At 70.0% G+C, this 54,405-nt stretch carries 48 protein-coding genes; 23 read left to right on the top strand and 25 right to left on the bottom strand.

The window, feature by feature from the left end; translation table 11 throughout:
• The coding region (locus C4V41_RS57965) for a transposase family protein (protein ID WP_146103744.1) at positions 1 to 308 on the bottom strand (308 nt) is incomplete at its 3' end.
• Positions 309 to 607: 299 nt separating this feature from the next.
• On the opposite strand from C4V41_RS57965, the gene C4V41_RS57960 reads away from it, so the two are divergent.
• Positions 608 to 904, top strand: coding sequence for a type 2 periplasmic-binding domain-containing protein (locus tag C4V41_RS57960; RefSeq protein ID WP_103964591.1), 297 nt, complete (start codon positions 608 to 610; stop codon positions 902 to 904).
• 421 nt (positions 905 to 1,325) lie between these two features.
• Here the strand turns inward: C4V41_RS57960 and C4V41_RS57955 are convergent, their stop codons facing one another.
• Entirely contained in the window at positions 1,326 to 2,072 is a 747-nt protein-coding gene (locus C4V41_RS57955; protein WP_103964590.1) for a tyrosine-type recombinase/integrase, read from the bottom strand.
• A gap of 74 nt (positions 2,073 to 2,146) precedes the next feature.
• Positions 2,147 to 4,825, bottom strand: coding sequence for a tetratricopeptide repeat protein (locus C4V41_RS57950; protein ID WP_200824992.1), 2,679 nt, complete (start codon positions 4,823 to 4,825; stop codon positions 2,147 to 2,149).
• Positions 4,826 to 5,205: 380 nt separating this feature from the next.
• Here C4V41_RS57950 and C4V41_RS57945 point away from each other — a divergent pair, with 380 nt between their 5' ends.
• Positions 5,206 to 5,721, top strand: a complete 516-nt coding sequence (locus C4V41_RS57945; RefSeq protein ID WP_103964589.1) for a hypothetical protein — start codon at positions 5,206 to 5,208, stop codon at positions 5,719 to 5,721.
• Here the strand turns inward: C4V41_RS57945 and C4V41_RS57940 are convergent.
• The 3 genes from C4V41_RS57940 to C4V41_RS57930 form a co-directional block, all read right to left on the bottom strand.
• Complete coding sequence (locus tag C4V41_RS57940) at positions 5,718 to 6,041, bottom strand: hypothetical protein (protein WP_146104233.1); 324 nt, start codon at positions 6,039 to 6,041, stop codon at positions 5,718 to 5,720. The genes C4V41_RS57945 and C4V41_RS57940 overlap by 4 nt on opposite strands.
• Positions 6,028 to 6,240, bottom strand: coding sequence for a hypothetical protein (locus C4V41_RS63725; RefSeq protein ID WP_200824991.1), 213 nt, complete (start codon positions 6,238 to 6,240; stop codon positions 6,028 to 6,030). The genes C4V41_RS57940 and C4V41_RS63725 overlap by 14 nt, the downstream gene beginning before the upstream one ends.
• A gap of 316 nt (positions 6,241 to 6,556) precedes the next feature.
• On the bottom strand, positions 6,557 to 7,570 hold the full coding sequence (locus C4V41_RS57930) for a cytoplasmic protein (RefSeq protein WP_103964587.1): 1,014 nt from the start codon (positions 7,568 to 7,570) through the stop codon (positions 6,557 to 6,559).
• A gap of 235 nt (positions 7,571 to 7,805) precedes the next feature.
• Between C4V41_RS57930 and C4V41_RS62585 the strand changes: the two genes are divergently transcribed.
• Positions 7,806 to 7,967 (top strand): hypothetical protein, encoded by a 162-nt coding sequence (locus tag C4V41_RS62585; RefSeq protein WP_160150771.1) that lies wholly within the window; start codon positions 7,806 to 7,808, stop codon positions 7,965 to 7,967.
• Between the two features lie 18 nt (positions 7,968 to 7,985).
• Here the strand turns inward: C4V41_RS62585 and C4V41_RS57925 are convergent, their stop codons facing one another.
• Both C4V41_RS57925 and C4V41_RS57920 read right to left on the bottom strand, forming a co-directional pair.
• The gene (locus tag C4V41_RS57925) at positions 7,986 to 11,156 is read right to left on the bottom strand and encodes a S8 family serine peptidase (protein ID WP_235031056.1); all 3,171 of its coding nucleotides are present in this window, start codon (positions 11,154 to 11,156) and stop codon (positions 7,986 to 7,988) included.
• 86 nt (positions 11,157 to 11,242) lie between these two features.
• Positions 11,243 to 11,539 carry a hypothetical protein gene (locus C4V41_RS57920; RefSeq protein WP_146104231.1) on the bottom strand — a complete coding sequence of 99 codons (297 nt, stop codon included), beginning with the start codon at positions 11,537 to 11,539 and terminating at the stop codon, positions 11,243 to 11,245.
• Between the two features lie 89 nt (positions 11,540 to 11,628).
• On the opposite strand from C4V41_RS57920, the gene C4V41_RS57915 reads away from it, so the two are divergent.
• Positions 11,629 to 12,753: a DUF5685 family protein gene (locus C4V41_RS57915; RefSeq protein WP_103964584.1), complete on the top strand. Its 1,125-nt coding sequence runs from the start codon at positions 11,629 to 11,631 to the stop codon at positions 12,751 to 12,753.
• 7 nt (positions 12,754 to 12,760) lie between these two features.
• Here the strand turns inward: C4V41_RS57915 and C4V41_RS57910 are convergent, their stop codons facing one another.
• Together C4V41_RS57910 and C4V41_RS57905 are read right to left on the bottom strand one after the other, a co-directional pair.
• Positions 12,761 to 13,723, bottom strand: coding sequence for a serine hydrolase domain-containing protein (locus C4V41_RS57910; RefSeq protein WP_160150770.1), 963 nt, complete (start codon positions 13,721 to 13,723; stop codon positions 12,761 to 12,763).
• Between the two features lie 88 nt (positions 13,724 to 13,811).
• Positions 13,812 to 14,198 (bottom strand): spore-associated protein A, encoded by a 387-nt coding sequence (locus C4V41_RS57905; protein WP_103964582.1) that lies wholly within the window; start codon positions 14,196 to 14,198, stop codon positions 13,812 to 13,814.
• Between the two features lie 184 nt (positions 14,199 to 14,382).
• On the opposite strand from C4V41_RS57905, the gene C4V41_RS57900 reads away from it, so the two are divergent.
• Positions 14,383 to 14,985, top strand: a complete 603-nt coding sequence (locus C4V41_RS57900; RefSeq protein WP_235031055.1) for a hypothetical protein — start codon at positions 14,383 to 14,385, stop codon at positions 14,983 to 14,985.
• 41 nt (positions 14,986 to 15,026) lie between these two features.
• Here the strand turns inward: C4V41_RS57900 and C4V41_RS57895 are convergent, their stop codons facing one another.
• Entirely contained in the window at positions 15,027 to 16,196 is a 1,170-nt protein-coding gene (locus C4V41_RS57895) for an SGNH/GDSL hydrolase family protein (protein ID WP_103964581.1), read from the bottom strand.
• Positions 16,197 to 16,327: 131 nt separating this feature from the next.
• Between C4V41_RS57895 and C4V41_RS57890 the strand changes: the two genes are divergently transcribed.
• Positions 16,328 to 19,528 carry a BTAD domain-containing putative transcriptional regulator gene (locus C4V41_RS57890; RefSeq protein ID WP_103964580.1) on the top strand — a complete coding sequence of 1,067 codons (3,201 nt, stop codon included), beginning with the start codon at positions 16,328 to 16,330 and terminating at the stop codon, positions 19,526 to 19,528.
• 44 nt (positions 19,529 to 19,572) lie between these two features.
• On the opposite strand, the gene C4V41_RS65060 is transcribed toward C4V41_RS57890, so the two are convergent.
• The 5 genes from C4V41_RS65060 to C4V41_RS57865 all read right to left on the bottom strand — a co-directional run bounded on the left by C4V41_RS65060 (position 19,573) and on the right by C4V41_RS57865 (position 23,826).
• The gene (locus C4V41_RS65060) at positions 19,573 to 19,761 is read right to left on the bottom strand and encodes a hypothetical protein (protein ID WP_235031054.1); all 189 of its coding nucleotides are present in this window, start codon (positions 19,759 to 19,761) and stop codon (positions 19,573 to 19,575) included.
• A gap of 266 nt (positions 19,762 to 20,027) precedes the next feature.
• Positions 20,028 to 21,062: a zinc-dependent alcohol dehydrogenase gene (locus tag C4V41_RS57880; RefSeq protein WP_200824990.1), complete on the bottom strand. Its 1,035-nt coding sequence runs from the start codon at positions 21,060 to 21,062 to the stop codon at positions 20,028 to 20,030.
• A 123-nt stretch (positions 21,063 to 21,185) separates the two neighbouring features.
• Positions 21,186 to 22,364: an NAD(P)/FAD-dependent oxidoreductase gene (locus tag C4V41_RS57875; RefSeq protein WP_103964578.1), complete on the bottom strand. Its 1,179-nt coding sequence runs from the start codon at positions 22,362 to 22,364 to the stop codon at positions 21,186 to 21,188.
• Positions 22,361 to 22,558 carry a ferredoxin gene (locus C4V41_RS57870; protein ID WP_103964577.1) on the bottom strand — a complete coding sequence of 66 codons (198 nt, stop codon included), beginning with the start codon at positions 22,556 to 22,558 and terminating at the stop codon, positions 22,361 to 22,363. The genes C4V41_RS57875 and C4V41_RS57870 overlap by 4 nt, the downstream gene beginning before the upstream one ends.
• 38 nt (positions 22,559 to 22,596) lie before the next feature.
• The gene (locus tag C4V41_RS57865) at positions 22,597 to 23,826 is read right to left on the bottom strand and encodes a cytochrome P450 (RefSeq protein WP_103964576.1); all 1,230 of its coding nucleotides are present in this window, start codon (positions 23,824 to 23,826) and stop codon (positions 22,597 to 22,599) included.
• 181 nt (positions 23,827 to 24,007) lie between these two features.
• Here C4V41_RS57865 and C4V41_RS57860 point away from each other — a divergent pair, with 181 nt between their 5' ends.
• Together C4V41_RS57860 and C4V41_RS57855 are read left to right on the top strand one after the other, a co-directional pair.
• Entirely contained in the window at positions 24,008 to 24,631 is a 624-nt protein-coding gene (locus C4V41_RS57860; protein ID WP_103964575.1) for a TetR/AcrR family transcriptional regulator, read from the top strand.
• 669 nt (positions 24,632 to 25,300) lie between these two features.
• Complete coding sequence (locus tag C4V41_RS57855; RefSeq protein WP_146104230.1) at positions 25,301 to 28,543, top strand: S8 family serine peptidase; 3,243 nt, start codon at positions 25,301 to 25,303, stop codon at positions 28,541 to 28,543.
• Positions 28,544 to 28,786: 243 nt separating this feature from the next.
• On the opposite strand, the gene C4V41_RS57850 is transcribed toward C4V41_RS57855, so the two are convergent.
• Positions 28,787 to 29,152, bottom strand: coding sequence for a winged helix-turn-helix transcriptional regulator (locus C4V41_RS57850; protein ID WP_327537525.1), 366 nt, complete (start codon positions 29,150 to 29,152; stop codon positions 28,787 to 28,789).
• A 35-nt stretch (positions 29,153 to 29,187) separates the two neighbouring features.
• Between C4V41_RS57850 and C4V41_RS57845 the strand changes: the two genes are divergently transcribed.
• Positions 29,188 to 30,075, top strand: coding sequence for an NAD(P)-dependent oxidoreductase (locus C4V41_RS57845; protein WP_103964573.1), 888 nt, complete (start codon positions 29,188 to 29,190; stop codon positions 30,073 to 30,075).
• A 583-nt stretch (positions 30,076 to 30,658) separates the two neighbouring features.
• Here the strand turns inward: C4V41_RS57845 and C4V41_RS57840 are convergent.
• The 3 genes from C4V41_RS57840 to C4V41_RS57830 form a co-directional block, all read right to left on the bottom strand.
• Positions 30,659 to 31,987: a hypothetical protein gene (locus C4V41_RS57840; RefSeq protein WP_103964572.1), complete on the bottom strand. Its 1,329-nt coding sequence runs from the start codon at positions 31,985 to 31,987 to the stop codon at positions 30,659 to 30,661.
• 66 nt (positions 31,988 to 32,053) lie between these two features.
• A complete protein-coding gene (locus C4V41_RS57835; protein ID WP_103964571.1) occupies positions 32,054 to 32,257 on the bottom strand; it encodes a hypothetical protein in 204 nt (67 codons plus the stop codon).
• Positions 32,258 to 32,643: 386 nt separating this feature from the next.
• Complete coding sequence (locus tag C4V41_RS57830; protein ID WP_103964570.1) at positions 32,644 to 33,435, bottom strand: class I SAM-dependent methyltransferase; 792 nt, start codon at positions 33,433 to 33,435, stop codon at positions 32,644 to 32,646.
• 127 nt (positions 33,436 to 33,562) lie between these two features.
• On the opposite strand from C4V41_RS57830, the gene C4V41_RS61455 reads away from it, so the two are divergent.
• The 8 genes from C4V41_RS61455 to C4V41_RS57795 all read left to right on the top strand — a co-directional run bounded on the left by C4V41_RS61455 (position 33,563) and on the right by C4V41_RS57795 (position 43,534).
• Positions 33,563 to 33,832, top strand: coding sequence for a hypothetical protein (locus C4V41_RS61455; protein WP_146104229.1), 270 nt, complete (start codon positions 33,563 to 33,565; stop codon positions 33,830 to 33,832).
• A 177-nt stretch (positions 33,833 to 34,009) separates the two neighbouring features.
• The gene (locus tag C4V41_RS57825) at positions 34,010 to 37,501 is read left to right on the top strand and encodes a hypothetical protein (RefSeq protein ID WP_103964569.1); all 3,492 of its coding nucleotides are present in this window, start codon (positions 34,010 to 34,012) and stop codon (positions 37,499 to 37,501) included.
• Positions 37,502 to 37,618: 117 nt separating this feature from the next.
• Positions 37,619 to 38,194 (top strand): helix-turn-helix domain-containing protein, encoded by a 576-nt coding sequence (locus tag C4V41_RS57820; protein ID WP_103964568.1) that lies wholly within the window; start codon positions 37,619 to 37,621, stop codon positions 38,192 to 38,194.
• A 31-nt stretch (positions 38,195 to 38,225) separates the two neighbouring features.
• Positions 38,226 to 39,344, top strand: coding sequence for an ABC transporter substrate-binding protein (locus tag C4V41_RS57815; RefSeq protein ID WP_103964567.1), 1,119 nt, complete (start codon positions 38,226 to 38,228; stop codon positions 39,342 to 39,344).
• A 27-nt stretch (positions 39,345 to 39,371) separates the two neighbouring features.
• Positions 39,372 to 40,223: an ABC transporter permease gene (locus C4V41_RS57810; RefSeq protein ID WP_235031053.1), complete on the top strand. Its 852-nt coding sequence runs from the start codon at positions 39,372 to 39,374 to the stop codon at positions 40,221 to 40,223.
• Entirely contained in the window at positions 40,220 to 41,017 is a 798-nt protein-coding gene (locus tag C4V41_RS57805; RefSeq protein WP_103964565.1) for an ABC transporter permease, read from the top strand. Before C4V41_RS57810 ends, C4V41_RS57805 begins: the two co-directional genes overlap by 4 nt.
• Positions 41,001 to 42,113, top strand: a complete 1,113-nt coding sequence (locus C4V41_RS57800; RefSeq protein WP_103964564.1) for an ABC transporter ATP-binding protein — start codon at positions 41,001 to 41,003, stop codon at positions 42,111 to 42,113. The genes C4V41_RS57805 and C4V41_RS57800 overlap by 17 nt, the downstream gene beginning before the upstream one ends.
• Entirely contained in the window at positions 42,110 to 43,534 is a 1,425-nt protein-coding gene (locus C4V41_RS57795; protein ID WP_235031052.1) for an NAD(P)/FAD-dependent oxidoreductase, read from the top strand. The genes C4V41_RS57800 and C4V41_RS57795 overlap by 4 nt, the downstream gene beginning before the upstream one ends.
• A 56-nt stretch (positions 43,535 to 43,590) precedes the next feature.
• Here C4V41_RS57795 and C4V41_RS57790 read toward each other — a convergent pair whose 3' ends face one another.
• From C4V41_RS57790 to C4V41_RS57775, 4 genes are all read right to left on the bottom strand, one after another.
• Complete coding sequence (locus C4V41_RS57790; protein ID WP_103964563.1) at positions 43,591 to 45,075, bottom strand: glycoside hydrolase family 130 protein; 1,485 nt, start codon at positions 45,073 to 45,075, stop codon at positions 43,591 to 43,593.
• Positions 45,072 to 46,076, bottom strand: coding sequence for a glycosyltransferase (locus tag C4V41_RS57785; RefSeq protein WP_103964562.1), 1,005 nt, complete (start codon positions 46,074 to 46,076; stop codon positions 45,072 to 45,074). The genes C4V41_RS57790 and C4V41_RS57785 overlap by 4 nt, the downstream gene beginning before the upstream one ends.
• Positions 46,073 to 47,203, bottom strand: coding sequence for a glycosyltransferase (locus C4V41_RS57780; protein WP_103964561.1), 1,131 nt, complete (start codon positions 47,201 to 47,203; stop codon positions 46,073 to 46,075). Before C4V41_RS57780 ends, C4V41_RS57785 begins: the two co-directional genes overlap by 4 nt.
• Before the next feature lie 197 nt (positions 47,204 to 47,400).
• Positions 47,401 to 48,408, bottom strand: a complete 1,008-nt coding sequence (locus tag C4V41_RS57775) for a glycosyltransferase family 4 protein (protein WP_103964560.1) — start codon at positions 48,406 to 48,408, stop codon at positions 47,401 to 47,403.
• 378 nt (positions 48,409 to 48,786) lie between these two features.
• Here C4V41_RS57775 and C4V41_RS57770 point away from each other — a divergent pair, with 378 nt between their 5' ends.
• The 6 genes from C4V41_RS57770 (at position 48,787) to prcB (ending at position 53,557) form a co-directional block, all read left to right on the top strand.
• The gene (locus tag C4V41_RS57770; protein WP_103964559.1) at positions 48,787 to 49,134 is read left to right on the top strand and encodes a hypothetical protein; all 348 of its coding nucleotides are present in this window, start codon (positions 48,787 to 48,789) and stop codon (positions 49,132 to 49,134) included.
• Between the two features lie 371 nt (positions 49,135 to 49,505).
• Entirely contained in the window at positions 49,506 to 49,817 is a 312-nt protein-coding gene (locus tag C4V41_RS57765) for a UBP-type zinc finger domain-containing protein (protein WP_103964558.1), read from the top strand.
• A gap of 336 nt (positions 49,818 to 50,153) precedes the next feature.
• Complete coding sequence (locus C4V41_RS57760; RefSeq protein WP_235031051.1) at positions 50,154 to 50,474, top strand: hypothetical protein; 321 nt, start codon at positions 50,154 to 50,156, stop codon at positions 50,472 to 50,474.
• 304 nt (positions 50,475 to 50,778) lie between these two features.
• Positions 50,779 to 51,165, top strand: coding sequence for a DUF2255 family protein (locus C4V41_RS57755; RefSeq protein WP_103964557.1), 387 nt, complete (start codon positions 50,779 to 50,781; stop codon positions 51,163 to 51,165).
• A gap of 392 nt (positions 51,166 to 51,557) precedes the next feature.
• Positions 51,558 to 52,424: an STAS domain-containing protein gene (locus tag C4V41_RS65055; protein WP_235031050.1), complete on the top strand. Its 867-nt coding sequence runs from the start codon at positions 51,558 to 51,560 to the stop codon at positions 52,422 to 52,424.
• Between the two features lie 317 nt (positions 52,425 to 52,741).
• Entirely contained in the window at positions 52,742 to 53,557 is an 816-nt protein-coding gene (gene prcB / locus C4V41_RS57745; RefSeq protein WP_103964592.1) for a proteasome subunit beta, read from the top strand.
• Positions 53,558 to 53,712: 155 nt separating this feature from the next.
• Here the strand turns inward: prcB and C4V41_RS57740 are convergent.
• The coding region (locus C4V41_RS57740; RefSeq protein ID WP_327537524.1) for an AAA family ATPase at positions 53,713 to 54,405 on the bottom strand (693 nt) is incomplete at its 5' end.

Below are 54,405 nucleotides of genomic sequence, written 5' to 3'. Positions count from 1 at the left end.
GCGCGGCCGGCCAGCGCCAGCCCGATCGCGGCCAGGCGGTCGGTCAGCCCGGCAGTGCGCCGCGCGAACGGCGCGGTCAGGCCGGGTATCTGCTCGGCGAACGTCGCCGCACCACATCCGGGATCATCGCAGCGGAACCGTCGAACGCCGACATCGATCCGCACGGGGCGACCGGAGATCGGCAGATCGGCCAGCCTCCGGCGGTAGCCGCCATGCGTCCTGGCCGACGTTGTGCCGCAGTTCGGGCACGTGGCCGCTGGTATCGCCGAGCCGACCGTGAACACGACTGCATCTTCCTCGACCTGCACGGACTCCACCCGGGCTGCTGCAAGGTGCGGCAGAAGTAACTCAAACTCCTGATTTATGCACGCGGACCAGCATCGCCAACCCGCGCACCTCGACGCGGGAGCGACACGAACCCGATTGGCCCTGCAACAAGATCAGCGCCAGAGCCCAATTGCTTGTCGCTCTACATCGATCACGTAGAGATCGAAAGGCCAAGCAGAAACGGAGTCAGGCCTGTCCAGGTCTGGTGTGATCACCCGCCGGCTGTGAAGGACGCAAGCCGTCTCGGAGGGCTGGAAGAAGCTGCCCCGCGATCACCGCCATGCTGCCCGAGCACACGCCCGGCGGACGCCACATTTCGCGCGGACCGGCGGCACGGACCTTCCACGAAATCCTGGTTCTCGTCGCCGCCGGCGCCGCCGTCCGCCCGCTCAACGCACACGTCACCCGGTACTACACCCACCCCGATATCACCTACGTGCCGATCGGCGACGCCCCGCCCACCGAGTGGGCGCTGGTCTGGCACACCACTCGCGACAACCCCTCCCTGCGCGCCTTCGTCGAGACCGCCCGCGCCCTCGGGTCCCGGCCGATGGACCGCGGCACCCCCACCCGCTGACTCACGCAGGCCCCCGGCCTGTGACGTGCCACGGCCAAATGCGGGGGCGTTGCCAACGAACGTGCGATCAAAAAGTTGATCTCGAAATGGTCGCGGCGTCGACTACAGGTACTCGACGTAGCCGGCGGCGATGTCCTCGGGCGGGTTGGTGTACCGGTGGATGTAGCGCTGAGACTGGTGGCCGAGCCGGCGCTGGAGCTGTAGGCGTCGCTGCCGGTGGCCTCGGCAAGCGCGAAAGCGTACGAATGTCGCAGGTCATGGGGCCTGAGCGGGCTGATGTGCCGGGCCGGGTCGCCATGTTCGGCGTCGTGCCAGCGACCGATCTGCTCGCAGATCAGGTTGATCGAGCGCGGCGAGAGACGGCCGGCGGGAGCCGATCGAGGCGGTGGACAGGAACAGCGCGGCCGACGTCGCGCCGGCGTCAGCCGGGCGCTCGCGCTCGAGATAGTCGGACAGGGCGGGTGCGGCCGTCGGCGCCGAGGAACACGGTGCGGGACGTGCGGCCCTTGCCGCGGACGCCGCTGATCTTCGCCTTCTTCGCCGCGCGCAGCGCCTCCGGCGTGTTCGGGACGATCTGGTCGAGGTCGAGGTTGACCAGATCCTCGCGGCGCAGGCCGGTGCCGAGCAGGGTGTGCACGATCGCGCGGTCACGCAGCGGCCGGGCATGGCCGTGCAGCTCGCCGGCACCGGACCGGCGGCGGCCCTTGTGCTGGTGGAAGCGCGGTAGCCGGTCGAGCACGTTCTTCAGTGTGCGGACCTGGCCGGGGTTCAGGGCGCGGGGTTCGAGCGGCGGCAGCGGTAGGTCACCGACCTTCGCGCACGGGTTGCCGTGCGGCAGGGCGGCCGGGTCGTGGGTGCACACCCAGGTGGTGAACCCGGACAGCGAGGCGAGGTGGGTGTTGACCGTCGCCGGGGCCAGGCCGAGCCCGCCGGCGGCCGGGTCGGCGGTGAGGTGGTTGCGCCAGGCGACGACCTCGCGCTGGATGACGGCGGAGAGCCGGTCGTGGCCGTGGGCGGCGTGGAAGTGGTCGCGGAACCGGGCCAGGTGCAGGGCGATCTTGTCGGCGACCTCAGGCGAGCGGACGCCGCGGACGGCGGCGTCGAGATAGCGGCCGGCCCACGCCTCGATCGCGTCCGGGACGGTCAGGCCGCCGATCGGCAGCGGCACAACCTTTCGGAAGGCAATCTGCGCCGATCCGCGCGGAGCTCGCTTTCGGTCACCTGGGCGGTCATGGCGCCAGGTTACCGGTTCCCTTCACAGAAGGGACCTTCCCTGAAGGGAACCCGCAGACCCGTCTGTCGCCGGTTGGAGCTGGCGGTGAGGCTCTTGAGGTGAACCCGGGTTTGGCCGGCCTCGGGCAGGCCGAGGTCGGTGTAAAGACCTAGAGCGTGCTGGTAGTGCTCGCGCGCGAGGTTGAAGTTCCCGAGAGCGCGGTGGACGTGGCCGAGCCCGGTGTGGGCGCGAGCCTGCTGGTCCCGGCTCCAGACCTCGGCGGCGATGGTGTGGGCGGCGGTGTGGTGGGCGAGGGCGTCGGCGGTGTGGCCCGCAGCGTGCGCGGCCTCACCGAGGCCATTGAGTGGCCACGGTTCGAACCCCCGGAAGCCGGACTCGCGGCAGCCAGTTAAGGCCCGTTGGTGGTATTCGGCGGCCTGGGTAGGCCGACCGAGACGAGTATGCAGGACGCCGATACCGTCCAGCGCGGCGCATTCTCCATTGCGGTTGCCCAGCTGCCGGTAGAGGGTCAGGGCCTGCTGTAAGCGGTCGCTGGCCGGCCCGTACCGACCCGACCGTACCTCGACCTCCCCGAGGTGAATCAGTGCGTAAGCTTCGCCGTCCCGGTCGCCTGTCTGCCGGTGCAGGAGTAGGGCCTGCTCGTAGTAGTTAGCGGCCTGCCGGTGACGGCCTAGCAGCGCCTCGACGATACCGAGCCCGGTTAGCCCGCGGGCTTCGCCGTTGCGGTCGCCGGCCTGCCGGTGCAGGGGCACGGCCTGCGTGAAGTGGTCGGCAGCCGCCTGGAAACGGCACGCCTCGTGCGCAGTGGTGCCGAGGTCGTTCAGCGTGCGAGCTTGGCCGTCCGGGTCGCCGGCCTGCCGGAACAGAGCCAGGGCCTGCTGGAGGTGCATAGTAGCCGGCCCGTACTGACCCAGCCGCCAGAGAGCGATCCCGAGATCGTTCAAGGCGTGGGCGTGGGCGTGGGCGTGGGCGTGTCCGGTCGGGTCGCCGGTGTGGAGCACGGCGTGGTGTGCGTGACCGTGCACGGTAACGGCGTCGGTGTGGTGACCGCCGGAAAGGTAGCGGTACAAGGTGCGGGAGAGCCTAATGGCGTGGGCGGGCCATCCGTTGGTAGCGGTATGCGCGGCGACGGCAACCAGGGCGGGCCGTTCGGTGTCCAACCACTCTCGCGCTCTGTCTGGGTCGGTCAGGTCCGGGGTGGGGGTGTCAACCAGGGGGATCTGCGGCCGGAGGCGGGTCTCGGCGGGGTACAGGGTGTTCATGGCGGCGGCGGCATTGACGAGGTAGTGATCGAACAGGCGAGTCAGGGCAGTACGACGCTCGGATGGTGGATCTTCGTCGGCGGCTCGGGTGGTGGCGTAGGCGCGGACGAGGTCGTGGAAGGTGTAGCGACCGGGAAAGCTTTGCTGCAGCAGATGGTCACCGCACAGGTGGGCCAGGAGTGCTCGGACCGTGCCAAGATCGGCGTCGGCCAAGGTCGCCGCGGCGTAGGCGTCGAGGTCTTGTCCGGGGTGTAGGGCGAGCAGGCGCAGCAGTCGCCGCTGGTCGGCGGGGAGGCGCTGGTAGGACAGGTGGAGGGCGAGTTCAGCGCCAGTGTCCAGGCGCCGCTGGTGGTGTCGTTCGTCGAGCCGGTCGGCGTGATCAGTCATCGTCCAGCCGGGTGTGTTGCGGATGTGCCCGGCGACCAGGCTCAGGGCCAGAGGCAGGTAGCCGCAGCGCTGGGCGATCCGGGCCGCGGCGAGCGGATCTGGGCCGGCGGGAACCCCGGGGACCGCGTGGGTGAGGAAGGCCAGGGCTTCGTCGGGGGTGAACACGTCCACGGACAGGTAGGTCGCGGGGTGTAGGTCGGCCAGGCTGCGCCGGCTGGTGACCAGGGTAAGGCAGCCTGGTGCGGCTGGTAGCAGCGGTCGGACCTGCTCGGTGGTAGCGGCGTTGTCCAGCACCACCAGGGCCCGGGTGCTGACGAGGCGGTCGCGGTAGGCGGCGGCCCGGGCTTCGAGGGTGTGGGGGATCTGCTGGCCGGACATCCCGAGCAAGCGCAGGAACCCGTCCAGCACGGCGGCCGGATCGGCCGGCGGCTGCGCCGGGTCGGGATCGAACCCGCGCAGGTTGACGAACAACACCCGATCGAACGGCCGCTCCTGATCGAGCAAATGTCCGGCATGCACGGCGAGCTGGGTCTTGCCGACCCCGGCCATCCCCTCGATCGCGGAGATCACCACCGCGCTCCCGCCCTCTACCGCGTGGCGGAGCCGGTCAAGTTCATGAGCGCGGCCGCTGAACCCGGCCAAATCCTGCGGCAGACTGTCCTGCACCCGGACCTGCGACACCGCCTCAATCTCCCCGCCGATCACACGAAGGGCCTGCCGCCACGCCGTCACGTACCCGGTGTCCGGGTGCAGCGCCTGGACCACCGCGAGCACCAGGTCGGTGTCCAGGCGTCGCCGGCCGGGCCGGAAGCAATACGCGACGGTGGACCTGTGCGTCAGCTCACCGGCCGGCCGACCCGCCGCCGTCCACGTCTTGTTGACCCGCTCCTTGATCGTCTCGTAGGAGGGGTCACCGGCCCAGACCTTCAACCGACGCAGCCCCTCGACCAGATCATCGAAGCTGCTCGCCTGCGCCGGGTCAGGCAGGGCCGTGAACACCTCTTCCGGCGCGGTCACCGGGTCCCCGGACAGCGGCACCGCTTACCCCCATAGATCGTGTCCGATGTCTCAGTGTTCGAGGCTACCGACCTCGGCACCGACGGCGGTCATCTATCAGACACTCCACGCCATTTGTTCCATAACGGACTTGTTTGGTGATGGCACCGAAGGTCGGCGTCCAAATTCGTCCAAATTCCACCCTCGCCGGAAATCGACGCCCAATACTCAGCGGCAGGGCCTGGCGACCGCGTACGCGAACCGACCTGCTGGCCTTGCCCGCATCACCCGCCGACCTTGCTGGGGATCCCGATGACAAGGCCAAGAGCTGGTAGCAGATAGTCGCGGCACCAGGCGATCCGGCCGCCGTGGCCGGAGCCGCTCCGACTGGAACCGCACGAAACTCAAGGAGGAACTGCGAGATGAGAAACACGCTTCGGATCTCCGCCGCGATGATCGTCGCGGTCGCCAGTCTCATGCTGAGCGCCACGTCGGCGTCAGCTGCCGGAAACACACACTACGAGAACGTGGGGAATCCGGGCTGGTGCCTGGACGGCGACGGGAGCGAGGCTTATCTCCACCGGTGCGGCCATGGACAAATTGACTTCCAGATGTGGACCGTCGGGGACGCGGGCTCTATGAAAGTGAAGCACACGGCGACCGGCGCATGCCTCAAGGCCTTGCCGACGGATCGTGTCGGCCTGGGTGGCTGCACCGATGCGGGAACTACCTGGTATGCGGCGGGCAAGAACGGCTGGGTGAAGTTCGTCAGTGACACCTGGGGCGCCGGCCGGTGCCTCATGCCTACCGGAACTTGGCAGGGGGGACTTTCGAAGTACCCCCTCATCGTGGACTGGTGCGACCCTAACAACCACCTCGCCAACCCCCGCGACGTCGACGGCAATGTCCCGAACTGGCTCGCCTGGCGCTGGTTCTAGGTGACTGGTGTACACGTGGGTTGACACGATCCGACCGGCCCGGCGGCCACGACCAGGCGCCGGGCCGCGCCGCAGTGAGCAGGGGTGTCGCCGACCGGCGCCACCGTGTCCAGCAACCCCAGCGCCGTGACGGATGGGCGTTTCCCGCCATCGATCACCTGGAAGTCGTTCCAGCTCAGCAGATGCGACTGCAGGACCACGCTGTCGCTGCCCGCCTCGGACTGAAGCCGTACCGCAGTGCCTGATATCCCGACTACCGTGTGGTCGGTCTGGTCGAAACGGATGCGATCGCCGAGCTTCAGCACCTCACGACCGGTCAACGTCGCCGTACTCCCTTCCTGGTGACACCACCGACGACTCGCTCAGCGGGAAACGCAGGTCAACCGTCAAGACCTGGTGCCAGAGCAGGTGGAAGAGCATGGGCAGCACCCGGATGGGATCTCCTACTGCGCAAGCGCCCGCCATCAGCCCGGTTGGGATGGCGAAGGTCTCCAGCATGGGCTGGATGGTCTTCTCCATGCGGTGAGGCAAAACCGACCACGTCCGTGTCGAAGTCCAGCATCGCGTGATCACGTTCCAGCCAGGACTCAAAGCCCACGTGCCGTCCCGACGTCGCAGACCACCAAAGACCTGGGAAGTTACGCTGTCCCTTGAAAGACGGGAACGAGCGAACCGGCGCCACCTGCTCGAAGGCCACCGACCGGAGCTCTGCCAACGGCCTGCGTACCTCACGTCCCGCGTCGAGGAAGACCACCTCGAATCCGGACGCGGCTTCCACCACTCCATCGGCGACTCGGCTGCCCTCAAACAGCCGATCGCGCCGACTCTATCGATCTCAGAGTCGGCTGCTCATGGTGTATCGGTGTCGTACGTCGTCGCCCTGCCCATCAGAAACGTCGACAATGCCAGGCAGTTCATTGAGCAGGCGGGTCTGAGTTGCCTGAGATAGGAAATGATGATGCAAGTCGAGTTTGCGCAGGTGTGTAAGCGGCTGACCGGTCAGTAACGCCTCCGCGCCGGTGTCACTGAGCGTGCCCAACGACAGGTCCAGCGTCTCTAACGCGGTCACCACCGGTGCTGTCGCCACTGCCATGGCTATCTCATCTGCGATCTCGGCGTTACGCAGGCCCAGGTACCGCAGCCGCGGCCACCGTGCCCCGGACAGGATCGGCGCGAGATCGTCGACAGTCGGCCCGCCGTGGAGCTCGTCGCCAAACCACAGCTCGAGGTGCTCTAGAGCCGGCAGATCAGACTCCAAGATCGCCGCAACCGTATCGCGGGACAGTTCGCCAGACTCGATCGCCAGGTGCCGCAGCGACGTGTGCGTGAGCGGATGGCGAAGCCCTGTGCTGTCGCCCATGCCGCCGCGGATCCGCAGTATCTCAAGCTGCGGGTAAGCGGCGAGCAACTCCTTCGCGTGGGCGTCGTACCACTGATTGATACCGGCTTGCTCGCCGACGAACATCGCCTTGAGCTTGGTCAACCGTTCGGCCGCCTCGCGCAGGATCTGGATCGGCGCCTCGTCCTCCTCCAGCTCTGGCCCCCATCGTCCGACCACCAGCGCCTCGACGGAGTCGGGCGGCACGACGTCGAGGAACCCCTCGAAAACCGCTCGGAATATCGGATGGGTGCGATCCCCCGCGGCCTCCGCCAATGCGTCCCACAGGTCCTCGTCGTAGTCGTCATCCGCCTGCGGACCGATGCTGATTCTCCAGGCCACAGTCTCATCGGACCGCCGACCATCCGGTTCGTCGCCACCGAAATCGACGATCGCACTACCGGCGAAGGAAGTAGGGTGCTCGGCACCGTCCGGGTAATGACGGTAGTGCCGCGCGTACCCCCAGGTCATTTGCGCTCCCGTTCGATAACCATCGGGTTTGCCGCGGTTGGCTCGCCTCGCGTCCCTTGCAGAGGGAAGCCAACCTCAAATCCAGGTGCAACCCCCGCCACCCCGCCGGCGACCAGTCGCAGAACCGGGAGTCAGCCCGTCGCCAGCTCTGGCCGCCTAACTCCGCGCTGATCGTGTCAAAATATGATCAACACGTCAAGATCGCCGATCGCTTGCCACCTTCATGACAACAAGCATGAGCAACTGCCAACTTCAGCGATCAAGGACACTCGGCCCCGAACCGGGCGGGCTCTCCAGCGCCGACCCCGACGTCGCCGGGCTCACGATCGCTGAGTTCATTCCCCCGCGGGTGATGGCCCTGCGGCAGATCCCGAACGGCTTCCCGCCGACCTCCTGAGAGCCCGCCCGGATGGTGTCAGGCCGGCCGGATCCGGTAGGCCCGGACGACCGTCTGCGTCACCGTGTTGCCCGCCCCGTCCACGGCGTGGGCGCGCAGGGACACGAACCCGTCGCCCGCCGGGTGGCGCAGGACGGCCGCCGAACCGTGGATCTCGGCCCTGGTCCAGGTGGCGCCGTCGTCGTAGGAGACCTCCACCGAGAGCCGCCTGACGGGACGGGCGGCGCTGCCCGCCAGCGGCCGCACGCTCACCGGCACCGTGAAGCGCCGCTCGGACGGGGCGGAGTTCTCGGAGTCGAGGGCAGGGGTGAAGCGCACGACCGACACGGGCAGCCGGGCGGGCGCGTCGCCCGCGACGTGCCCGGACCGGAACGTCCACTCGCCGGACACCCGGGTGGACAGCGTCGCGGGTGCTCCGCGCTCGCTCTCGACGACGAGCCGATAGGCGGCCTCCCGCGCGGGCACGGCGAAGCTCGTCACGATCTCCGGCTGCTCGCTCACGAGGGTGCCGTCACGGTAGAGGGCGGTCCGCTGCGCCGCCCGGGAGGAGTAGCCGAGCGACCCTCTGCCGTCGCCGTACATGAGCAGGTCGGTGGAGATCACGTCGCCGGTACGGCTGACGCCCTCGGAGTTCTGCGCGCCCGCCCAGGGCAGGGCGGGCGAGAAGACGCCGCGGTTCCAGGCTTCGGTGTAGGCCCGTCCTGAGCGGTAGCGCTTGAAGGGGGACTCGAACCGGTTGAGCCGGCCGTCGGGGGCGTACTCGTACAGGAAACGCTGCCAGCGGATGCCGTCGTCGGTGTTGACGTACTCGACCTGCTCGAATGGTGTGCCGGAGGTGGTGGGCGACAGGTAGGAGAAGATCATGCCGTCGCGCGGCCAGGCGCGGCTGGAGGCGTCGGCCTCCGCGTCGGGCAGGTGGCGGGCGTAGTCGGTGCGGATGGCGGCCAGGTCCCGCTGGGCCACGCGCCGCTCGAATCCGGTGACCATGCCTCCGGGGTGGAACCAGGTCAGGTGATAGGCGTACGGGCTGCCGACCCGGCCGGCGGCCCAGCGTCCGGCGACCTTGGTGCGTACGCCCGGATAGGTGCGTTCGGGGCCGAGCTGGGCGGTGTACGCACTGTCGTAGGAGTCGCCGAGCCAGCCCCAGCTACGTGATGACCCATCGGCCTTCTGGTACTGGTAGACGATCTCGGCCAGCAGCGGAGCGGCATCGGCGCGGGGAGGCGTCAGCGCGATCGGCCGGCCCAGCCGCGCGTCGGCGTCCACGGCCTGCGACCGGTCCAGTTCGAGAGCCGGGTGGACGAGGAGCGTCCTGCTCCGGTCGTCGCGGATGGAGGTCCTGATCTGCCATCTGCCCTTGGGCAGCCGCAGGGTGACCGGCCCTTCGGGCGCCTCCACGTCGATCGGCGTCTGGTCGCCGTCCAGTGAGTACAGCGTCGTGAAGGTCTGGGTGGCCGGCCGGCCGCTCCTGTCGGTGAACGTGAGGGTGAGGTCGTAGCTCTCCTTCTCCTTGTCGACCCCGACCGGCGTGCTGATGACCAGGTCACCGTCGCCGGTGGCGACGATGTGCCCGCCGAGGAGGCCGTCGGGCCCGCCGGCGCTGGTGTCGGAGGTGACGACGGCCTCGGCCTGCCCGCCCGCGGGGACGGTCAGTGTGCCGGGTACGACGCTGAAGGACTTGTCGCCACGCGTCTCCAGGCGCAGCGTCACCGGCTGCGGCTGGTGGTTGCGATAGACGATCTTCTTGCTGACCGGCTGGTCGTCGTCGTGCGGCCACGCCTGCTTCCCGAAGCCGAGGCCGGGCGGTTCCGCGGTGACGGCCTGGCTCGTTACGCGGGCCGCGTCGACGAGCCCCGAGCCCTGGGCGAAGACCCCGATCCCCGGCAGCGGGCGGGCGGCGGCCATGAGGGCCGCCTTGAGCGTGCCGCCCTTCCAGCCGGGGTGCGCCCCGGCCAGCAGCGCCGCGACGCCCGCGACGTGCGGCGTGGCCATGGAGGTGCCGGACATGGCGACGTAGGAGCCGTCGCCGGGGCTGTCCTTGCCGCGGGCGGCGGTGATGTCCACGCCGGGAGCGGTGATGTCCGGTTTGAGGCCGTCATCGCCGGTGCGCGGCCCGCGGCTGGCGAAGCCGGCCTGCTCGCCCGACTTGCCGACGGCGCCGACCGCGAGCGCGGCGTCGGCGGTGCCGGGCGAGTTGAGCGTACGATCGGCGCCGTAGTTGCCGGCCGCCGCCACGAACAGGGTGCCGTAACGTTCGGTGAGCGTCTGTACGGCCTCCTCCAGCGGGTCGACTCCGGGCGTGTCCGGGCCCCCGAGGCTCAGGTTGACGACTTTCGCGCCCTGCTCGGCCGCCCACTGCATGCCCGCCAGGATGGCCGAGTCCATGCACCACTGCGACTCGCAGACCTTGCCGTCCAGCAGCGTCGCCCCGGGGGCCACGCCACGATGCGTACCACCCGAGGCCGCGCCGCTGCCCGCGATGGTGGCGGCCACGTGCGTGCCGTGGCCGATCACGTCGCGCTCGTCCGGGACCTCGGTGAAGTCGGCCCGCGCCGCGACCCGCCCGGCGAGGTCGGGATGCGTCGCGTCGATCCCGGTGTCGAGCACCGCCACCTTGACGCCGGCGCCGGTGTGGCCGCGCTCCCACGCCTGCGGCGCGCCCACCTGCCTGACGCTCTCGTCGAGGGAGACGCGCCGGCGCCCGTCGAGCCAGATCCTGCCCGTGCCGGCCGCGAGCGCCTGCCACGTCCGCACGGCGTCGTCCCTGCGCTGCCGTACGGCGAAGCCCCGCACCGCGCCCAGCGACCTGAACCCGCTCATCGCGCGGACGGCCGGCGCGGAACCGGAGGCCCCGGTCACGAGCAGCGGGAGCTCTTTGCGGCTGTCGTCGTAGCCGAGCTCCAGCAGCCCGGTCACATCGAACAGCCGGGGGTCCAGCCGTCCGGCGGCGACCAGCGGCGCGGCGTCACCGGGTAAGACGCGCAGCCGCCCCCGCGCCTCGTCGGTGAGGAAGGTGACCTTCTCCCTGCCCTCGCCCGGCTCGACCATCGCGCTCGTGGGGCCGGTCACGGTCACCTTGTCGCCGGTGATCAAAGTGATCGTACCGGTCGCCGTCCGGGCCGCCGCGACCGCCTGTGGGTGGACCGTCGTGGCCGTGACGAGCACGGCGACACCAGCCCACCATGTCATTCTTCGCACGCATTTTTCCGATCATCGGGGACATGCCATTACGTATCGTCCGATGATCTCGATCTTCTTCACAGCCCGCATCAGCCTCAGCGGCGCGTACGGTTCACCATGACCAGCCCGGCGATGAACGACCCGAGCAGGACCGGCGACAGGACCGCGAGGGCGCCCCACACGACGAGGCCGAGATAGCCGAGCGCGGACGAACCGTACGCCGGGTCGGCGTCGGCCACCGCGAACAGCCCCAGGCCGAGAACGACACCGGCCACCGTGAGCGCGATCGGCGTCCACAGGAGCACGTGGGCCCACACACGATATGCCCGGCTGCGGGCACGCCGGGCCGACGGCACGTTCGGCGGTGGGGGATACCCGACGGATTCGCTCATGCCGCATTTGTACCAGCCCGCATGGCCCCGGACCGTCACGGCGGCCTGATGCTACGGTTGGCTCTCCAATGCGCACGTAAGGGGACGTATTGTTTGGCATTGTCCGCCCGTGTCAGCACGTCCTGTGCAAAGGGCTCTACGCGGACTGGATGGGCCACCTGTGCGGGCTCTGCCTGGCGCTCCGCGACGAGCACGGACATCTGTCCCGTCTCGTCACCAACTACGATGGCCTGCTCGTGTCCGTCCTCACCGAAGCCCAGACGCCCGCGCCCACGTCGCGCCGGAGGGCGGGCCCGTGTGCGCTGCGCGGCTTCAAGGGCGCCGACGTGGTGGAGTCCGAGGGGGTACGGCTGGCGGCCTCGGTGTCGCTGCTCCTGGCGGCCGGCAAGGTGAATGACCATGTGGCGGACGGGGACGGCGTGTACGCCCGCCGCCCGGTGGCCGCCGGCGCCACCCGGCTGGCGGGCCGCTGGTCCTCGGCTGGCACGTCCATGGCCGGCACGCTGGGCTTCGACCCTGCCCCGCTGACGGCGGCGGCCGGCCGCCAGGCCCTCCTGGAACGCGCCCCGGCGCCGGGGTTACGAGCGTTGACGGGGCCTGCCGAGGACGCCGTGGCCGCCGCGTTCGCGCACACGGCGGTGCTCGCCGGCAAGCCGCACAACCGGGAGGCGCTGGAGGCGGCCGGTCGCGGGTTCGGGAGGCTGGCACACCTGATCGACGCTGTGGAGGACCTGGACGACGACCGGGCGTCCGGGGCGTACAACCCGCTGGCCGCCACCGGCACCGGCCTGGACGAGGCGCGCCGCCACTGCGACGCCGCGCACGCCGAACTGCGCGCCGCCGTGGACGAGCTGGACCTGCCCCGCCCCGGCCTGACGCGCGCCCTGCTGGTGCGCGAGACCGGCACCGCCGTCTCCCGGGCCTTCGCCACCGCCGGAACACCCGGCCACCGCCCCAGTCACCCGCCCGGCGATCCCGGCGCGCCGCCGGGGCGACGGCCGCCGAAGCGGGATCCCGGCGGGCTGCTGTCGCTGGCGTGCGCCGCGCTGACCTGCTGCACGTGCGGCCTGTACCGGCCCGCCTGGGACGAGGACCACGAGAGCTCCTGCTGCTCCCGCTTCGACTGCTCCGGCTACGACTGCTGTGGCAACTGCGGCAACTGCGGCTCCTGCTGCGAGGACGGTTGTTGCTGCGACGGCTGCAGCTGCGACTGACCGCCGCTCAGATGGTGAGTTCCTCGATCATGGCTTGGGCCAGCGTGGCCGTCCGTTCCTCGTCGTTGTCCAGGGCGATGATGGCGAAACCGGAGCACCGATCGGCGAGGCGGACGAGTTGCACGCTCAGCCCGGCCCATCGACCACCGTGCCGGTAGATCGGCCGGCCCGCGTGCTCGCGGACGTCGAGGGCCCACGCGTAGTCGAGCCGCGTGCCGTCGTCCAGGCGGCCGGGCGTCTGCAGGAGCGCGGAGACGCCCAGCTCGTCGCGTTGCAGGGCCTGGTTCCAGCGGATGAGGTCCGGGAGAGTGGACCAGAGCCCGCCGTCGCCGAGGGACAGCGGCGCCGGGTAGTGCGGGTCGAGAGGCACGGCTCCGGGCGGATGCGGGGCCGGGCCGGACCAGTATCGGCTGCCGGCCATCCCGAGCGGGGCGAACACGTGCTCGCGGGCGAAGCCGGGCAGCGGCCGGTTCGCCGCGCGTTCGACGATGACGGCCAGGCAGACGTAGCCGGCGTTGCCGTAGCGGTGTTCGGTCCCGGGGGTGCTGATGAGGTGGTCGAGCCGGGCGAGCGCGGCGATGACGCCGGCGGTGGTGCGGTCGAGCCTCGCGCGATGCAGATCGTCGAATTCGACGCCCTCGGGCAGGCCGCTGGTGTGGGAGATCAGATGGCGCAGGCGCACGCCGCCCGCCCAGGCGGGAAGCTCGGGCATCCACTGCGCCAACGTCGATTCGACGTCCAGCCGGCCCTGCCGCACGAGGAGAGCCGCGCAGGCGGCCGTGACCTGTTTGGACAGCGACGCGGTGTAGACGATCGCGCCGGCGGTCAACGGCTCTCCTGTTGCGGTCCGTCCTCTGGCCAGGAAGACAGGCGGTGCGCCGTCCTGCTGCACGCCGACCATGAGCGGGTCGTGGGCGCCGTAGCCGGCCATCCTGACGAGGGCGGCGGTCCGGTCTGAGTTCGGTGGCATCCTGCACAGTGTGCCGCTCGAACCGCGGAGGTGCCCTCCAATTTCCCGCTGGAGGGTCAGCCGCAGTGGACGTTGTTGACCTCGCGGGTCACATAGTCCGGCACGGTCCCGCCACGTCGATGCACTGCCCGGACGCGGAGACGTAGACCGGGCCGGCGTAGCTCTCGTAACGCCCGGCATCGGTGGATGATCCGCTGCCGTCGCCTCGCGAGATCGTGACCCGTTTCCAGCTCGTGGTGTTGGCGTAGGCGCCGTAGCCGTAGGTCAGGGCGCAGTTCTTTCCGGTGCCGGAGCTGTAGTGGACCTCCAGCGTGCCCGTACGGGTCCCGTCTTTGGTGATGGAGTAGACGCCGATCCGGGAGTAGCCGCTGCCGCAGGGCCCGGCCGCGCCGGCCGGGGCGGCGCCCGCCACCAGCGTGGGGGCGGCGGCCAGGGCCGCACCGATCAGGAGAGTTGCCAGCTTACGTGTGCGCACGAATATCCTTTCGGCTTCAGGTGGGCTGATCTCGAACACGGCAGCGACCATGCTTCGTTGAATGGAGTATGGTCAAGGCGTGTGCCGGCAACTCAGAAGGGATTCATGTGAGCACCTGGCCGAACGGCGCCTCCGGGGCATGGTGATCCGCAAACGCGCCCCACGCTCCACGCAGAGCATCGACGTGACTCGCCTTCCTGAGGACGTCGTGGCGCTCATCGACGCCCTTGAGCCTGGTGTGACCCTGGTCCTCACGCGTGACGGCGCGTCGATCGCGACGATCTCCAGCACCGTCGACGTGGTCCAAGGGGCCGTCGTCGAGGGCGACGCGCCGGATGAGGCCGGCGACCAAGCGCCGATCGACGCGCCGATCGACCACGACGGCGTGACGGTCGTGGCCACCGCGATGGAGCTGTCGGCCGCGGCCCGGGTGACACTGTCCACCCAGCTCGGTACGGACTACGTGGTGCTCGACATGCACGCGGCTCCCGCCACGGCCGACGTGCTGCTGATCCCTCCAGGCAGCCCGCAGTTGATCGCGGCGCTCCGCTCGATGTTCCCGAAGGCTCGCGTCGTCATCACCGAGATCGAGGACGACGAGCTCGGAGTCCAGTACCACGGCCCGGTCCGGCGGCTACTCGCCGCCGGCGCCGACGCGTATCTGCCTCCGGCGACCCTCCCACTCCTGGCCAGGCAGCTCGACTACACACTGAACCAAGGACGCGAGATCACCGGCGGGGCCGCGGCACCACTGGAGATCGCACCGGCCCCTCCAGACGACGCATGACCCCGCGCGGCCACCCCAAGTTTCGGTCCAGCGTGGCCGGCTCAGCCGAACAGTGACAGGTCCACGGAGTCGGCCAGGGCCCGGTAGCCCGCGTCGCTGCCGTGCAGATGGTCGCCGCAGTGGAAGTCGTCCCTGATCCGGCCGGGGTGGGCGGGGTCGCGCCAGACGGCGTCGAAGTCCAGCACCGCGTCGAAGGCGCCGCTCGTACGGATCCAGGCGTTGACCCTCTGACGTGCGCTCTCGCCCTCCGGCGTGTGGATCTCCGCGCCCCCGTACGGCGCGATCGTGGTGGCGTAGACCCGCACGCCGCGTTCGTGCGCCCGGGCGATCAGTTGGCGGTAGCCCGCGATGACGTCGTCCGTCGTCACCGGCGCGCCGGGGAACATCTTCAGGAAATCGGCCAGGGGGCCGTCGTCGTCGCGTGGGGCGTACGAGATGGCGATGTCGTTGCCGCCCACGGAGAGCACCACGTGGCCGAGGCCGGGCGTCGCCAGCACGTCGCGGTCGAAGCGGGCCAGGGCGGACGCGCCGATGCCGTCGTTGAGCAGCCGGTTGCCGCTGATGCCCTGGTTGGAGACGTAGGCGGCGGCCCCGCCACGCTCGGCGAGCAGCTCCGGCCAGCTGTGGTTGGTGTCCGGGGTCGAGCCGGCTCCGTCGGTACGGGAGTCGCCCACCACCACGATGCCCGTAGCCGGGACGTCGGGGAGCAGCTCGACGGCGGAGATCAGGGCTCGTACCGGCAGAATCTCGGCGTTCTCCGGCAGGGCGAGGGCGGCGACGGCGTCGCCCGGGATCGTCCAGCCGGTCTCCAGGGCGGGGTCGTGGCAGGTGCAGGTCTCCACGCGCCCCGGCAGGTAGAGGCTGATGGACAGCTTGGCGAGGGCGGGCAGGGGCAGGTCGACCGGATCGCTGAGGATCGGCGCGCCCGCCGGGACGGTGACGTCCGGCGCGCCGGAGAAGGTCAGCACGCGCTCGCTGCCCGGCCGTACGCCGCCGCCGGGCGCCGCGAGGCCCACCCGCGCCGCGCCGAGGGCGAAGGGCGCGGTCCCGAACTCGTTGGTGAAGCGGACGCGCACCCGGCGACCGCCGCCGCCGATGCGTACCACCTGGCGCAGGGTCACGTCGGCGAGGGGCGGGTGGCCGTCGAGCGAGCCGAGCCCATCATGGGCCGCCTGGGGCGAGGCGCCCCAGCTTCGTACCCAGTCGATCATCTTGTGCCTCCTGAATGGGGTGCGTGCTGGCAGGTGAAGACTGGGGCGGGCCGCACACACGGGGCACACACGGCGCTGACAGGGCCGCAACGGATTTGGGGCATGGCGGGGGAGCGCGCGAAGATCGGGGAATGGACAGGGACGCACGGCTTCGCGTCACGCTGCTCGGCGCGTTCCAGGTGTCGCGCGGTGACGCCGTCCTGCCCGTTCCTGGCGCGCGGTTGCGGGGCCTGCTCGTACGGCTGGCGCTCGCCGGAGGCCGTGCCGTCGAGCCCGGCGTCCTGGCCGACGCGATCTGGGCCGACGAGCCGCCCTCCGGCCCCGCCCACGCCCTGCACACCCTCGTCACCCGCCTGCGCAGAGCTCTGAGCCCGGCCGGCGTGGCCGGTGGCGTGGTGGCGCAGGTCGCGGGCGGCTACCGGCTGGCGGTGGACGCGGCCGACGTGGACGCGCTGCGCTTCGAGCAGCTCACCGCCACCGGCCGGGAGAGGCTGTGGGCAGGTGACCCGGAGGCCGCGGCCGCCGCGCTCACCGAGGCCGTGGCGTTGTGGGGCGACCACCCTGGCGCGGAACCCGCGCTCATCGCCGCGGTCGCACCCACGGTCGCGACCAGGTTGGCACAGGTGTCGATCGAGGCGGTCGCCGACCTCGCCGACGCCGAGCTGTCGCTGGGACGGGCCGAGGCGGCCGCCGCCCGGCTGACCGGGTTGCTGGCCGGCCGGCCGGTCCACGAGCGGGCGGCCGCGCTCCTGATGGACGCGCTCGCCGCTCAAGGACGTCAGGCCGAGGCGCTCACCGTCTACGAGCGGACGCGCGAGACCCTGGCCGACCTTCTCGGCGCCGACCCCGGCACCGCCCTGCGGGAACGCCACCTGCGCCTGCTACGCCCCGGACAGACCCCAGGCCAGAGGCCGGCCGGCCTGCCCACGCCGCCGGCCGGCCTGCCAGCGCCGCTGACCGGCTTCATCGGCCGCGACGACGACCTTGCCCGCATCGCCGCCCTGCTCACCACCGGCCGCCTGGTCACCGTCCTCGGCCCCGGCGGCGCCGGGAAGACCCGGCTCGCGCTGGAGGCCGCCCGCCGCCAAGAGCACGACGCCTGGCTCATCGACCTCGCGTCCGTCACCGAACCGGCGGAGATCGTCACGGCCGTGCTCGCCGGGATCGGGCTGCGGGGCGGTCCGATGTTCGACGCCCGCAGGCGGATGGAGCGTGACGAACTGGACGGCCTGGTCGGCGAGCTCGGCGGCCGGAAGGGCCTGCTCCTGGTCGACAACTGCGAGCACCTGATCGACGCCGTGGCCCGCCTGGTCGCGGCGCTGCTGCCCCGCTGCCCAGGGCTGCGCGTGCTCGCCACCAGCCGCGAACCCCTCGCGATCGACGGCGAGGCCCTCGTGCCGCTGGCCCCGCTCACGCTGCCCGCCCCGGACGACGGCGTCGAACAGGCCAGGAGGGCGGCCTCGGTGCGCCTGTTCACCGAGCGGGCCGCCGCCGTGCGACCCGGTTTCGACGTCAACGAGAGCACGCTGCCCGACATCGTCCGCGTGGTGCGCGGCCTGGACGGCCTGCCGCTGGCCCTCGAACTGGCCGCCGCCCGGTTGCGTACGCTGTCACTGCCCGGCCTGGCCGACGGGCTCTCCGACCGGTTCCGGCTGCTCACCACCGGCAGCCGCACCGCACCGCCCCGGCACCGTACCCTGAGTGCCGTCATCGCCTGGAGCTGGGACCTGCTGGGCGAACACGAACGTACCGTCGCGGAACGGATCTCCATCCTGCCCGGCGGCGTCACACCCGCCTCGGCCACCGCCGTCTGCGCCGGCACCACCGTGCCCGCCGCCGGCATCCCCGAACTGCTCGCCACCCTCGTCGACCGCTCACTGTTGTATCTCGCGCCCGGCACCGGCCGCTACCGCATGCTCGAAACCATCCGCGAGTACGGCGCCGCCCGCCTCACCGATACCGGCGACCTCGGCCCGGCCCGCGACCTGGCCGCCGCCCACTTCACCGGGCTGATGACCCGCCACGACCCCCACCTGCTCGGCCCCGGCCAGGTGACGGCCATGAAGGTCATCGGCGCCGAGTACGACAACACGCTCGCCGCCCTGCGCCACCTGTGCGCCACCCACGACTCCCACGGCGCGATCACCCTCGCCCTGTCCCTGACCTGGTACTGGCAGATGTTCGGCCGCCACACCGACGCCGCCCACTGGCTCGGCGAGGCCCTGGCGGTGCCCGGCGGCGGGCCGGCGCCCGAGCGCGACTGCGCCCGGGCCGCCCACCTGCTCAACCGGGCCGACATCCTGTCGGAGATCACGCCCGGCGAAGCCGCGGACGACCGGGCGGAGATGCGCGAGCTGGCCGACCGGCTGCTCGCGCATCCCGGGCTGCCGGGCCACCACCGCGTGTTCGGCCCGATCCTGCTCTTCCTGCGGGAGGAGCAGGCCGCGCTCGCGAGCTTCCAGCGCCTGGCCGACGGCGACGACGTGTGGCTGGCCGGGCTGGCCCACATGTTCCAGGCCGAGATCGCCGAGAACGGGGGCGCGCTCGACCGGACGCGCGTCCACGTGGAGGCGGCCCTGACCCGCTTCCGGCAGGCCGGCGACCGCTGGGGGCAGGCCGCCACGCTGCCGATGCGCGCCCGGCTGCGGCGATACGACGATCTCGACGGCGCGCTGGCCGACCTGCGCGAGGCCCGGCGGCTGGCGGGGGAGTTCGGCTCGCTCAGCCTCGGCGACCGGCTCTACAGCGACCTGCGCTGGATCGACGTGCACATCCGGCGCGGCGACACCGACCGGGCGATGGCGCTGATCGGCTCCGCCAGGGAGCGGGCACTGGGCGCGTCCTCGGCGGAGATGCTGGTCCTGATCGACGCGCGGGAGGCCGACCTCCGGGTACGCCTCGGCGACCTGGACCGGGCGGGCGACCTGCTCGACGACGCCGAACGGCGCCTGCTCGGCGACACCGCGTTCTCCTCCGGCCATGCCCGTACGCTGGCCGGCAGCGTACGGGCCGCGCTCTGCCTGGCGCTGGACGACCTGCCCGGTGCCGAAAAGGCGCTGCGGGAGGCGTACGCGGCCGCGCTGGCGACCCGGGAACTGCCGGTCCTGTCGCTGGTGACGGTGCACGCGGCCGCGCTCGCCGAGGCGCGCGGACGGCAGCACGAGTCGGCCGCGCTGCTCGGGACCGCAGCCCGGCAGCGGGGGGCCCACGACCGCACCGATCCGCTGATCCGCGAACTCACCCGCCGGGGTCAGGCCGTACTGGGCGAGGAAGAGTTCGCCGCGGCGTACACGAAAGGCTGGGAGACGACCGGGATCGCAGCCGGCCTGTAGGACAACGTGGCCCCCGAAGATCCTCATCAGGCCGAGCCGTCGAATCACTCCCAGGTGACCGGCAGTTCGTGGACGCCGTAGATGCTCATGTCGTGACGGAACCGGATCTCCTCACGTGGCACGGCGAGCCGCAGGTTCGGCAGGCGGCGCAGCAGCGTGGGCAGGGCGATCTCCAGTTCGGCGCGGGCGAGGGTCTGGCCGAGACACTGGTGCACGACGTAGCCGAAGGCCATGTGCGCGCGGACGTTGCGGTCGATGTCGAGGGTGTCGCGTCGAGGAAGGCCGGGTCACGGTTGGCCGCGGGCAGGGTCATGATCAGCCCTTCGCCCGCGCGGACGAGCGCGCCGCCGATCTCGATGTCCTCCTTGGCCACCCGGCTGTGCACGATCGTCAGATACCGCACCAACTCCTCGACCGGCCACCCACTCAGGCCGCCACCGTCGCCCTGCGTCTTTCCCAGGATGGTTGGAGTCGCACGACGATCGATGTTCCCGGCGGTTCAGCTTTGGTCGTCGAAGGTGACGACCACCTTTTCGGCCGCGCCTGGTGTCAGGGCGAGTTCAAAGGCACGCTCGGCCTCGGAGAACGGGACGAGGTGGCTGATCAGCCGGGCGAAGCGCTCCTGGTGCCGCACGATCTCGGGGGTGACCTCGAAGATCTCCGTGGGATAACCCTGGGACGCGATGAGCGTCATCTCGCTCCTGAGCATGGCGCCGAGGTCGATGGCGTCCGACTTCTTCTGCACGGCGACCATGACGAGTTTGGCGCCCCACTTCGCCGATGCCGTCGCGGTGTTGATGACGGCGGCGGCGCCGGCCGCGTCGATGTAGATGTCGGTGTCGGGGCGGGTCGCCCCGAGCGCGTTCACGCCTTCGCCGTGAAGTTCCATCAGGCGGGTGGTCACGTCCTCGCTGGAGGAGTCGATGACGGCGTCCGCCCCGACGGCCAGCGCGGTCTCCAGGCGCTGGGGGATGACGTCGGCGACGACCACGTGCTGGACGCCGCGTAGCTTCAGCCAGATCGTGGCTCCGAGCCCGATCGGCCCGGCCCCGAACACCACGACCTTGTCGGCCGGCCGGGCTTCGGAGCGATTGACGCAGTGCCGCGCGACGGCCATGGGCTCATTGAGCGCGGCGACGGCGAAGGGCACCCCGTCGGGGAAGACCGCCACGCTCTTGCCGACGACGGCGTTCTCGATGATCAGATACTCCCGCATGCCGCCCAGCGCGCCTCCGCAGCCGATGATGCCGGAGGGAGCGGCCTGCGGGTTGACGACCACACGATCGCCGGCCTTCAGGCCGATGACCTCCGCCCCCACTTCGACGACCTCTCCGGCCGGCTCATGCCCGAGCGGCACCGGAATCATTTGCCCGCCGGGGCCGAACGGACCTCCGCCCATGTGCAGGAAGGCCACATCTGTGCCGCAGATGCCGCAGGCGCGCACCCGTAGCAGCACGTCTCTGGAGCCGGGAACAGGACGCTCGACGTCTACGACCTCGATCGTGCCTGGTGTGCTGGTCTGCGCGGATTTCATGGTTGCCATGGTGAAAACTCTTTCTGTAGGCGGGCGGGGGCCGGCTTCGCCCCGTGTGGATTCTTCGGGCCGCGGTCCGGCAGGAAGATCGACGTTGTGACGGCACAGCTCACTGACAGCCGTTCATGCCGCAATCGCCGTCTTGCCGACGATCTCGTGCCATTTGGCGCCGGCTGCGATGGCTTGGCGCCAGGGGCGAAGGGCCTTCGGTGGCATGCCGACCGAAAGCGCCCCAGCCAGGCGGTCGCCCGTACGGTAGGCGGCCACGAACCGGCGTTCGCCGACGTCGCCGTCCACGATCGCGATGGCTTCGTGGCCGCGGAGGTAGCCGTAGGCCTGGATCTTCATGTCGTACTGGTCGGACCAGAAGTAGGGCACGGGTGCGAACGGCTTGCGAGCCCGGGGGTTCAGCAGGTTACGAGCGGCGGCCATGCCTTGCTCGGCGGCGTTGGTACGGTGCTCGACGCGCATCCACGCGCCGAACAGCGGGTTGTGCCAGCGGGCGACGTCTCCTGCCGCGTAGATGGCCGGGGCGGCCTCGCAGAACTGGTCGCACACGAGGCCGTCGTCCAGGGGCAGGCCGCTGCCTGCCAGCCATTCGGTGTTCGGCAGGGAGCCGATGGCGGCCAGGACCTCGTCGGCCGCCACCCATTCCCCGTCGGCGAGCCGCACCCCGCCGTCAGTTATGGCGGTCACGGTGACTCCGGTGCGGAGATCGACGCCGTGCTCCAGGTGTGCCCCCGACAACACCTGGCCGACCGTCTCACCGACCGCGTGGGCCAGCGGCACCGGCGCGGGTTCGAGTAGCACGACCTCGCAGCCGAGGCCACGGGCCACGGCCGCGGTCTCCGCTCCGAGGAAACCGGCGCCGACCACGACCAGCCGCCGCCCGGGGCCCAGCCGAGAACGCAGGGCCAGGGCATCGTCGAGCGTACGCAGCACGTGACCGCCGTGGCCGGGCAGGCGTCGCGGCCGCACTCCGGTGGCCACGATCAGCCCTTCGTAGAGCACCTGCCCGCCGTCCGACAGTCGCACCGTACGGGCGCCCCGATCGAGGCCCGTCGCACTGACCCCAAGGCGAAGGTCGAGGTCGAGCCCTCTCAGGTCGGCTGGCGAGCGTAGTGCCAGGCGGTCGGGCTCCCACCGCGCGGCCAGGAACTGCTTGGACAGTGGCGGCCGGTCGTAGGGGAGACGCGGCTCGTCGCCGACGAGGGTGATCGAGCCCTCGAAGCCTTCCCGGCGCAGCGTCTCGGCCGCCGCGAGCCCGGCGGCCGAGACGCCGACCACGGCGACGCGTTTCATTCGGCCACCAGCCGGATGGCCGCGGCCGGGCAGATCGCCGCGGCCTCCCGTACCCCGTCGAGGAGGTCGCCGGCGGGCGTCTCATCCAGCAGGATCGCGACGCCGTCCTCATCCCGCTGGTCGAACACGTCGGGAGCGGCCAGGACGCATTGGCCAGAGGCCACGCACTTGGGTTCGTCAAGGTGTACACGCATGGGGTTTCTTCCTTTCTTGATGTGCCGATGGCGGCCGGTCACCAGGTGACGGGCAGGGAACGCAGGCTGTAGGCGATACCTTCGAACGCGAAGTCGATCTCGTTGAGCGGGACGGCCAGGCGGAGGGTGGGCACGCGGTGGTAGAGCGTGCTGTAGACGACCTGGAGTTCCACGCGGGCCAGGGACTGGCCGAGGCATTGATGGGGGCCGTATCCGAACGCCTGGTGATGGCGGGCGGCCCGGGTCAGGTCGACCCGGTCGGGCTCCGGGAACATCTCGGCGTCCCAGTTCGCGGCGCCCAGGTCGAAGATGATGCCGTCGCCGGCCCGGATGACCTGGCCGCGGATATCGATGTCTTCTGAGGCGATCCTGCGTACGCCGGTGTGCACGATGGTCAGGTAGCGCAGGAGCTCTTCGACCGCGGCGGCGACGACCTTGGGGTCGTCGGTGTCGCGCAGCAGGGAGAGTTGGTCGGGGTTCTGCAGCAGGACGAGCGTGCCGAGGGGGATCATGCTGGCGCTGGTCTCGTGTCCGGCGATCAGCACAGCCACGCCCATGGTGGCGGCCTCTTCGCGGGTCATCTCGCCGGCCTTGATCCGGGCGGCCAGCTCCGACAGCATGTCGTCGGCGGGAGCGGCCATCTTCTGCCCGAGCAGGTCGTCCAGGTAGCCGACCAGTGCGCCGCTCGCCTGCGCCGCCTCATGCGCCGAGGAGGTGTGGCTCAGCGCGACGGTGCTCTGCCGGTGGAAGAACTCGTTGTCCTCGTACGGGATGCCGAGGAGCTCACTGATCACGAGGGTCGGCACCGGCAGGCCGAGTGCGGTGACGAGGTCGGCCGGTTTCGGTCCGGCCAGCATCGTGTCGATCAGGTCATCGGTGATCTTCTGGATGGCGGGTCGCAGGGCCTCGACCTTCTTGACGGTGAACGGCAGGTTGACCATCCGGCGGAGCCGGGTGTGCTCGGGCGCGTCCGTGTTGGTGATCAGTGGCGGGGTGACGTCCACGACCTCCGCCCTGCCCCGGGTCATGTGGGGGAACCCGGGCCGCTTCTCGTCGATGCTGACGCGGGGATCGGTCAGCAGTGCCCGCTGGTCGGCGTGGCGGGTGATCAACCAGGGCGTGCTGCCGTCCCAGATCCGCACCTTGGAGACGGGCTCCTCGGCGGTGAGCCGCCGTACGGTGGCCGGCGGATGGAACGGGCAGCCGCCTTCCCTGGGCATCGGGTATCCGGGAACGGACGACGCCGCTTCGCTTCCGGTGGTGGTCATGGGTTTCCTTCGCCTCACTTTCGACTAGCCGATCGGCTAGCTCATTCCTAGTCGATCGGCTAGTTTCCGTGCTAGGTATTGTGACGCACATCACTTGTCGATCGGCAAGTTTGATGCTTGCCGATCGACAAGCTAGAGTTGAGAAATTCGCCGAGATCCGATCCTGCTGGAAGGACGTAATTTGGCTGTCAGAGCCGCTCAGAGGGGTCCCGGTGAGACGCATACCCGTCAACGTCTCATTGAGGTCGCGGTGCGCCTGTTCACCCGGCATAGCTTCGCCGGCACGTCGTTGCAGATGATCGCCGACGAGCTCGGCGTCACGAAAGCGGCTGTCTATCACCACTTCCGCACCCGCGAAGATCTGCTCACCACAGTGGTCGAACCGGTGCTGGAGCAACTGCGGGGCATCATCGGGACCGCCGAGACGAAACGCACCCCCCACGCGCGGGCCGAACACCTGCTCACCGGATACGTCGCGCTCGCCGTCGAGCACCGAGCCGTGGTCGCCGTCTTCGCCACCGACGCCGGAGCGATTGAAATGTTGTGCGCCCAGCCCGAGACCAGCGACCTGGTCGACCGCCAGATGGCCCTCCTCGCCGGCGTCACCCCCGGCCCGGCCGGGCACGTCAACGCCACCATGGTGATGGCGGGCATCGCCGCCGCGACCGGACCGGCGATGCTCAGCCTCGACGACGACGCCCTGCGCCAGCACCTCATCGAAGCCGGCCGGCGTGCCTTGGGACTCCGCGCTCCACGCCGCCCCACCCGCGACGAGACTCCACACCAGCAGGCATCGATCGCCTGATCCGTCTCCGGTGGGAGAACCACGCGCTGGAGGATCAGAATCCACCGGAAGATGGGCTCCGCGTCCGGCGCCCGAGAAGCGTTACTCGTGCCCTGTGTCTGTCCACCACCTGGCGAGTGCGTCGCAATGAGCCTGCCGTCGCGGTCTCGCAGAATCGAGCGGGGAAGAAGGCCGAAGGGCCGCGGGAAGGGCAACTCCTGGCTCGGCGGCATCCTGGGACGCGTCGTCTTCGGCTTCTCGAGCACCAACACCCCGGCATCGCCGGCCGGCCCGCCGGATGACTCCGCAGCAAGCGATCGTCGCCTCGGGCAACGCCGTCCTCACCGTGGCCTGGCACCCACACCGTCCCCGAGAGGGTCCTGACCAGGCACGATGGCCCAGCCTGCCTGCCGATCCCTATTGTCGATCTATTGGACTTCCGCCGTTTGCTACGGGTTGCAAGCGCCGGAACCTTCCCATCAGAGATCGCCTTCGCTGTAAAGGCGGCGGTAGGTGTCGAGGTGCTCGGCGTGGTAGGCGAGCCCGGCTGCGGTGGTGTGTCTGCCGCACATCGGTGCGCTGGGAGAGCGGCCCGCGACGGAAGGGCTCCGTGGGCAAGGCGTGAAAGGAATTTCCGGAGCGGGAGATATGGAGTGATCCACTTTTCGTCGATCTGGAGGGTCCATGCGCATGAGAAGGAGAGCCGGAGCGGCTGGGGCGTTACTGCTCACCACCGCTCTGCTCACCCCCCAACCGGCCGTCGCCGCGCCTCCATCCGCCGGGACGCGGCCTCTTGCCACGGTCTCGCGGACCGTCACGCTGATCAGCGGTGACCGTGTCACCGTCGCCGGGGAGCCCGGCGCGGTGATCGAGGCCGGTGAGGGGAGGAAGGGGGTCACCTTCCTCACCGACGCGAGCGGCGGGCGGCTGCGCGTCGTCCCGAGCGATGCGGTGCCGCTGCTGCAGGCCGGGCGGCTGGACTCGCGGCTGTTCGATGTGACCACGTTGCTTGAGTACGGCTACGACGATCGGCGCAAGGACCTCCCGCTCGTCGTCACCGGGGCCGCTCAGCCCCGGACGCTGGCCGGAGCCTCGAAAGGTACGGCGCTCCCCGCGGTCGGCGGGTTCGCGGTGCGGCAGGAGCGGGCGAACGCCCCCCGTTTCTGGAAGGACCTCACCGGAGGGCCGGAGGAGGCCGCAGCCGGGGGAGCGGGGTTCCTGCGGGGCGCCTCCGGCGGGAAGGCCAAGGTGTGGCTGGACGGGCTGCGCAAGGTGTCGCTGGACATCAGCGTCCCGCAGATCGGCGCGCCCGCGGCCTGGGCCAGGGGCTTCACCGGGGAAGGGGTCAAGGTCGCGGTCCTCGACACCGGGATCGACGCCGCCCATCCCGACCTGGCGGGCAAGGTGAGCGGCAGGAAGGACTTCACGGACGAGCCCGACGAGCGGGACCTTGTCGGGCACGGCACCCACGTGGCCTCCACCATCGCCGGGAGCGGCGCGGCATCCGGTGGGCGCTACCGCGGCGTGGCCGCGGGCGTCACGTTGCTGGACGGCAGGGTGTGCGACGAGTCAGGCTTCTGCAGCGACTCGGCGGTCCTGGCCGGCATGCAGTGGGCGGCGGAGCAGGGCGCCCGGGTCGTGAACATGAGTTTCGGCAATTCGGACACGCCGGAGCAGGACCCGCTGGAGCAGGCGGTCGAGGCTCTCAGCGACCGGTACGGCACCCTCTTCGTGGTCGCCGCGGGCAACGAGGGGGTGGAGCGCGGGGTCAACACCCCGGCCACGGCGAACGCCGCCCTGGCCGTGGGCGCGGTCGACAAGTCGGATGAGCGGGCCGACTTCTCCAGCATGGGGCCCGCACCGGGCGACGATGGGCTCAAACCGGATATCACCGCTCCCGGCGTCGACATCACCGCCGCGCGGAGCAAGGACAGCCCTGGGACCGGCTCCTATGTCGCCCTATCCGGCACCTCGATGGCGACGCCGCACGTGACGGGAACCGCGGCGCTGCTGGCGGGACGGCACCCGGAGTGGAAGGGCGCCCTGCTGAAGGCCGCCCTGATGGCCTCGGCCGAGCCGCACCCGGAGATCGGTGTCTTCGCCCAGGGAGCGGGCCGGGTGAACGCGGACCGAGCGACGGCGCAGGCGGTGACGGCGCAGCCGCCCGGGCTGGGGTTCGGCAGGCAGGCGTGGCCGCACGACGACGACCAGCCGGTCGCCAGGAAGCTGGTCTACCGCAACTCTCTCACGACGCCGATCACGCTCACCTTGCAGGCCAGGGCGAGTGCGGCCTTCACCGTGAGCCCGAACACGCTCACCGTGCCCGCCGGCGGGCAGGCCGAGGCGACGGTCATCGCCGATACCCGAGCCACCGACGTGCCCGACGGGATGCTGGGCGGCTACGTCGTGGCCACGGGACCCGGCGGTGTGAGCGTGAGCACGCCGGTCGGTGTGGAGAAGGAAGTCCAGAGTTACGACCTGACCGTGCGCCACACCAACCGGGCCGGCACCGCCACCGGCGACTTCGTGATGTCGATCAGGCGGTTGGACGCCGGGCACCCGCCGATCGTGGTGTTCGGCGGGAAGAGCAGCTTGACCACGCGGCTGCCCAAGGGCAAGTGGCAGGTCGACACAGTCGTCCTGGGTGACGCGGGCATCACCCTGCTCGTCCAGCCCGAGCTGGTGCTGGACCGGGAGCGGACGGTCGAAGCCGATGCCCGGCTCGGCAGACCGCTTGAGGTGGAACCACCGAGCGCCGACGCGGTGCCGTTGAGCGCCCAGGTCGTCTACCAATGGCAGACGGCCGATGGCCCGTTGGCCAGGGGGTGGGGCGGCAAGGCGTTCGACCGAAGCTTCACCGCCCAGCTCGGGCCCGCCCGCGACTACGAGGGGCTGCTGACCGAGGTGGCGGCAGAATGGACGGCTGGTACGGACGTCTATCGGGTGGCCTGGTTCCAGCCAGGGCGAGTGGTGACCGGCTTCAAACGGTCGGTGGACCCCAAGACCCTGGCGACCATCCGCATGGATTACGCCGCTCACCTCTCCGACGCGCAGGTAGCGGCGTACGGCCGGGCCTGGCCACGCGACGGCGGAATCCCCTCTCATTTGGCCGGGGCCTGGTTCACCACCCCCTCGGTGCGGACGGTCCACGTCAACACCGACGGAGGCATCCGCTGGCAGCACCGGCTGCGGGAGGTCGGCGCCGACGGACGGGTCAACGAGTTCCAATCCGGGTTCACGCACTACCGAGCGGGCCAGGTCACCACCGAGCGGTGGAACCGGGGCGTGTTCGGCCCTTCCCTGCCGTCCGGGGACCAGCCCGGCGACAGCGTCAGCCGCACCGGCGACGTCATCGCGGCTGACCTGTGGATGTTCGGCGACGGGCGAGGCTCGCTCGGCAAGTCCACCCGCGCCACCGGACACACCACCCTCTACCGCGACGGCGTGCTCGTCGGCGAGGCGCCGTCCCTGACCGCGAAATTCTCCGTGCCCGCAGGGCGGGCGGCGTACCGGCTGGTCGCCGAGGCGGAACGGGGATCTCCGGCGACGCTGTCCACGCGCGTGTCCGTGGCCTGGACGTTCCGCTCCGACACCACAGACGCCCTCACCCGGCTGCCGGTGTCCGTAGTGAGCTTCGCGCCCGAGCTCGACGCGCGGAACACCGCACCGGCCGGTCGGATCTTCACCGTCCCGGTCAGCGTGCGTTCGCTGCCGGGCAGCACGGCGGGCCGCGCGCGGGACCTGTCCGTGGAGGTCTCCTACGACGACGGGGCCACCTGGGCGAAGGCGGAGGTCAGGCACTCAAGGATCGTTCTGCGCCACCCGGACGGTGACGGGTTCGTCTCGCTGCGGGCCACGTCGATCGACACTTCCGGCAACACCGTCGAGCAGACCGTGATCCGCGCGTACCGGATCGCCTCCACGACAAGCTGACGGCGCGCCCGGCAAGCTCCCTCATCTTCAGGGGTGCTGGGAGCTTGCCGGCGTCCCCGGGGCCGGCGCGGACGGCTTTCAACGGCGATGCCACGTCAACTGGGCAGCCGGAGCCACCCCGCGCTACCTGCGGTAGCCACTTTTTTGTGGGTACTTGCCGACCGGGCCGGGGCGGCCTGAAGCTTGGTCGTACGGGGCCGAAGGGCCCACACATCCAGATGAGATGGGGAGGTTGGCGGTGTTTCAGGAAGCTGCTGGGGACGACTCGGCCAGCTTCTCCAGGCGGCGATGGCCCCAATCGGAAAGCGGTGCCAGCACTTCGGAGAGCTCACGACCGAACGAGGTCAGCGAGTACACCGTCTTCAGCGGCCGTACATCGTGCACCTCCCGGTGGACCAGCCCGTCGGCCTCCATCTCCCGCAGCGTCTGAGTCAGCACCTTCTCCGTGAGTCCCGGCAGACGCCGGCGCAGCTCGCCGGGGCGGTGCGGACGGGACTCCAGGAGCCAGAGCAATACCGTCTTCCACTTGCCGTCGATCACGGCGATCGCGGCGGTCACCCCGCAGACGTTCGCATCCTGAGCACGGCTGCGCGTCATCATCATCCCCATTCATCACCGTTTACTTATTGTCGAGGAGTTAAGGCATGACCTCCCACACTGAACAGTCTGCCGTCAGCGTGCTCGGCCTGGGGCCGATGGGCCGGGCCCTGGCCGCGGCCTTCCTGGATGCCGGCCTGCCGACCACGGTCTGGAACCGGACACCGGGCAAGGACCGGGAGTTGGCCGGGCGGGGCGCGGTTGGCGCGCCATCTCCCGAAGAGGCGGTCGCCGCAAGCAGGTTGACCGTGGTCTGCGTGGTGAACTACGACGCGGTGGACGCCATCGTGCGGCGCGGCGCGGTCACCGGCGCGCTCAAGGGGCGCACGGTCGTGAACCTGACCGCCGACACCCCGGCCCGGGCCCGGGACACCGCGGCTTGGGCGGCCGAGCACGGCATTGGGTACCTGGACGGTGCGATCATGACGCCGACCACGACCATCGGAACACCGGCCGGGGTGTTCCTCCACAGCGGTTCAGAGGAGCTCTACCGCGAGCACCGGCCGGTGCTGGACGCGTTGGGTGGCACCCACACCCACCTGGGTGAGGACATCGGCCGGGCGGCTGCCTACGACATCGCGTTGCTCGACATCTTCTGGACCGCGATGGCTGGTTATGCGCACGCGCTGGCGGTGGCAAGAGCCGAGGGGGTCAGCGCGCAGGAGCTGGCGCCGTTCGCCAAGGGCATCGGCGAGATCCTTCCGCCGCTCTTCGAGCTGGGCGCGGAGGAGGTGGACAACGGCAGGTTCTCCGGTGAGGGCAACCCGATCACCTCGGCGGTGTCGTCCATGGCGCATATCGTCCACACATCCGAGTCCCACGGCATCGACGCGGGCGTGATGCGTGCGGCTGAGGGCTTGGCGCGCCGCGCCATCGGGCTTGGTCACGGCACCGACGGGTTCCTCCGGATCACCGAGATCATGAACCCCCGCTGAGGTCGCGCACGGCCCCAGGGCACGCGCACCGACAGAGATCTCCAGGAACGTCGAAGCGAAGGGGACCGAGCTCGACGGTCTGAGGTTCATCCACCGAAAGCCCGTCAGGGCGTGGTCCATCGCCTGTGGGGTGCCCTCCACATGCCAACCGGAGGGCACCCCGGTCTCATCACGCAGGGGCCGTAGCCGTAGGTCAGCCGCTGCCGCAGGGTCCGGCCGCCCCGGCCGGGGCAGCGGCCACTACCAGCGTGGTGGTGGCGGCCAGGGTCGCGCCGGCCAGGAGGGTCGCGAGATTGCGTGTGCGCACGAATATGTCCTTTCGATTTCCATCTGCGTGATCATGATTTTCACTGGCTCGCGGCCGCCGCTCACGAATTGCGCTTTCGCCCGCGAAGGAGGGTTCAAGCCGAAACAGGCACCTCATCAACCGGTGGACAAGCGATTACAACACCTTGCGATGGTCACAGCCGCCCTGATCACGCGGCAATACCCAGCTCACAGGACGAAACCGTGTTTTCGAGCGGGACACGCGACCGGCCACCCCCGGCTGGGGCCGTGACCTGGCCTGCTCGTGATCGGAGTCTCAGCAGCTCAGATTTGGGCAGTTCAGTGCCAGCACCAGGCGGTCGCTCCCGTAGGTGCCGGAATAGTCCCCGCGGAATTCGTTGACCAGCCACACTTCTCCGCTTGCGGGCCAGTACGCGACGTTCTGCGCGTTGGCGGGAAGAGTCGTCAGGTAGTGGACGTCGAGCGTGCTGTGGTCGGCCGAGATCGTGACGCGGTGAAGACAGGACTTCCGGTAGCCGCCGTAGATGTTCGCCGTGCCGCCCGGCATATAGCTGACAGCGGGCGTGCCATCGGGGCATAACCCGACCAGGATGCCGTTGTCGCCGGTGAACACGCCACCTTGAAGTTCCCAGACTGGGCTGGTCCAGCCCTCAGTGGGGCGGACGAGCCCGTCGGAGCCGGTCTTGAGCAGGGCGGTGGACGAGTCCAAAGGCCAGCGGAGGATCTTCCCGCCGGAGGCGCCCCTCTTGTACTCGACGGTGGTGAGGTGGTCGGTGCCGCTGCGATCGAGCGAGACGCCGTTGAAACAGGGCCTCGCCAGGTCGAGGCTGACGCACACCGCCGGCGAGTTGAGCCGGTAGTAGCCGATCTGCGGCAGGGCGAAACCCGAGTACGCCGCCGAGCAGACACCGCCGACGCAGCCGACGCCCCCTGCCGTGGTGGAGTTCATCTTCCAGAAGTGGGTGAGGTCGAAGACCCGTACGAGCCGGTCGCCGCCGGACACGTCCGGGTCGCCGCCTGTGACGACGAAGAGTTTGTTGCCGTACCACGAGATGCCGTCGGCGTGGGTGGCGATCTCGTGGAAGCCCTCGGCGATGCCGTCGGGTTCGACCAGCACGACGTGCCGGTAGGGCGCCCCCGCCATGCCATCGGTGACGTCGACGAAGGTGACCCTGGCGAGCCGGTTGGCTCCGTACTCGTGGGAGGCGCCGCTGCGCCAGCTCACGGCCACGATCTTCCGGCCGGCGCAGCCGTCGCAGGGCGGGTAGAGCACCGAGCCGTTCATGCCGTCGCCGCTGCCCGTGATCCCCTGCGGGAACCAGTTCGCGGTCGTGTCGTCGGTGCTGTTCCAGCAGAATCCACTGGTCTGGACCGAGAGGTGGAGGTCGGTGGGGTGGCAGATCGCGCGAGTGGAGTAGCCGCCGGTTATGACGGTGCCCATCCGCACCTTGGTCACCGGCAGCATGGCGGCCACCGCGTCACGCGCCGACATGGTCGAGGTGAACGCCAATGGCCGGACCTGGGCCAGTTGCGCGGCCGTCAACGCGTAGCCGGTGGCGGCGTTAGCGGGCAGGGGGACGATCAGGAAGGCGGCGAGGAGCGGGACCAGGGCGACTAATCGCATGATCAAGTTTTCCTCCCGAAGGGGGTAGCCGACCCCGGCCTCTGTTATGAAGGTTTCCTTCATTACTTACATCAGGCACCCGGGAAGATCAATGGAAAGCCGACGGAACTTCATGAGGGTTCTGATCCGTACCCGGTCCGGCCCGGAGGCCGGCGGCCGCTCGTCCTGGGCGCTCGCGATCCGATGCCGATCCACCCAGTTGCCCAGGGTCGCGTTGATGTCGAACTCGCGCGCTACCGACGCGACCGTCCCATCGCCCTCCAGCACCATGCGGATGGCCGCTCGTTGATCGACGGCTTCGGGTGGCGGCTGTGCGGTCGATCAAGGTCATCAGGGTCGGGCCGCGGCTGCAATCAGGAGCGTTGGCCGGGCTGGTTCAATGAGCCGGTCAACAGCATCACCGGCGGGACGTGACCGTTCGGCTCCTGCGCCCCTCCGCGGGCTTCGTCGAGGATGGCCGCCTTACCCTGGCGATCACCCCGGCCGAGGGTAACAGGGGGCTTGGCCGGGTTCATCGCCGCACTGCCCTGTACTGTCACCCAGCGCGTCACGGCGCCTCGGGCAGAGGGTCCACCCCGGTACGGCTCAGCGCCCGCAGTAGTCGCTCCTCCTGCCGCCGATGGCCATTCGGAGACACGGCCGACCCCACGGCTGGGTCAGCCCGGTTTGACCGCCAGTGTCGCAAAATAGTTCGACATGTATTGTGCGGATGCGTTGGATTGGTGCGGCGCTTCCGTGAAGCCCGTGAGGACGAACCCCGCGGCGAGTTGCCCGCCGATCTGGTCGGTGAGGGTGTGGCTGTATTCAAGAGGGGCATCCGCGCCGAACTTCGTGGCGCGTTCCTCGGCGGAGTATCGCGTGACATCGCTGTAGGGCAGCTTGTGCACGACGATCAGCTCGCCGCGCTCGTCGAGCGCCTCGTGGTCGAACAAGTACACATCAGGGTTGAGGAAGCCCACGAGCAGAGTGCCGCCCGGTCGCAGGACGCGGAAGCACTCGCGCCACACCGGTGCCAAGTCTGGTACGAATACGTTAGAGACCGGCTGGAACACGACGTCGAATGTTGCGTCGCCGAAGGCGCTGAGGTCGCGCATGTCGCCTAGGACGGTGCGCAGTTCGAGTCCCTCCCGCGCCGCCACCATCTGGTCCTGGCCGAGCTGGCGGGGTGAGTTGTCGAATACGGTGACCCGCGCCCCTGCGGCGGCGAGGATCGGACCCTGCTGGCCACCGCCGGAGGCCAGGCACAACACGTCCTTGCCGGTCAGGTCCGTCGGCAGCCAGGAGCGGTCGACCGGCTCATGCCCGATGAGAACGATCGACCAGTCGCCCATGCGGGCGCGCTCGACATCCTCGGCACTCACCGGCCTCGACCACTCGTTGTCCTCTTGGACATACTTGTCCCAGGCTGCCCGATTGTGGGCAACGGGGTCGACAACAATGTCCTGCACGTTCAACTCCCTGCTACAGCCAAGTGGACACCTGCGGTACTGATGGTTCGGTGCCGCTAGCTAACACGATTGCAGGATGTGGGCTCAACGAGATTAGCGGGCATCGAGGTGTCCACGGGCTCGACGGGTGGTCGCGCAGCGGGTGCGTAAGCGCTGGTTGCCGGGTTATGGCGACCCACCAGGCTCCGGCGAGAGTCTCCGCGATGCCGCCGGCATCGACAACGGCCCGGCTCCCACCTGGAGCGCGGTGGCCGACGACCACGACGCGGTCCGCCTCACCTTCGCCGGCCTCTCCGTGCTCCACACCACCGAGGAGTTCAGCACTACCTTGTGGGCTTGGAACTGGGAGAGCACCTACTGGCCGCGGTCAGTGTTCATCGCCGACGAAGGCCTCTGACAGGAAGAGGGAACGGCGGATGTCCACGCGCGCATCTGGGGCTTCGACGCTCTGATCATGGACGGATCCTCAGCATCGGCGAGCAGCCGCCGGAGACGGGCGGAGTTGCGCGGCAAGGGGATCTTGAGCCACCATCGTCGGCATGACTAGTGGAAAGGGCGTTCTCCGCCCAAGCCGTTGAGGCCCCTGGAGCCGGCCGAAGAGCCGGCCCTCGAGATCGACCTCCCCGCGGCCGCGCTGCTGGCGCGTCTCGCACCCCTTCCTCCTTCTCGGCGCGCGCGGGCGCTGGCACTGCATGCCCGCCGTCTGGCCGGCACCTCCCATCTGCGTGTTCTCCTGGACGAGCTGTCGGCGCAGGACCACTACGCCCGGCACACGGCACTGCACCTGGCCATGGCAGCCCGCGATCTCGGCTTCATCGAGGAGGTTCTCGCCGGGCCTGACATGAGGGTGCGGCGTTCGGCCCTTCGTGCCGTCCGTACGCTGCCCGTACCGGATCCGGCGGTGCGGGCCGCGCTCGACGACGCGCCCGCCGAACTGCGGCGCGCGCTGTACCGCACGCTGGCCCACTCCCGCAGGTACGCGCTGGCCGAGGCGCTGCTTCCGGACGTGCGCGCCCGCTGGGGCGACCGCGAGGCGGCGGCGCTGCTCCCGGCCTGCGGTTCCGCGGCCGTCGCGCGGTGGCTGCCGGAGCTGGCCCACGCGGTGACGTCCTGGACGACGATGGCCAAGCGGCACGCGGGCGCGATCATGGCGGTGGCCGAGCAGGAGCTGGCCACGGGCGTGCACCCGTTGACCTGGTGGCGCCGGCGGGGCGCCGGCGTGGAGCTCGCCGCGCTCTCCGAACCGGACCGGATGCTGGCGCTGCTGGATCGGTACGACCTGGGGCACGTTCTCGCCCAGTTTCCAGGCGCGGTCGCCAACGCGCTGTTCAGGGCGGACGCCGTACGCGCCAGAAGGTTGTTCATCGACGGCGCCGCCCCGCTCTGGGAGGAACCGCCGAAAGCGCTGCTCCGCCACGTGAGCTCGGCGTCGGACGCCGAGCTGCTGCGGCTCGCCTCGGTCGACTACCACTTCGATACGGTGCTGCGCCGGCTGCCGCCCGCGCGCCGGGCCGCGATCTTCGAGGCGGCCGCCCAGAGGCAGGGCGGAGGCAGCCGGCTGTGGGCGATGCGGCTGCTCAGGTGGCTGCCTCCCGAACGGGCGGCGGCCGAGGCCAGGCGCCTGCTCGAATGGCACGCCTCAGTGTGGCACGCGGTCCGCTCCCACCTGGATGATCCGGACATCCCGCTGGAGCTCACCAGCCATCTGCCGTACGAGGAGGCGGTCGGCCCGCTGCGTGAGGCAGCCGTCGAAGGGGATTCACGGCGGCGCGGACTGGCCAGGACACTGCTGGTACGGTGCACAGCGCGCACTCGGGACCGGGCGTTGCTCCATGCCCTCCTGGCCGAGCTGGCCCTGCGCACCGTGAACGAACGGGACCCGCTCCGCCGGGACCTGCTGACCGCGCTGCTGGAGCTGCCGCCCGCGCTGCTCGACGACTCCTTCGCCGCCACGCTGGGCCGCATCGCCACCGACGCGGCCGAGGCCCCGGATTCCTCCCCCGGCACCCGGGAGGCGCTGCGCGGCCTGGCCGGCCGGGTGCTGCGGCACCACGACCCGGCCCGCGCGCCCGCCCTGTTCTCGTGGGGAATGGGCGTGTACGCATCACTGGTGGCCCGGCATGGCGCGGCGGGGCTCCCAGCACTCGTGCCCGACCCTGACGCACCCCGGCCCGCCCCCGCCCGTCGTCGACGCCGTGATCGTGGCTTTCCCGGCGCACCCACCGATCCGCATCATCTGGACCGGGTGCTGCGCATGGGGCAGGAGCAGGACCTTCTCGTGGTGCTGCGCCCGCACCTGCGGGCGGCGCGCGACCGGGGGGACTTCACCGTGGCCGTCGCCCTCGCCCACACGCTCGGCCGACGCGGCTGGGCGCTGGGCGAACTACAGGACGACCTGCGCGCCGCCATCCGTCGGGCACCGGAGCCACTCGCCCGCGAAGCCGCCGGCCTGTGGCTGTCCCGCCGGCCCGGCCACCGCCGAACGACCCCACCGCCGGAACCCGGCGCGGGTGGCGGGCGGACGGAGCGGGTCGTCGGGCTCGTTCTGGAGGAGCCGTCCGCCGTGACGCTGCCCGCCGTGTGGGGTGCGGTGGCGCGGCACCGTCCCGATCTCCTTCTGCCGCTGCTGGAGCACGACCGGCGCGGCCGGTTCGCCGACCCCGCGTGGGTGCCTCCGGTCGTCGAGGGTGAGGCCCGCCGGTGGAGCCCTGACCAGCGCGATCGCGTCCGCGCCAAGCTCGCCGCCACCGTCGGCGACGAGCGGTTGCCCGTCTCCGTCCGGGCGGCGGCGGTTCAGGCGTTCGGACGGGCCGGCGGCGGGCTCGACGTCCTCGCCATGTGGGCGGACCACGAGAACACGGTGCTGGCCGAGGCCGCCATCACAGCCATGGCGGGCGCCGACGCGATGCCCCTGCTCCTGCGGCACGCCGGCGGCCCGGCCTCTCGTGTCGCGGTGGCCGCTCTGGCGCGTGCCTGCCGGTCCGCGTCCCCGTCCCGGCTGGGCCCGTTCCTGGAGCAGGCGCTGACCGCCCCCGAAAGCAAGATCACCCTGCGCAGGCTGGCCGCCCGCCAGCTCGGCCGCAACCGCCCGCCGGGCGCGGTGGAGGTGTTGCTGCGGGCATGGGCGGACCCCGGCCTGCACCGGGACGTACGCGCGACCGTGGCCACGGTGCTGCGCGGCATGCCCGAGGACCCGCGCACCCTGGCCGCGCTGACGGAGACCCCCGGCCGGTACACCGACGAGCTGATCCTGCGCACGCTCTTCCAGGCCCACCCGATGGAGTACGCCCCCGCCGCCCGCCCCGGCTACGCGGACCTCGTACGGCGGCTGCTCATGTCCACCGACCTGCCCGGGGTACGTTTCCGTGGGTCGAAGGCGTTCGGGGTATGGGCGCACTGGTACCGCGGCGGTTTCGAGGAGATCCTCGAGGCCGCGGCCGACCCGGGGGCCGACGAGAAGATCACGCAGGTGTTCCTGGCGCTGCTGCGGGCCGGGGCGATCCGGTCCGAGACACTCGGCGTGCTCGCCCGGCTGGCCGCCGCCGTACCCGGCGAGGACCTGCCCGCGCCGGCGCGAACGCGCCTGACCACCATCACCCGAAGCCTGGCCATGATGCTGGAGGAGGAGCAACCATGGCGGCGACGGCTCGCCCAGGACGCGATGGACCTGCTCACCACCCGGCCGCTCCTGCTGACCGAGGCGGTGGGGCTGGCGATCGCCCTGCTCCCCACCTCGGACGCGGAATTGGGCGATGCCCTGTGCGCGCTGGCCGACCTTCTGGGGGATCGCCCGATCCTGGCGGCTCACACCGCCCGTGGGGCCGCCTACGAGCTGTATGACGGCGGCTGGAGGCGATCGCACGTGCAACCCCCCGCCACGCTGCCCGCGATCCGGCGGCTGACGGCCCGCGGCGACCTGGCCGGGGCCCTGTTCGCGATCACGCTCACACAGTGGGGCGGCGGGCACACCGACTGGGCGCCCCCATGGCCGGAGATCATCCGCGACCTGCGCGACTCCCCGCACCTTGAGATACGCGAGCAAGCCTGGAACACCTCCGTCGACTAGAGGTTCACCCGGTAACCCATTCGTTACATAAGCCCCCTTGCTGGGATTTAGCAGGCTATGTACGGTCCCTTCATTGCCACTTAACAACATGTTCAGTACAGCCGATCAAGAGGTTCGATGACGGAGTCGGAGACCGAATACTTAGGCGTACGCATCCGGGCCTACCGGAACATGCGCCAGATGACCGTGCGCGGTCTCGCCGCCGAGGCCAAGGCGAGCGCCAGCTTCATCAGCCAGTTGGAGCGGGGACAGACCAGTGCGAGCATCGGGATGCTGCGGCGGATCGCCGGGGCCCTCGGGATCACGGTGGCCGACCTGTTCAACGAACAGGACGAGGTCGGGCACCGGGTGGTACGCCGCGCCGAACGTCCGGAATTACCCACGAAACCCGGCACCCGCAAGTACCTGATCTCCCAGCGCCCCCTGCAGAACCTGGAGATGTACGCCGGGGAGCTCGACCCGGGCGCGTCCACCGGGGACGAGCCGTACGCCCACGGCGACTCCCAGGAGATCTTCCTCATCCTGCGCGGCCAGGTCACACTCTGGCTCGGCCCCGCGGACTCGGCCGCCCCGCACGTCCTGGCGCCGGGCGACAGCGTGGAGTACCGCACGTCGATACCCCACCGCGTCGTCAACGATGGCGACGAGACGGCCGAGGTGCTCTGGACGATCGGCCCTCCTACTCCTGCTTGATCAACACCCACCCTTATCAAGGGGATCAACCATGCCGAAACTTCCCAAACGACTGCCTGGTATGGCCGCTGTCGCGGCTTCGCTCCTACTCTCCGCCGCTTGCGGCGCCGGTTCCGCGGCGCCCGCGAGCATCGACCTCGGCACCGGGCCCGCCAAGTCCGGCACCGTCAAGAAGAACGCTCTCAGCGGCCTGAACATGACGTTCGTCTCCTACGGCGGCGCGTACCAGGAGGGCCAGCAGAAGGCGGCGGTCGATCCCTTCGCCCAGGAGTCGGGTGCGAAGATCCTCCAGGACGGCCCGACCGACTACGCCAAGATCAAGGCCCAGGTCGACTCCTCGAACGTCACCTGGGACGTGATCGACACCGACTCGATCTGGGCCGAGGGGCAGTGCGGCAAGCTGCTGCAGCCGCTCGACTACACGATCATCGACAAGTCGAAGGTCCCCGAGGGCCTGGCCACCGAGTGCAGCGTCCCCGCGATGCAGTACGGCATGGTGCTGGCCTACAACAAGGACAAGTTCGGCGCCAGCCCGCCCCAGGGGTGGAAGGACTTCTTCGACACGGCGAAGTTCCCCGGCAAGCGCGGCATCTCCGGCAACCCCGGCGACTCGGCGCCCGGTCCGTTCGAGGGCGCGTTGATCGCGGACGGCGTCGCCCCGGACAAGCTGTATCCCCTGGACGTGGACCGCGCGACCAAGAAGCTCCAGTCGGTCCGCTCGAACCTGGTGTTCTGGAAGACCGGTGCGGAGTCGCAGCAGTTGCTGGAGTCCGGCGAGGTCGACATGGCGATGCTGTGGAGCGGCCGCGCGTACGCCGCCGTCAAGAACGGCGCCCCGTTCGACGTCTCCTTCGACCAGTGGATGCCGACCATGGACTCGCTGACCGTGCCGAAGAACGCCAAGAACCCCAAGGCGTCGATGGCGCTGATCAACTACTACCTGGGCGCGCAGCAGCAGGCCAAGCTCACCGAGCTGACCTCGTACTCGCCGGTCAACACCGACGCCAAGCCCGAACTTGACGAGAAGGGGCGGTCGTTCCTGACGACCAGGCCCGCGGTGGCGGACAAGGCGCTCAAGATCGACTCGAAGTGGTGGGCGGAACACCAGCACGAGATGATCGAGAAGTGGTCGGCCTGGCTCGGCGGCTGATCCGAGATGGCCTCGACGCTGCAAGCGGTGTCCCTGCCGGCGACGGCGGGCCGGGACACCGGTGACCGCCGGCCGGCGCTGCTCATCCTGCCCGCGCTGATCGTGCTCGCCGTCTTCTTCCTCTACCCGCTGGTCTCGATGGCGATCAGCGCGTTCACCGATCCCACGCCCGGGTTCGGGAACTTCTCCTGGTTCTTCGGTGAGCCGCAGAACCTGAAGGTGCTCGGCCGTACGTTCACGACCGGCCTGTGGGTGACGGTGATCGCGCTGGTCGTGTCGTACCCGTACGCCTACGCCATGACGATCGCCGGGCCGCGGGTGCGGGCGGTGCTGACGCTGCTCGTGCTGGTGCCGTTCTGGACCAGCCTGATGGTGCGGACGTTCGCGTGGGTGATCCTGCTGCAGGACACCGGCGTGATCAACGGCGCGCTGCAGGCGATCGGGCTCGGGCCGTTCGACCTGATCCGCACCCAGACGGGCGTGGTCATCGGGATGGTGCAGTTGCTGATGCCGTTCATGGTGTTGCCGCTGTACGCGGTGATGAGCGGGATCGACCGGCGGCTGCTGACCGCGGCGGGGAGCCTGGGGGCGCATCCGATCAAGGCGTTCGTGAAGGTGTACCTGCCGCTGTCGCTGCCCGGCGTCTCGGCGGGGTGCCTGACCGTGTTCATCAGCGCGCTCGGTTTCTACGTCACGCCCGCGTTGCTCGGCTCGCCCACCGACGCGCTGATCTCACAGCAGATCTTCACGCAGGTCAACGGGCTGCTCAAGTGGGGACGCGGTGGCGCGATGGGCGTGGTGCTGCTCGGGCTCACGCTGGCGATGATCGCGTTGCTCGCGCTGACGCTGCGCCGTACCGGAAGGAAGGTGACCGGATGACCGCCCGCCTCGGCCGCGGCGTGCTGTGGGCGTTCTGCGCGCTCGTGGGCGTGTGGCTGGTCGCGCCCGCGCTGATCGTGGTACCGCTCAGCTTCACCTCGAAGGCGTCGCTGAAGTTCCCGCCGGACGGCTACTCGTTCCGCTGGTACGAGCATTTCTTCAGCGACCCGGCCTGGGTGTCCGCGCTGCTGACCTCGGTCGAGGTCGCGCTGCTCGTCACGGTCGTGGCCACGGTGCTCGGCACGGCCGCCGCGCTCGGACTGACCAGGGCGCGGATGCGCGGACTGGGGCTCGCGCAGGGGGCGATGCTGGCCCCGATGATCGTGCCGGGCGTGGTGCTGGCCGTCGGGACCTACGCCGTGTTCCTGAAGTTGCAGCTCGTGGGGACGCTGGCCGGGTTCGTCATGGCGCACACCGTGCTGGCGCTGCCGTTCGTGATGATCCCGGTGGCCGCTTCGCTGCGCGGGTTCGACCGGCGGTTGGAGAGCGCGGCGGCCAGTCTGGGCGCCGGACGGTGGGCCACCTTCCGGAGCGTGACACTGCCGCTGGTCGCGCCCGGCGTCGCCTCCGGCGCGCTGTTCGCGTTCGTCACGAGCTTCGACGAGGTGGTCGTCTCGCTGTTCATCCAGAGCCCGTACCTGCAGACCCTGCCGGTCAAGATGTACGCGAGCGTCACTCGCGAGATCGACCCGACCATCGCCGCGGCGGCCACGATGATCCTCGTGCTGACCACGACCCTCGTGCTTGCCGCCACCTTCTTCGTCGCCAGGAGGTCTCGTGCCGCCGACCAGTAACGACCTCGCCGCCCGCGGCGCGGGCATCGAACTCACCGGCCTGACCAAGCGCTACGGTGATTTCGTCGCCGTGGACGACGTCTCGCTGTCGATCAAGCCGGGCGAGTTCATCACGCTGCTCGGACCGAGCGGCTCGGGCAAGACCACCACGCTGAACGTCATCGCCGGCTTCACCAAGGCGACCTCGGGCGAGCTGATCGTGGACGGCACCGCCATCGCGGCCACCCCACCGCACAAGCGGGACATGGGCATGGTCTTCCAGCATTACGCCCTGTTCCCGCACATGACGGTCGCCGAGAACATCGCCTTCCCGCTGAAGCAGCGCAAGATCCCCAAGGGGCGCAGGACCGAGTTGGTCCAGGCGGCGCTGGCCACCGTCCACCTCGGCGAGTACGGCCACCGCTACCCGCGCGAGCTGTCCGGCGGGCAGCAGCAGCGGGTCGCGGTGGCCAGAGCGATCGTCTACAGCCCGCGCGTCCTGCTGATGGACGAGCCCCTCGGCGCGCTCGACAAGAAGCTGCGCGACTGGCTCCAACTGGAGATCAAGCGCCTCCACGGCGAGCTGGGCATCACGTTCGTCTACGTCACGCACGACCAGGACGAGGCGCTGGTGCTGTCGGACCGCATCGCGGTCTTCAACCAGGGCCGGATCGAGCAACTGGGCCCGGCCGAGGAGCTCTACGAGCGGCCCGCGACGCTGTTCGTCGCCCGTTTCCTGGGCGAGTCGACGATCCTGCGTGGCGACGTCACGCCTGACGGCATCCACGTCTGTGCGCGGCTGGTGCGGGCGTCCGGCTCGTTGCCCGACGGGCCCGGCGCGCTCGTCGTACGGCCCGAGCGCCTGTCCGTACGGCACGCCGGCCATACCCCGGAGACCGGCTGGAACGCGCTGCCCGCCACCGTCACCGGCGAGATCTACTTCGGCTCCAGCCGCAAGCTGGAGCTGAGGCTGCCGGACGGCTCGCCCGCGCTGGTCCGCGAGCAGGCGGGCAGCCTCAGCGACGCCCGTCGCGGCGACGAGGTCACGCTCGTCTGGCGCGTGACCGACTCCGTACTCCTTGCCGACGACAGTGATGTGGAGGCAGTGCTCACGTGAAAGGCATCCCGCTGACCGGAGACTTCGCCAACGGCGGCGTCTCGTTCTGGTACCGGCAGATCGGCATGCCGGACCGCCGTGCGGCGCTGCCCGGCTCCCGCTCGTACGACGTGGTGATCGTCGGCGGTGGGTACACGGGCCTGTGGACCGCGTACTACCTCAAGAAGGCGCAGCCGGAGCTGCGGATCGCGATCCTGGAGCGGGAGTTCGCCGGGGCCGGCGCGTCCGGACGCAACGGTGGCTGGCTGTCGGCCGAGTTCGCGGGCTCACGCGAGCGGTACGCGGCGGCCCGGGGGCGTGAGGCGATGATCTCCCTGCAGCATGCCATGTTCCGGTCCGTCGACGAGGTCATCAGCGTGACCCGGGAGGAGGGCATCGAGGCCGACATCCACAAGGGCGGCCTGATCCACGTCGCGACCAACCCCGCCCAGCGCCGCCGCCTGCGCGAAGAGCTGTCCGAGCTGCGCACCTGGGGGTACGGCGAGGACGACCTCAGGCTGATGGACCGCGACGAGCAGCGGGAACGCGTGCGGGTGGCGGGCACTCTCGAGGCCACGTACTCGCCGCACTGCGCCCGTATCCAGCCTGCCAAGCTGGCCGTCGGTCTCGCCTCGACGGTCGTCTCGCTGGGCGTGGACATCTTCGAGAACACCACCGTGACCGAGATCCGCCCCCGCCAGAGTGGCCCTGACGGCAAGGCCACGGCGGTCACCTCGCGCGGCGTCGTCTCGGCCGAGTACGTCATCCGCGCCACCGAGGGCTACACCGCCGGCCTCGCCGGTCAGCGCCGGCAGTGGCTGCCGATGAACAGTTCCATGATCGTCACCGAGCCGCTGCCCGCCGAGGTGTGGAAGCACATCGGGTGGTCGGGCAACGAGTTGCTCGGCGACGAGGCGCACGCCTACGTCTACGCCCAGCGCACCGCGGACGACCGGATCGCGATCGGCGGGCGCGGCGTGCCGTACCGGTACGGCTCGCGAACCGACGACCGGGGCGCCACGCAGGCCCAGACGGTGGCACTGCTGTGGCGGATGCTGGTCAAGCTGTTCCCCGCCGCCGCTGACGCCCGTGTCCAGCACGCGTGGTGCGGAGTGCTCGGGGTGCCGCGCGACTGGTGCTCGACCGTGCACCTCGACCACGCGACCGGTCTCGGCTGGGCGGGCGGCTACGTGGGCAGCGGCGTCACCACCACGAATCTGGCCGGCCGTACGCTACGCGACCTGGTGCTGCGCCGCGACACCGAGCTGACCACGCTGCCCTGGGTGGGCCGCCAGGTCAGGCAGTGGGAGCCGGAGCCGCTGCGGTGGGCCGGGGTGCAGTTGATCTACGCGCTCTTCAGGGCCGCGGACCGGCAGGAGAACGACCGGGGCACCACCACCTCGCCGTACGCCCGCATCGCCAACCTCATCTCAGGCCGCTGAACCTCAGAACCGTGGGAAGGACGACTCTTCGAGCCCGGAAGGCCGCATCCGGCGGGTCACCCGGTTCCCCGCGGTGGACGCATCGTGTCGATGAGCGTGTCGAGCGGCACACGGGCGAATCCGATGCGGGTGTCGCTCGCCCCATAGGGCAACCACACGGCGTCATCGTGAAGCAGGCCGCCGCAGGAGTACACGACATTGGGCACGTAGCCTTCGCGTTCGGTGCCGTCGGCGGTGAGGAGCGTTCCGGGAAGTTCGGCGACGACACGGTGCGGCTCGTGCGGGTCGAGCAGCAGCGCGCCGATGGAGTAGTCGCGCATGGGGCCGACGCCATGGGTCAGGACGAGCCAGCCGAAGCCGGTCTCGATGGGGGATCCGCAGTTGCCCACCTGGATGAGTTCCCAGTCCCGCCGGGGGGTGTGCAGCGGCGTCGGTGCCTGCCAGACGTTGTGCCGGTCGAGGGCCGTGAGCCCGATGGTCTCGCCGTCGGAGCGGCACAGGGCCAGCGTCCGTCCGCCGACCGGGCGCGGGAAGAGCGCCATGCCCTTGTTGACGGCGGCCGGGCCGCGCATGGGAGTGATCTCGAAGCGGCGCAGGTCGTCGCTGGTGATCAGGTGCGAGCGGATGTGCCGCCCGTCGTAGGCGGTATAGGTGGCCCGGTACGAAGGTGTGCCGTCCTGGCCGACGATTCGTACGAATCGCGCGTCCTCCATGCCGTTGGACTCGGCCGCGGTCGACGGCCAGAGGACTCGCCGGTGCAGGGGAAGATCGGGAGGGAAGGCCACGGCGTAGTCGGAGTGCGTCGCCCGGCGCATCTCTTCCAGGGTCGGCTGTGTGGAGGTGCGGGTGAGCAGGTCGGCGGGAAGCCGGGCGATCGCGTGCTCGAAGTCGTTGTCGTCGAAGCGTTCCGGCAGAGACCGCAGGACGGCGGCCGTCACCTCGTTGTCCCAGGCGCCGTCGCAGAGCCCGGCGGCGAGCAGGTCGCGCCGATGGCGGGTCCGGAGCCGGCGCCCGACGGACAGCGTTCCTGAGCGGTCGGCGATCGCGAGCTCGGAGCCGGGACCGAGCAGCGCCGTGGCGAAGCCGATCGATGACAGGTGCCCCTCACCGATCTGCCGCAGGCTGATCGCCACACGGAGTTGTCCGGGGCGCAGGCCCGACTGGTCGGGGTGGGGGACCATGGAGGGATTGCACACTGCCGCGCCCTCCACGGCGTACTCATGACTGAAATAGGCGCCCACGAGGAGGCTGGCCGGCAGAGACAGGTCGACGTCGCGCGGGACGCGATGGCGGACCAGGTCGTGGTGATGCGCGAAGGTCGTTTCGAGGTCGTGGTGCCGGTCGCCGAATCGTCGCAGCGTCTCCTGGAGCATTTCGGTGGTCTGGTCTTCGCCGAGGAGCATGATGCGGTCGATCAGCGCGGCGGCCCTGGTACGGGTGAGCGCGGCGTCCTCGCCGGGCACGAAGAGCTTGATGATCACTCTTCGCGGATCGGGAGTGAGGGTCGGGCCGAGCCGCGTGGCCAGGTCCTTGATGGTCATGAGAGCCGCCCGGCATGCTGCATGGTGGAGATCAGCGCGATGGTCGACTCCGCTCCCTGGTTGAGGTTCGGACCGTGCTCGGTCAGGCCGTCGTAGCCGCCGCCGGTCGCCGGGTCCCACATCGGAACGCCGGCGTCGTTGGCTCCCTGGAACCACGCCACCGACCGTCGTACCCGCTCCTGCCACGCGTCGTCGCCGGTCACGTAGGCGGCGGTGGCACAGGCGTCGGCGAGCGCGGCCACCTCGATCGGCTGCTGGTCGTAGCGGTCCCGCGGCGTGTCCTGCCGCCAGCCGGTGGCGGGCACGACCGCGAGCAGGCCGTCCCTGGTCTGGATGTCCGACAGCCAGGACAGCATGCGCAGGCCGGTGGTGAGCAGTTGCCGGTCATCGCTCAGATCCCCGGCGGCGATGATCACTTCGGCGAGAGCGGCGTTCGCGTAGGTCAGGTGCGGTTGCGGCCACGGCCAGGAGGGGTCCTCCGAGGGTGCGCCGATCGCCTCCACGGCGTCCATCAGCAGGGAGGCGGCCACGGTGTTGTCCGTGCGCGTGCGCAGGACCTCCGCCGCGCCGAGCCCGGCGAAGGCCATGGCGCGCGGATACGGGGAGCGCTGTTCGGCGCCGAGAACGAAGGCGTGCAGCGCTTCGTCCCGGATCCAGGGGATGGCGTTGCGGGCCGCCGCGGTGCCCAGGCCCCACATCGCCCGTCCCCACCAGTCGCCGACGCCCGGCGGTTCGCTCCAGTGGCGGTCGAAGGTGAGCCGGTTGCGGAACGCGCCGGAACGATCCTGCGCGTGCGTGAGGAAGGCCAGGTAGCACTCGGCCAGCCGGGTCAGCCGCCGGGCGGGGCGCGGCTCGCGGCTGGCGACGATCAGGCCGCGGGCGACGTCGTCGGTGCAGTAGCCGTGATCGCGGCGGACGACGGCATGCCGGGCATGCTCGAACAGGCCGGTGTCGTCGCTCATCCGGAGCAGGTGCCTGAAACCGGGATCGGCGGCGCTCATGGCAGCATCGCGGCCGGCCGCGCGGCGACGAGCGACCGGGCGAGGCCGTCGTATCGGGCCGCGACCGCAGGCCACAGCAGGGTCGGAATCAGGGCGCGGGTACGACTGGTGAGACTGCCGGCCAGCCCGGGTTGCGTGAGGACGCGGCGGATGGCGGAGGCGAGCGCGGCGGGGTCGCCGTGGGGAACGAGCAGCCCCGGGCCACTGGTGAGCAGTTCCACGGCGTGCGGGAAGGTGGTGGCGACGACCGGCACGCCGGCGGCCACGGCCTCGATGAGGACACCGGACGTGACCTGCTCCGCCGAGTCATAGGGCAGGACGACGACGTCCGCCGAGCGGACCAGCCGGCTCAGCGAGTCCTGATCCCGGTAGACGGGGTCATGTCGTACGGCCGTGGACACCCCCAGCCGGGCGGCGAGAGCGTGCAGGCCGTCGCGATAGGCCTCGCCCTGGAGCTCCAGCACCTTGGGGTGGGTCCTGCCGGCGATCGTGTAGATCGGTGAGGGGTCGAGGCCCAACAGGAGCGCGAGGGCACGCACCGCCCATTCGATCCCTTTGCCGGGTCCGAGCAGTCCCCACGTGAGCAGGTGCGGACGGTTGCGGCGCTGAGCCGGAACCCGCATGTGGTCGGCGGCCCCGTGCGGAATGACGAACACCTTGCCGGCATCCACCCGGTAGCCGGTCTTCAGCCGGTCACGAGCGGTGCCGGTCATGGTCACGATCGCGTCCGCGGCGTCCCCGATCTCCTCGAGCAGGGCCTTTTGCGGGGGAGTGGGCCTGGCCAGGACGGTGTGCAGGACCACGATGCTCGGCACGGTGAGGCGCCGCAGCAACGGCAGGACGTCCTGGCCGTCCAGACCGGGGTAGATGCCGTACTCGTGCTGCACGATGGCCACGTCGAAGTCCTCCAGAGCGGAGGCCGCGGCCTGCCAGCCGCCGAGCCCGCCGGGAGTCCAGGTGTGCACGACCCCGGGCTGTGGCCGTTCGTCGTCGCCTTCCGCGGTGACACGGACGATCCCGCCGGACATGCCGCCCCCGGCCAGATGGGCGGCCAGGGCGGAATTGAAGGTCGCGAGCCCGCACTGGGTGGGCGGGTGGGTGCTGAGAAATCCGTATGTGAGGACCAACTGTCTCGCCTTTCGGTCATCCGGCCGCACCATGATGGATCCGGGTGCTGCTCGCTCGGTGAAGACGGTCACCCCGTCTGCCTGTGCGTGGAGTGGAACCTGGAGACTTCACCGGGGGCCCGTCCTCATTCGGGGGCCCGGCTGACGCGACCGATCGGCTGATGGCGTGGTCTGCGTACGACTGACACTAACAGCCACTAACTTTGACCCAACATTTCGCGGTAGATGCTGAGATAGCTCGCCACCATCCGATCCGCGCTGAACCTGCGTTGTACCTGCGCGCGGCAGTTCGCGCGGTCGATCGTCGCGATGCGTGCCACCGCGGTGACCGCCTCGTCGAGGGAGTCCACCAGGAAACCCGTCACTCCCGGGTCCACGACCTCGGCCATGGATCCGCGCCGGTAGGCGACGACGGGAGTCCCGCAGGCCATCGCCTCGACCACCGACAGGCCGAAAGGCTCGTCGAACGCGATGGGATGCAGCAGCGCGGCGGCGCCACCGAGGATCTGGCCACGCCGCTCGGGGCCGACCGAGCCGAGGAAGCTGACCTGTTCGCCGTCGACCTTCGGCAGGATCTCCTCCTCGAAGTACCGCTCGTCCTGGACGATGCCGCAGATGGTCAGCGGCATCCCCGCCCGCCGGGCGATCTCGATGGCCGTGTGCGTTCCCTTGTCGGGATGAACGCGGCCGAACGCGATCAGCCGCCGGCCGCCCACCGGGTCGAAGGGAAAGGCGTCCAGATCGATGCCGTGGTGCACGGTGGCGACGTAGTCCAGCTCGGGGGCACGGTCCGCGTCCGAGATGGACACGTAGGCGGATCGGGCGCGGGCGTAGGCGGGCAGGATGCCCATGCCGGAGAACCCATGGACCGTGGTGAGCAAAGGGGCTCGGCAATGATCGGCGAAGGCCAGCGGCAGCCAGTCGAGATGGCTGTGGACGAGGTCGAACTCACCCGAACGGCTCAACGCGTGCGCGACGTGCATCGCCTCCCACACCCTCCCGTCGAGCGACGGATCGTCTGCGTACCCGCGCGGGCACACGCCGTCCAGCGCTCCGGAGGTGACGGAGTCCAGCGTGGCGAACAGGGTCACATCGACCCCGGCGGCGGAGAGCCCTTCGGCGAGCAGGCTCGTGACCTGCTCCCACGGGCCGTAATGGCGCGGAGGCGTGCGCCAGGCGACCGGTCCCAGCAACGCTACCCTCACGTGACGGACACTTCGCTCCGGCGTACGTCTGGCATCGGCGCTTGTCTCCCTTGGGTGCAGCGGATACATCCCATGCTTCGCCTCCTTGCCCTGTTCATCCGAGTGAACGCCACGGCGGGACGGTCGGAAACCGCTGATATCGCAAGGAGCCATCACCACAACTGATCACCATGGAGCGGTGTGACGGGCTCCTCGACGCCGTTACTCGCGCGGCGGCGTGGCGGCGGAGACGTCCCAGGCCGGTTCCAGGTCGATGCCGTGGACCTCGATCGGGCCGTCGGGCTGAGCGCGATCTGTGCCATACCCTGTGTTGCAAGGCTGAGAATGCTTCTCCGACGTCTCGGAGGCAACAGCCATCATCAGAGAGCGAGACACGACATGAGCAGTGCTCGCAAAACCGAAGGCCATGCCGCGGAGGCCCCCTCCCAGCCGGACGAGCGCTCCGACCACGCGGCCAACGCGCAGTGGCTCAAGGACAACCCAGACGCCATGCCGCAGGTAGGCGCCGGCCGGTGGGCCGTGTACGACCGCGCCGGTCAGTTGCTCGGCCACCTCGTCGGCGACGGCCCGACCCGCGACACCCGCTTCAAGGCGATCAGCGCGACACACGAAGGGTCGGCTCTTGATCGAGCGCCGGGATACGGCATCACCCTGCACGATGCCGGGGCCCACCTCCTCGACACCAGCGTGGGTGGTAGCCCGTCCGAGGACGAACAGGGTGACTGAGCCACCAAGGCGGCGATTTCCTGGCGATACGTAGCTCCCGACCGATGTGACACGTCACAACGGAGGCCCTAGGCCGCCCTCCAGCCATGTGTACGGCCAGAGCGCGTCTCGGGTGTACAGGAGTGTTCTCGGCTCCCAAGCTCTGGGCGAGCAACGTGCACCGGCCCGACCACGACCGCATCCGGCGCCGCCGGGCCGACAACCCCGGGCAGGCCCGCGCCCCGGCCGGAGACTGATCGATGCCCCTTTCGGTGATCGGTTCTGGAGATGGGGCGTTCCGGGATTGCGCGTTTCCGTCTGCGGGCTGATCACTTGGACTGGTGGGTGAGCAGACGGCGCAGCTTGCGTCGCTGTCATCGTGAGGGGGCGTCATGACCCTGGACGCACAAGGAACGAACGCGACCGACCGCGCGGGTCTGAACGGTCAGATTCCGCGCTGTGATCACATCGACCAGCTCTCGGTCGTGGAGTACGGGTCACCCGAATGCAAGGCATGCCTGGCCTCCGGCCATACCTGGACACGCCTGCTGGTGTGCCTGACCTGCGGATGGGTGGCCTGCTCCGACGATTCGCGAGGCGGCCACGCCAAGGCGCACCACCAGGAGACCGACCACCCGGTGGTCGCCGTCCTGGAGCCGTACTCGACCTGGCGTTGGTGCTACGCGCACCGGCGGACTGTATAGACGAAGGGAAAGGGACTTCATGACCCTTTCTGAGCAGCCGATGAGCAGGACCATGACGGCGCACCGCCGTTTCCGGGGGCCGAGCAGCACGTTCCAGCCGGCCGGGCACAGGTGGGCCTGACGGCGGCGATCGTGGTCCTGCCGTTCCTCGCGCTCTTCCTGGCGTGGGGAAGGGAGTCACGCTGACGATCTGCTGCTGGCCGCGGTCCTGTACGTGGTGACCGGGCTGGGGGTGACGGCCGGGTTCCATCGGCTGCTCACTCATGCCTCCTTCACCGCCCTGCCGTGGTTGCGCGTGGTGCTGGCGGTCGCCGGTCGATGGGTTTTCAGGGGAACGTGATCGACTGGGTGGCGGTGCATCGCCGCCATCTCTCCGGCGGCTGGCACATCACACTAGGCCGCCAGGATGTGTTCTCGTGGAAGGTCAAGGCACTGGTCAAGGTGGCGGGGGAGCGACCTGGAGGAAGGCGACAGCCAGGGCCTGCCCGTCACGTCGGCGACCCCATCCTCGAGAGCAACCGCACCCGCCGCATCGACTTCGCCTTGTTCATGGTCGAGGCCCTCGACAACGACGAACTCGTTCACAGGGCACCGGCGATGGTCGGCCGCCGGACCCCCTCGGCGCTCGCCTACGCCTCCGCCACCCCGGCACCGTAATCCTCACGCCGTGTCTCGCTCAGGCCGGCGGCGGAGATGCGGAGCGGGCGGCGGCACACCCCTATCGATCATCAAGGAGTTACGTCGAGAATCAGAAACGTCCGGCACCGAGCGGCCCATTCGGACGGCGTTCGCCGAGGTCCGGGCGGCACCCGGGAACTGCCACCCGACATCCTGAACGGTATCCTGGAGGTCTGGCCGCGCCATCGGCCTGGAGTGGGGCTGTCCGATGGCCACCGCGCGATGAACGATCGGACCACGCCGAAGCTCCTCATCGGGCTCTGACAGTAAAGGAGCGTCCGCGATGGCCACCTGGACCGGCGAGGAACTGAGCACGATCGGTTACGCCGAAGAACTGGATCTCTCCTCTCAGCGAGACGACGGCACGCTGGGCCGGCCGGTGACGATATGGGTCGTCCGTGTCGCCGACGACCTGTATGTGCGTTGCATGAACGGCCGCTCCGGCGCCTGGTACCGCGGCGCCCGAGTCCGTCATCAAGGCCACATCTCGGCCGGCGGCGTCGAGGCGGACGTCGCCTTCGCCCATCTGGATCCCGCCGATGCGGCCGTCCACGACCAGATCGACGAGGTCTACCGCACCAAATACCGCCGCTTCGGCGGCAACATCATCGGCGGCGTCGTCAACCCCGACGCGCGAGCCGCGACCATCAAACTCATCCCAGAAAGGTGATCACGAAGCGCATCATTGGGCATGTCTGAACGCTTCCCCGCGACGGGTGGTGCGCCCCAGCCGCTCCGCGTACGCCGGGACGAATGGCAGGCGACAAGGCACCCGAAAACCTGCTCTGACCGGGCCCAGTGCTCCGGGCCGACCGCCTTTCACGAGGGCTCGAACGGTTGGCCGTTCGCAAAGGACACCGGAAGCCCGGACGTTTCGAAAACCATAGCCGTATTTTGCTTTCCGGAGAAATGTTATTTCGGCGTTCGGGATTATCTTGGAATTACCGAGGATTTTTCGAGCGTTGGCGTTCAGGTCGGCGTCGCCCCCGGCGATAGACGATCGGCTCTCGGACAGGGCTGGGCAGGCCAACGATCATGACACTTCTTACGAATCCCGCGCCGTTGAGCGCCGCCGGCGCACCGCCCGTGGCCGACTCCCAGGTTCGCCTCTGGCTGGATCCCGTCCTTGACCGGCGCGGAGCCAGGGACGGAGTGTGGTGGCCGTACTCTCGCGACGCCGCCGCCGAGCTGCCGGGTCTCATTGCCGCGGTCGACCAGCGGCTGAGTCAGGTCGTCGTGCGCATCGGCCTGGAGGCCGGCTTCTGGGACGACATCCCTTACCGTGTTCCTGCGCGGGGCAGGGAGGTCGCGGTGGAATGCGTGCACGAGGCCGATCCTCACCTGATCGTCCTGGCCTTCGCGCATGCCGAGCCCGTCACGCTGCAGCTCGTGCCGCCTGGCACCGGATCCGGGCAGGTGGCGCGCATGCGCGACGCGTACGCGCGTGCCGGATCGGCCATCGGGCCGCCGGAGGTTGACGCCTTCGCCGGCTGGGAGAACGAGGGCGGACATCTCATCGATCGGGACGTACAAGCTGTGAGCGGCCCGCGCCGGACCGGTCGGGTCGGTCAGCGGTCACCCGCATTCCTGCTCCGATCCGAGAGCCGCACGACCCTCACCGATGCTTTCCCGCTTGGCAGAGCCGATCGATCGAAGCCGACCACCGTCGGCCTGTCCGGCGAGATCGACATCTTCACCGGCCCGACGCTGCGCTCGCGTCTGGAGGGTGTCCTGACGTCCAGTACGCCTCTGCTGGTCCTGGACTTGTCCGCTGTGTCCTTCTGCGATGCCTCCGGCCTGGCTGTCATCGTCGACATCCAGCGCCGCGCCCGGCTCATGGGGATCACTTTGGCGCTGGCGGCGCCCCGCCCCTTCATGGGCAAGCTGCTGCGCATCACCGGCCTGGACCGCAGTCTGCCCATGATGTAGGGCGGGCGCTGTCCGCGGTTTCCCGAGGGGCCTCCTGATCGTGGTTCCGCGCTCGTACCTCCGAGCTCCGTCTCACCCCGCGGCCCGGCGAGCAGATCCTTCGTCTGCGCCGGCATCAGGGCCGAAACGTACCCGCCTGGCCTCCGGTGACCGTCGGCGCTGGACTGTCTTGGACGCGCTGCCGGATGGCGGCTCCGCGAGCGCGAAGACGGGGGCCACCGTTGGGCGGTGGGGACGGGTACGCAACATGAGTAGGGTGGAACACTGACCTTGGAGGAGGCCGCGTGGCATCGAACAGGGAACAGCCGGCCGGCGTGATGAACCGGCTTTTCGAGAACACCGGAAACTCTTCGTTCATGGAGTTCGCCGGCTCGTATGTGCGGGAGTTGCCGCCTCGGCGGGACGAGATGCCGGTCACCCCGATGGGAGACCGGCTTCCGCACGCGACCACGATCATCGCCGCCACCTACGACGGAGGCGTGGTGATGGCGGGTGACCGGCGGGCGACGTCGGGCAATGTCATCTCCCAGCGCGACATGGAGAAGGTGTTCCGTACCGACGACTACTCGTGCATGGGGATCGCGGGCACGGCCAGCACCGGCATCGAGATGGCCCGCCTGTATCGGGTGGAGTTGGAGCATTACGAGAAAATGGAGGGGCGCACGTTGTCGGTGGCGGGCAAGGCCAACCGGCTGGCCAGCATGATTCGCGGCAATCTCGCCATGGCGATGCAGGGGCTGGTGGTGGTGCCGCTGTTCGTCGCGTACGACCCGGACAAGGACGAGGGACGGATCTTCGGCTACGACGTGGCGGGCGGCCCCTACGAGCGCGACCGGTTCGACGCCATCGGCTCCGGCTCGATCTTCGCACGCGGGTCGTTGAAGAAGCTCTACCGTGACGGCGCGTCGGCCGACGAGATGGTGATGACGCTGATCCAGGCCCTCTACGACGCGGCCGACGACGACTCGGCGACCGGCGGGCCCGACGTGACCAGGAAGATCTGGCCGATCGTGTCGGTGATCGATGCCGACGGATTCCGCAAGCTGACCGACCAGCAGGTGGCCGGCTACGTGGCGGAGATGCTCGACGCCCGCCTGATCTCGCCCGACGGCCCGATCGCTCCGCTGCGCTAGAAGGACCACCGCACGTGCTTGGGCAGGCGTCCTCCGAGCGGATCATGCAGGACGAGGCCCGGCTGTGCGCGTCAGAGCACCGCGCCGGGCCGGTCCGTCGTGGCGCTGCGGCACGTGGAGGGCTCCGAGCGTCATGTGAACTTTCGGGGCGAGTCTCACGCGGGCGCGGCCGCCTCCTGACGCGGGTTGCTGTGCGCGTTCTCGCTGGTGCAGACGAGCTCGAGTTTGTCGACGGCGACCTTGGCGATCTGACCGGGCCCGAGGTCACCGTAAAGGATCTTCTCCGACAGCAGGTCCTCCAGCTCCCGCTGGATGGTCCGCCGCAGCGGCCGCGCACCCATCACCGGGTCGTAGCCGCGGTCGGCCAGCAGCTGCTTGGCATCCGGTGAGACGTCCAGACCCATGTCGCGGTCCTTCAACCGGGAATCCACCTGCGCGAGCATCAGATCCACGATCTTGATGATCTCGTTCGGCGTCAACTGATGGAAGACCACGATGTCATCGACCCGGTTGAGGAACTCCGGCCGGAAGTGCTGCTTGAGCTCCTCCTGCACCTTCGACTTCATCCGGTCGTAGTTGGAGTCGGCGTCGTTGGACTTGGCGAACCCGACCCCGATGCCCTTGGAGATGTCCCGGGCGCCGAGGTTGGTGGTCATGATGATGACCGTGTTCTTGAAGTCCACCACCCGGCCCTGAGCATCGGTCAGCCGGCCGTCCTCCAGAATCTGCAACAGCGAGTTGAAGATGTCCGGATGCGCCTTCTCGATCTCATCGAACAGCACCACCGAGAACGGCTTACGCCGCACCTTCTCGGTCAGCTGCCCGCCCTCCTCATAACCGACATAGCC

Origin of the sequence: Nonomuraea solani (assembly GCF_900108335.1) — a bacterium.
Lineage (GTDB): Bacteria > Actinomycetota > Actinomycetes > Streptosporangiales > Streptosporangiaceae > Nonomuraea > Nonomuraea solani.
This window is presented reverse-complemented; position numbering and strand designations above follow the sequence as displayed.

Excerpts from the sequence above, each read along its gene's own strand:
- C4V41_RS57855 (WP_146104230.1), top strand. The coding sequence starts at position 25,301 with ATGAGAAGGAGAGCCGGAGCGGCTGGGGCGTTACTGCTCACCACCGCT.
- C4V41_RS57840 (WP_103964572.1), bottom strand. The coding sequence starts at position 31,987 with ATGCGATTAGTCGCCCTGGTCCCGCTCCTCGCCGCCTTCCTGATCGTC.
- C4V41_RS57870 (WP_103964577.1), bottom strand. The coding sequence starts at position 22,558 with ATGCGTGTACACCTTGACGAACCCAAGTGCGTGGCCTCTGGCCAATGC.
- C4V41_RS57765 (WP_103964558.1), top strand. The coding sequence starts at position 49,506 with ATGACCCTGGACGCACAAGGAACGAACGCGACCGACCGCGCGGGTCTG.
- C4V41_RS57960 (WP_103964591.1), top strand. The coding sequence starts at position 608 with ATGCTGCCCGAGCACACGCCCGGCGGACGCCACATTTCGCGCGGACCG.
- C4V41_RS57890 (WP_103964580.1), top strand. The coding sequence starts at position 16,328 with ATGGACAGGGACGCACGGCTTCGCGTCACGCTGCTCGGCGCGTTCCAG.
- C4V41_RS65060 (WP_235031054.1), bottom strand. The coding sequence starts at position 19,761 with ATGGCCTTCGGCTACGTCGTGCACCAGTGTCTCGGCCAGACCCTCGCC.
- C4V41_RS57820 (WP_103964568.1), top strand. The coding sequence starts at position 37,619 with ATGACGGAGTCGGAGACCGAATACTTAGGCGTACGCATCCGGGCCTAC.
- C4V41_RS57785 (WP_103964562.1), bottom strand. The coding sequence starts at position 46,076 with ATGAGCGCCGCCGATCCCGGTTTCAGGCACCTGCTCCGGATGAGCGAC.
- C4V41_RS57770 (WP_103964559.1), top strand. The coding sequence starts at position 48,787 with ATGAGCAGTGCTCGCAAAACCGAAGGCCATGCCGCGGAGGCCCCCTCC.
- C4V41_RS57755 (WP_103964557.1), top strand. The coding sequence starts at position 50,779 with ATGGCCACCTGGACCGGCGAGGAACTGAGCACGATCGGTTACGCCGAA.
- C4V41_RS63725 (WP_200824991.1), bottom strand. The coding sequence starts at position 6,240 with ATGGAGAAGACCATCCAGCCCATGCTGGAGACCTTCGCCATCCCAACC.
- C4V41_RS57850 (WP_327537525.1), bottom strand. The coding sequence starts at position 29,152 with ATGGGGATGATGATGACGCGCAGCCGTGCTCAGGATGCGAACGTCTGC.
- C4V41_RS57925 (WP_235031056.1), bottom strand. The coding sequence starts at position 11,156 with ATGACATGGTGGGCTGGTGTCGCCGTGCTCGTCACGGCCACGACGGTC.
- C4V41_RS57945 (WP_103964589.1), top strand. The coding sequence starts at position 5,206 with ATGAGAAACACGCTTCGGATCTCCGCCGCGATGATCGTCGCGGTCGCC.
- C4V41_RS57895 (WP_103964581.1), bottom strand. The coding sequence starts at position 16,196 with ATGATCGACTGGGTACGAAGCTGGGGCGCCTCGCCCCAGGCGGCCCAT.
- C4V41_RS57845 (WP_103964573.1), top strand. The coding sequence starts at position 29,188 with ATGACCTCCCACACTGAACAGTCTGCCGTCAGCGTGCTCGGCCTGGGG.
- C4V41_RS57790 (WP_103964563.1), bottom strand. The coding sequence starts at position 45,075 with ATGACCATCAAGGACCTGGCCACGCGGCTCGGCCCGACCCTCACTCCC.
- C4V41_RS57880 (WP_200824990.1), bottom strand. The coding sequence starts at position 21,062 with ATGAAATCCGCGCAGACCAGCACACCAGGCACGATCGAGGTCGTAGAC.
- C4V41_RS57910 (WP_160150770.1), bottom strand. The coding sequence starts at position 13,723 with ATGCCACCGAACTCAGACCGGACCGCCGCCCTCGTCAGGATGGCCGGC.
- C4V41_RS57805 (WP_103964565.1), top strand. The coding sequence starts at position 40,220 with ATGACCGCCCGCCTCGGCCGCGGCGTGCTGTGGGCGTTCTGCGCGCTC.
- C4V41_RS57875 (WP_103964578.1), bottom strand. The coding sequence starts at position 22,364 with ATGAAACGCGTCGCCGTGGTCGGCGTCTCGGCCGCCGGGCTCGCGGCG.
- C4V41_RS57835 (WP_103964571.1), bottom strand. The coding sequence starts at position 32,257 with ATGGTGCTGGAGGGCGATGGGACGGTCGCGTCGGTAGCGCGCGAGTTC.
- C4V41_RS62585 (WP_160150771.1), top strand. The coding sequence starts at position 7,806 with ATGAGCAACTGCCAACTTCAGCGATCAAGGACACTCGGCCCCGAACCG.
- prcB (WP_103964592.1), top strand. The coding sequence starts at position 52,742 with ATGAACCGGCTTTTCGAGAACACCGGAAACTCTTCGTTCATGGAGTTC.
- C4V41_RS57865 (WP_103964576.1), bottom strand. The coding sequence starts at position 23,826 with ATGACCACCACCGGAAGCGAAGCGGCGTCGTCCGTTCCCGGATACCCG.
- C4V41_RS57920 (WP_146104231.1), bottom strand. The coding sequence starts at position 11,539 with ATGAGCGAATCCGTCGGGTATCCCCCACCGCCGAACGTGCCGTCGGCC.
- C4V41_RS57930 (WP_103964587.1), bottom strand. The coding sequence starts at position 7,570 with ATGACCTGGGGGTACGCGCGGCACTACCGTCATTACCCGGACGGTGCC.
- C4V41_RS57815 (WP_103964567.1), top strand. The coding sequence starts at position 38,226 with ATGCCGAAACTTCCCAAACGACTGCCTGGTATGGCCGCTGTCGCGGCT.